The 54,696-nt window shown below is 70.3% G+C and carries 52 protein-coding genes and 1 pseudogene; 35 read left to right on the top strand and 18 right to left on the bottom strand.

Going from position 1 to position 54,696, the window contains the following annotated elements; translation table 11 throughout:
- The first annotated feature begins 213 nt into the window (after positions 1-213).
- The 5 genes from IC605_RS22815 (at position 214) to IC605_RS22795 (ending at position 2,413) form a co-directional block, all read left to right on the top strand.
- Positions 214-489 (top strand): hypothetical protein, encoded by a 276-nt coding sequence (locus IC605_RS22815; RefSeq protein ID WP_343216700.1) that lies wholly within the window; start codon positions 214-216, stop codon positions 487-489.
- 285 nt (positions 490-774) lie between these two features.
- Positions 775-1,116, top strand: coding sequence for an ArsR/SmtB family transcription factor (locus IC605_RS22810; protein ID WP_216329302.1), 342 nt, complete (start codon positions 775-777; stop codon positions 1,114-1,116).
- On the top strand, positions 1,113-1,574 hold the full coding sequence (locus IC605_RS22805) for an SRPBCC family protein (RefSeq protein ID WP_216329300.1): 462 nt from the start codon (positions 1,113-1,115) through the stop codon (positions 1,572-1,574). Before IC605_RS22810 ends, IC605_RS22805 begins: the two co-directional genes overlap by 4 nt.
- Positions 1,575-1,607: 33 nt before the next feature.
- On the top strand, positions 1,608-1,922 hold the full coding sequence (locus IC605_RS22800) for a carboxymuconolactone decarboxylase family protein (protein WP_216329298.1): 315 nt from the start codon (positions 1,608-1,610) through the stop codon (positions 1,920-1,922).
- A 191-nt stretch (positions 1,923-2,113) separates the two neighbouring features.
- Positions 2,114-2,413, top strand: a complete 300-nt coding sequence (locus IC605_RS22795; RefSeq protein ID WP_216329296.1) for a hypothetical protein — start codon at positions 2,114-2,116, stop codon at positions 2,411-2,413.
- 163 nt (positions 2,414-2,576) lie between these two features.
- Here the strand turns inward: IC605_RS22795 and IC605_RS25475 are convergent, their stop codons facing one another.
- Entirely contained in the window at positions 2,577-2,858 is a 282-nt protein-coding gene (locus IC605_RS25475; RefSeq protein WP_216329294.1) for a hypothetical protein, read from the bottom strand.
- Between the two features lie 93 nt (positions 2,859-2,951).
- Here IC605_RS25475 and IC605_RS25655 point away from each other — a divergent pair.
- The 3 genes and pseudogenes from IC605_RS25655 to IC605_RS22785 all read left to right on the top strand — a co-directional run.
- Positions 2,952-3,194 (top strand): annotated as a pseudogene (locus IC605_RS25655) (hypothetical protein); the annotation flags it as partial.
- Entirely contained in the window at positions 3,130-3,321 is a 192-nt protein-coding gene (locus IC605_RS24910) for a ComEC/Rec2 family competence protein (RefSeq protein ID WP_246581204.1), read from the top strand. The pseudogene IC605_RS25655 and the gene IC605_RS24910, both read left to right, overlap by 65 nt.
- Positions 3,322-3,327: 6 nt before the next feature.
- Complete coding sequence (locus tag IC605_RS22785; RefSeq protein ID WP_246581203.1) at positions 3,328-3,762, top strand: excalibur calcium-binding domain-containing protein; 435 nt, start codon at positions 3,328-3,330, stop codon at positions 3,760-3,762.
- Positions 3,763-3,830: 68 nt separating this feature from the next.
- On the opposite strand, the gene IC605_RS22780 is transcribed toward IC605_RS22785, so the two are convergent.
- Positions 3,831-4,766 carry an AraC family transcriptional regulator gene (locus IC605_RS22780; protein ID WP_216329292.1) on the bottom strand — a complete coding sequence of 312 codons (936 nt, stop codon included), beginning with the start codon at positions 4,764-4,766 and terminating at the stop codon, positions 3,831-3,833.
- A gap of 248 nt (positions 4,767-5,014) precedes the next feature.
- Here IC605_RS22780 and IC605_RS22775 point away from each other — a divergent pair, with 248 nt between their 5' ends.
- Positions 5,015-5,758 (top strand): SDR family oxidoreductase, encoded by a 744-nt coding sequence (locus IC605_RS22775; protein ID WP_216329290.1) that lies wholly within the window; start codon positions 5,015-5,017, stop codon positions 5,756-5,758.
- Position 5,759: 1 nt separating this feature from the next.
- Entirely contained in the window at positions 5,760-6,869 is a 1,110-nt protein-coding gene (locus tag IC605_RS22770) for an SDR family NAD(P)-dependent oxidoreductase (RefSeq protein WP_216329288.1), read from the top strand.
- A gap of 193 nt (positions 6,870-7,062) precedes the next feature.
- On the opposite strand, the gene IC605_RS22765 is transcribed toward IC605_RS22770, so the two are convergent.
- Entirely contained in the window at positions 7,063-7,650 is a 588-nt protein-coding gene (locus IC605_RS22765) for a TetR/AcrR family transcriptional regulator (RefSeq protein WP_216329286.1), read from the bottom strand.
- A 168-nt stretch (positions 7,651-7,818) separates the two neighbouring features.
- Here IC605_RS22765 and IC605_RS22760 point away from each other — a divergent pair, with 168 nt between their 5' ends.
- From IC605_RS22760 to IC605_RS22745, 4 genes are all read left to right on the top strand, one after another.
- Positions 7,819-8,064, top strand: a complete 246-nt coding sequence (locus tag IC605_RS22760) for a putative antibiotic biosynthesis monooxygenase (protein WP_216329284.1) — start codon at positions 7,819-7,821, stop codon at positions 8,062-8,064.
- Positions 8,065-8,066: 2 nt separating this feature from the next.
- The gene (locus tag IC605_RS22755; protein ID WP_216329282.1) at positions 8,067-8,963 is read left to right on the top strand and encodes an SDR family oxidoreductase; all 897 of its coding nucleotides are present in this window, start codon (positions 8,067-8,069) and stop codon (positions 8,961-8,963) included.
- A 120-nt stretch (positions 8,964-9,083) separates the two neighbouring features.
- Positions 9,084-9,263, top strand: a complete 180-nt coding sequence (locus IC605_RS22750; protein WP_246581202.1) for a hypothetical protein — start codon at positions 9,084-9,086, stop codon at positions 9,261-9,263.
- 246 nt (positions 9,264-9,509) lie between these two features.
- Positions 9,510-10,037, top strand: coding sequence for a hypothetical protein (locus IC605_RS22745; protein ID WP_216329278.1), 528 nt, complete (start codon positions 9,510-9,512; stop codon positions 10,035-10,037).
- Positions 10,038-10,241: 204 nt separating this feature from the next.
- On the opposite strand, the gene IC605_RS22740 is transcribed toward IC605_RS22745, so the two are convergent.
- The 5 genes from IC605_RS22740 to IC605_RS22720 form a co-directional block, all read right to left on the bottom strand.
- Complete coding sequence (locus IC605_RS22740) at positions 10,242-10,517, bottom strand: hypothetical protein (protein ID WP_216329276.1); 276 nt, start codon at positions 10,515-10,517, stop codon at positions 10,242-10,244.
- A 64-nt stretch (positions 10,518-10,581) separates the two neighbouring features.
- A complete protein-coding gene (locus tag IC605_RS25650; RefSeq protein WP_425514242.1) occupies positions 10,582-10,974 on the bottom strand; it encodes a tyrosine-type recombinase/integrase in 393 nt (130 codons plus the stop codon).
- Positions 10,975-11,075: 101 nt separating this feature from the next.
- On the bottom strand, positions 11,076-12,014 hold the full coding sequence (locus IC605_RS22730) for a tyrosine-type recombinase/integrase (RefSeq protein WP_246581201.1): 939 nt from the start codon (positions 12,012-12,014) through the stop codon (positions 11,076-11,078).
- Positions 12,011-12,409 carry a type II toxin-antitoxin system VapC family toxin gene (locus IC605_RS22725; protein ID WP_216329273.1) on the bottom strand — a complete coding sequence of 133 codons (399 nt, stop codon included), beginning with the start codon at positions 12,407-12,409 and terminating at the stop codon, positions 12,011-12,013. Before IC605_RS22725 ends, IC605_RS22730 begins: the two co-directional genes overlap by 4 nt.
- Positions 12,406-12,657, bottom strand: a complete 252-nt coding sequence (locus IC605_RS22720) for an AbrB/MazE/SpoVT family DNA-binding domain-containing protein (protein WP_216329271.1) — start codon at positions 12,655-12,657, stop codon at positions 12,406-12,408. The genes IC605_RS22725 and IC605_RS22720 overlap by 4 nt, the downstream gene beginning before the upstream one ends.
- A gap of 165 nt (positions 12,658-12,822) precedes the next feature.
- Between IC605_RS22720 and IC605_RS22715 the strand changes: the two genes are divergently transcribed.
- The 4 genes from IC605_RS22715 (at position 12,823) to IC605_RS22705 (ending at position 14,541) form a co-directional block, all read left to right on the top strand.
- On the top strand, positions 12,823-13,125 hold the full coding sequence (locus IC605_RS22715) for an AbrB/MazE/SpoVT family DNA-binding domain-containing protein (RefSeq protein ID WP_216329269.1): 303 nt from the start codon (positions 12,823-12,825) through the stop codon (positions 13,123-13,125).
- Entirely contained in the window at positions 13,109-13,507 is a 399-nt protein-coding gene (locus tag IC605_RS22710; protein ID WP_216329267.1) for a type II toxin-antitoxin system VapC family toxin, read from the top strand. The genes IC605_RS22715 and IC605_RS22710 overlap by 17 nt, the downstream gene beginning before the upstream one ends.
- 68 nt (positions 13,508-13,575) lie before the next feature.
- A complete protein-coding gene (locus IC605_RS25645; RefSeq protein ID WP_425514241.1) occupies positions 13,576-13,713 on the top strand; it encodes a DUF5348 domain-containing protein in 138 nt (45 codons plus the stop codon).
- A gap of 66 nt (positions 13,714-13,779) precedes the next feature.
- Complete coding sequence (locus tag IC605_RS22705; RefSeq protein ID WP_216329266.1) at positions 13,780-14,541, top strand: hypothetical protein; 762 nt, start codon at positions 13,780-13,782, stop codon at positions 14,539-14,541.
- Between the two features lie 277 nt (positions 14,542-14,818).
- Here IC605_RS22705 and IC605_RS22700 read toward each other — a convergent pair whose 3' ends face one another.
- Positions 14,819-17,107, bottom strand: coding sequence for an ATP-binding protein (locus tag IC605_RS22700; RefSeq protein ID WP_216329264.1), 2,289 nt, complete (start codon positions 17,105-17,107; stop codon positions 14,819-14,821).
- 263 nt (positions 17,108-17,370) lie between these two features.
- Here IC605_RS22700 and IC605_RS22695 point away from each other — a divergent pair, with 263 nt between their 5' ends.
- From IC605_RS22695 to IC605_RS22660, 8 genes are all read left to right on the top strand, one after another.
- A complete protein-coding gene (locus IC605_RS22695; RefSeq protein WP_246581200.1) occupies positions 17,371-18,549 on the top strand; it encodes a Gfo/Idh/MocA family protein in 1,179 nt (392 codons plus the stop codon).
- Entirely contained in the window at positions 18,546-19,697 is a 1,152-nt protein-coding gene (locus tag IC605_RS22690; RefSeq protein WP_216329262.1) for a Gfo/Idh/MocA family protein, read from the top strand. Before IC605_RS22695 ends, IC605_RS22690 begins: the two co-directional genes overlap by 4 nt.
- Before the next feature lie 382 nt (positions 19,698-20,079).
- Positions 20,080-20,904 (top strand): sugar phosphate isomerase/epimerase family protein, encoded by an 825-nt coding sequence (locus IC605_RS22685; protein ID WP_216329260.1) that lies wholly within the window; start codon positions 20,080-20,082, stop codon positions 20,902-20,904.
- A 38-nt stretch (positions 20,905-20,942) separates the two neighbouring features.
- On the top strand, positions 20,943-22,052 hold the full coding sequence (locus tag IC605_RS22680) for a substrate-binding domain-containing protein (RefSeq protein WP_216329258.1): 1,110 nt from the start codon (positions 20,943-20,945) through the stop codon (positions 22,050-22,052).
- 64 nt (positions 22,053-22,116) lie between these two features.
- On the top strand, positions 22,117-23,307 hold the full coding sequence (locus tag IC605_RS22675) for a levoglucosan dehydrogenase (RefSeq protein WP_216329256.1): 1,191 nt from the start codon (positions 22,117-22,119) through the stop codon (positions 23,305-23,307).
- Between the two features lie 64 nt (positions 23,308-23,371).
- On the top strand, positions 23,372-24,937 hold the full coding sequence (locus IC605_RS22670) for a sugar ABC transporter ATP-binding protein (protein WP_216329254.1): 1,566 nt from the start codon (positions 23,372-23,374) through the stop codon (positions 24,935-24,937).
- Entirely contained in the window at positions 24,915-25,880 is a 966-nt protein-coding gene (locus IC605_RS22665; protein WP_216329252.1) for an ABC transporter permease, read from the top strand. The genes IC605_RS22670 and IC605_RS22665 overlap by 23 nt, the downstream gene beginning before the upstream one ends.
- 67 nt (positions 25,881-25,947) lie before the next feature.
- Positions 25,948-26,250, top strand: coding sequence for a putative quinol monooxygenase (locus tag IC605_RS22660; RefSeq protein ID WP_216329251.1), 303 nt, complete (start codon positions 25,948-25,950; stop codon positions 26,248-26,250).
- Positions 26,251-26,751: 501 nt separating this feature from the next.
- On the opposite strand, the gene IC605_RS22655 is transcribed toward IC605_RS22660, so the two are convergent.
- Positions 26,752-30,987 carry a GAF domain-containing protein gene (locus tag IC605_RS22655; RefSeq protein ID WP_216329249.1) on the bottom strand — a complete coding sequence of 1,412 codons (4,236 nt, stop codon included), beginning with the start codon at positions 30,985-30,987 and terminating at the stop codon, positions 26,752-26,754.
- 408 nt (positions 30,988-31,395) lie between these two features.
- On the opposite strand from IC605_RS22655, the gene IC605_RS22650 reads away from it, so the two are divergent.
- The 7 genes from IC605_RS22650 to IC605_RS22620 all read left to right on the top strand — a co-directional run bounded on the left by IC605_RS22650 (position 31,396) and on the right by IC605_RS22620 (position 39,361).
- The gene (locus IC605_RS22650) at positions 31,396-32,292 is read left to right on the top strand and encodes a GAF domain-containing protein (protein WP_216329247.1); all 897 of its coding nucleotides are present in this window, start codon (positions 31,396-31,398) and stop codon (positions 32,290-32,292) included.
- A gap of 638 nt (positions 32,293-32,930) precedes the next feature.
- Positions 32,931-34,355, top strand: a complete 1,425-nt coding sequence (locus tag IC605_RS22645; protein WP_216329245.1) for an Ig-like domain-containing protein — start codon at positions 32,931-32,933, stop codon at positions 34,353-34,355.
- Positions 34,352-34,660 carry an Ig-like domain-containing protein gene (locus IC605_RS22640; RefSeq protein WP_216329243.1) on the top strand — a complete coding sequence of 103 codons (309 nt, stop codon included), beginning with the start codon at positions 34,352-34,354 and terminating at the stop codon, positions 34,658-34,660. Before IC605_RS22645 ends, IC605_RS22640 begins: the two co-directional genes overlap by 4 nt.
- Before the next feature lie 364 nt (positions 34,661-35,024).
- Positions 35,025-38,009, top strand: coding sequence for an AfsR/SARP family transcriptional regulator (locus IC605_RS22635; RefSeq protein ID WP_216329241.1), 2,985 nt, complete (start codon positions 35,025-35,027; stop codon positions 38,007-38,009).
- A gap of 475 nt (positions 38,010-38,484) precedes the next feature.
- A complete protein-coding gene (locus IC605_RS22630) occupies positions 38,485-38,889 on the top strand; it encodes a transposase (RefSeq protein ID WP_216329239.1) in 405 nt (134 codons plus the stop codon).
- Positions 38,865-39,137, top strand: a complete 273-nt coding sequence (locus tag IC605_RS22625; protein WP_216329307.1) for a transposase — start codon at positions 38,865-38,867, stop codon at positions 39,135-39,137. Before IC605_RS22630 ends, IC605_RS22625 begins: the two co-directional genes overlap by 25 nt.
- A complete protein-coding gene (locus IC605_RS22620; protein ID WP_216329237.1) occupies positions 39,134-39,361 on the top strand; it encodes a transposase in 228 nt (75 codons plus the stop codon). The genes IC605_RS22625 and IC605_RS22620 overlap by 4 nt, the downstream gene beginning before the upstream one ends.
- Positions 39,362-39,384: 23 nt before the next feature.
- On the opposite strand, the gene sthA is transcribed toward IC605_RS22620, so the two are convergent.
- Complete coding sequence (sthA, locus tag IC605_RS22615; RefSeq protein WP_246581198.1) at positions 39,385-40,881, bottom strand: Si-specific NAD(P)(+) transhydrogenase; 1,497 nt, start codon at positions 40,879-40,881, stop codon at positions 39,385-39,387.
- 801 nt (positions 40,882-41,682) lie between these two features.
- Between sthA and IC605_RS22610 the strand changes: the two genes are divergently transcribed.
- Entirely contained in the window at positions 41,683-42,888 is a 1,206-nt protein-coding gene (locus IC605_RS22610) for a sensor histidine kinase (protein ID WP_216329235.1), read from the top strand.
- Between the two features lie 28 nt (positions 42,889-42,916).
- On the opposite strand, the gene IC605_RS22605 is transcribed toward IC605_RS22610, so the two are convergent.
- From IC605_RS22605 to IC605_RS22580, 6 genes are all read right to left on the bottom strand, one after another.
- The gene (locus IC605_RS22605) at positions 42,917-48,160 is read right to left on the bottom strand and encodes a GAF domain-containing protein (RefSeq protein ID WP_216329232.1); all 5,244 of its coding nucleotides are present in this window, start codon (positions 48,158-48,160) and stop codon (positions 42,917-42,919) included.
- 159 nt (positions 48,161-48,319) lie between these two features.
- Positions 48,320-49,861, bottom strand: a complete 1,542-nt coding sequence (locus IC605_RS22600) for a cation:proton antiporter (RefSeq protein WP_216329231.1) — start codon at positions 49,859-49,861, stop codon at positions 48,320-48,322.
- Between the two features lie 248 nt (positions 49,862-50,109).
- Positions 50,110-51,078: an aldo/keto reductase gene (locus IC605_RS22595; RefSeq protein WP_216329229.1), complete on the bottom strand. Its 969-nt coding sequence runs from the start codon at positions 51,076-51,078 to the stop codon at positions 50,110-50,112.
- A gap of 23 nt (positions 51,079-51,101) precedes the next feature.
- Entirely contained in the window at positions 51,102-51,686 is a 585-nt protein-coding gene (locus IC605_RS22590; RefSeq protein WP_216329227.1) for an NAD(P)H-binding protein, read from the bottom strand.
- Complete coding sequence (locus IC605_RS22585) at positions 51,683-51,886, bottom strand: hypothetical protein (RefSeq protein ID WP_216329225.1); 204 nt, start codon at positions 51,884-51,886, stop codon at positions 51,683-51,685. The genes IC605_RS22590 and IC605_RS22585 overlap by 4 nt, the downstream gene beginning before the upstream one ends.
- A 71-nt stretch (positions 51,887-51,957) precedes the next feature.
- On the bottom strand, positions 51,958-52,812 hold the full coding sequence (locus tag IC605_RS22580) for an aldo/keto reductase (RefSeq protein WP_216329223.1): 855 nt from the start codon (positions 52,810-52,812) through the stop codon (positions 51,958-51,960).
- Between the two features lie 229 nt (positions 52,813-53,041).
- On the opposite strand from IC605_RS22580, the gene IC605_RS22575 reads away from it, so the two are divergent.
- Positions 53,042-54,031 (top strand): AraC family transcriptional regulator, encoded by a 990-nt coding sequence (locus tag IC605_RS22575; protein WP_216329222.1) that lies wholly within the window; start codon positions 53,042-53,044, stop codon positions 54,029-54,031.
- A gap of 78 nt (positions 54,032-54,109) precedes the next feature.
- Here IC605_RS22575 and IC605_RS22570 read toward each other — a convergent pair.
- On the bottom strand, positions 54,110-54,696 hold a 587-nt coding region (locus IC605_RS22570; protein WP_216329221.1), incomplete at its 5' end, for a Rossmann-fold NAD(P)-binding domain-containing protein.

Below are 54,696 nucleotides of genomic sequence, written 5' to 3'. Positions count from 1 at the left end.
GCAGCAGGAAATGATACGTCTCGTCATCGACATCACTCGGGTACCCTTGTCGCACCATCCCCCATTCTGCTCACCACAGACCCTCTCCCCTCAACTTGGAACGCCTTTTACACAGCCTCTAAGCTGGCCGCTCGCCAGGTGTACACGGGACGCCGCAACCGACTTCCCCGCCGTGCTCGCACGGTTCACCCCTGGGAGCGCACAATGGGGGCAGTGACGCTCTCTCCGTTCCTCTTCATCGTGCTGGCGCCGGAAGGGGTCTGGCGAGCCCGCTTCCTGCTGGAGCCCGGGCGCCGCTACGGCCCCGACGACGTGCGGGTGGAGTGGGGCACCGAGGTTCTGGGGTGCGCTCACACCTTGACCGTGGAGGCGACCGCCCTGCCGTCCGAGGACGAGTTTCGAGTGCTGGCCGCCCGCGCCGCCACCCGGACGGCGGACGACACCCCAGACCTGTTCCGGAGGCTCTTGAACCTGCTGATCCCGCTCTGAATCCCGGAACGGGGGCGGCGCTCTTCTCTTCTCTGGACCTTTGCCCGTTTGTCCGGGCAGTCCTTCGGCCCTCCGGCTGGACGTGTCCAACCGCCGGGCCCACGCTGATCCGAACGGGCCGCGGCAGCTCAGCGACGGCGGCCGCGGCCCCCTCCCGACGCTCGAGTTGAACGGCCCCACCCAGCTTAACGGGGAGGCGACTGGTTGGATCCCCGCGCCTCCCACTCCGGCCTCGCCCCCACACCAACTCTTGACTATCCATAGCCAAATGGTTATATATAACCCATGCGCTATGGAAGCGGGCAGGTCATCCCACCCACGGAGGTGTTGCGCAGCCTGGCCGATCCCACCCGCCGGGGCCTGTTCGAGCACCTGATGCGCGAGGGGGAGCAAAACGTCCGGGCCCTCACCGAGCGTGCGGGCATCTCCCAGGCCGCCGTGTCCAAGCACCTGGGCGTCCTCAAGGGGGCGGGCCTGGTCCACGGCCGCCCCCAGGGCCGGATGGTGCACTACGCGGCCGATCCGCAGGGCCTCGCCCCCCTGATCGACTGGATCGAGCTGTACGGCGCTTTCTGGCGTGAGCGTTTCGACCGTCTGGAAGGGCTGCTGGACCGGATGGACCCATGATCACGTCCGCTGCTGGCACGCGCTCCATCGTGGTCGAGCGGTACCTGGCGCACCCGGCGCAGAAGGTCTGGCGGGCGCTCACGGAGGGCGACCTGGTGGCCCAGTGGCTGATGCCCGGTGACTTCCGGGCGGTTGTCGGTCACCGCTTCACCCTGCGCGCGCCCGCGGTCCCCAACTGGAACGGCGTCACCGAGGGGGAGGTGCTGGAGGTCGTGCCCTGCGGCCGCCTGGTGTACCGCTGGCACACCACCGGGGCCGCGGGGGATGAGCTGAGCACCCTTGTCACCTGGACCCTCCAGCCCGTGGAGGAGGGGGTCGTGCTGCGCATGGAGCAGTCGGGCTTCCGGCCCCAGGACGAACCGAACTTCCGGGGGGCCACGCAGGGCTGGCCACGCTTCCTGGCCCGCCTGGAGCAGGTGATCGCGTCTTTCCCTCCCGAAGCGACTGAGGGACGCTGAACTCCCCGCCCTCTCCAGGCCCAGGAGGTCCCCATGTCCGAGCGCATGAAGAACCCCGCCCTCCGTGTCCCCGGGGCCATGCCCGCACTGCTCGATCCCGGCCGGGCAGCCCAGGGGGGTCTTCCCGCTCAGCTCCGTGACCTGATCAACCTGCGGGCCAGCCAGATCAACAGGTGCAGCGCGTGCGTGATCAGCCATTGCCGCGACCTGAAGCAGGCGGGAGAGACCGACGACCGCCTCTTCGCGGTGGGGGCCTGGCGGGACACGCCGTACTTCACGGACGCCGAGCGGGCCGCGCTCGCCCTGACCGAGGCCGCCTCCCGCCAGACCTCGTCGGGCACCGGGTGAGCCCGGTCACCCAGGCGGGAGGCGGCCCGGCACTACGGCGAGGCCGACCTGAGCCGCATCGGAGGTGCTGCGTCTTGTCCATCGGCCTGATCAACCTCTGGAACCGCCTGAACGTCACGACCGCTCAGGTCGGCGGCCAGCGTTGGTAGACCGTCCCTTCACCCGTCGCACCGGACCAGCAGGAGTGACCCATGCACGTGATGATGTTTCGCGCCACCATCCGGGGAGAGCACCTGTCCGACATCGAGGGGGCGGTGAGGACCCTGTTCGCGGCGATCCAGGCCCAGCAGCCCCAGGGGGTGCGTTACGCCTCGTCGCGCCTGGGGGACAGCTCGACCTACGTGATCCTGCTCGCCCTGGACCAGCCCGGGGAGAATCCGCTGGCTTCGATTCCCGAGTTCCGCGCCTTTCAGGAGCAGATTCAGGGGTGGCTGGCGGAACCGACGGTGCCGCAGCCTCTGACGGTGGTGGGCAGCTACAACCTGTTCTGAAGCCCAGGGTCTTGGGTGACCACCGCTCGCCGGTCTGGCCCTGGGGGAGGGACGCCGCTTTAACAGGCTGACCTCGGCAGATGGAGCCGGGCCAGAAGCGACCACCCCAGCGGGCCACAGGTCGCCCTCGCCTGGACCGGGTGCGCTAGCGTGCCCCATGATTTCAGATTCCTCCGGGCCGGTGCTGACTGGCCGCCTGATCGTGGGCGGCATCACCGAGGACTGTTCCCCGGCGTCCCTGCCCGAAGGCGTGCGGGAGGGAGACGTCTTGCGAGGGCAGGTGGAGGACGGCGACCTGACCGTCGAGATCGACCATGAGGCGACCCGGGAACGTCGGCAGGGCGCCCAGATACAACTTGATGCGCTGAACCGTGCGGCGCGTGCTCGCCCTGGCGGCCCTCGCGCTGGGGACGGTGCGGGCCCAGGCGACTGAGGCCCTGACCATCCGCTTCCTCGACGTGGGGCAGGAGGACGCGGTGTTGTCACGAGCCCCGAGGGCAAGTCGCTCCTCTATGACGGGGGCCGCTCGGAAGCCCGGATGCAGGCTCTGCTCAAGGGGTACGGGGGAGGAAGCCTCGATCTGGTGGCGGCCAGTCACGGCGACGCCGATCACATCACGCGGCTGGTGCCGGCCGCGCAACTCTTCAAACCGCGCTTCTTCCTGAACAACGGGATCCGCCGCGACCTCCCAGACGTGGGGCAAGCTCACGGCAGCGGTGCAACGGGCGGGCACCCAGGGGCTGCTGGCGAAAGATCAGGTGATCAACCTCGGGAGTGTCCGGGTGACCGTGCTGCCGCCCCCGCCGGGGATGCCCGAGGAGCGGAACGTGAACAGCGTCGGCCTGCTGATCCAGTACGGCACCTTCCGCGCGCTGATGACGGGGGACAGCGAGACGCCGGAGACGTAAGCGTGGTTGAAGACGTATCCGGCCTCGGTCCTGGGGGACATCGACGTGTACAAATCCATCCATCACGGCGCCAACAACGGCGACCACCTCGCCTGGCTGAACGTGGTGATCGGGGTGGGGCCGGACACCTACGGCCACCCGACCCAGGAGGCGCTCTCGCTCTACCGGCGGGTGGGGGCGACGGTGTACCGCACCGACCGGCAGGGCACGGTGCCGGTGACCGTGCAGCCGGGCGGAAAGTTTGCGATCACCAGTGAAAAGGGGGCGCCGGTTCCCGCCAACCAGGGGGCAGCACCTCGCTCCACCCCAGCATCGCCCGCTTCCCCGGTGTACCGGAGCTGTGCGCAGGCGCGGGCGGCGGGCGTGACGCCGCTGCGGCGGGGACAGCCAGGGTACAGCACCGCGTTGGACCGGGACGGGGATGGGGTCGCGTGCGAGTAGGGCCAGAACCACGAGACTCCACCTGCCCCGAACCCCGGCCATGAACCGGGTGCTTGACGACAGCACGGTTAAACAGCCACTCCCCCGGTCGGATCGGCGGCGTGCCACCGGCTCACATCCTGACGGGGAGACGCCCCGAAGAGGCGGCGATACTCCCGGCTGAACTGCGACGGACTGTCGTAGCCGACCTGAGAACTGACCCGGGTGACATCCGCCTCCCGACTCAGCAGCAATCGGCGCGCCTCTTGCAGCCGCAGCCGCTTCTGGAACTGGAGGGGACTCAGGGCCGTCACCGCCTTGAAGTGGTGATGGAAGCCCGACACGCTCATGTGCACGTCCCGGGCCATCTGCTCCACCCGCAGGGGCCGGTCGTACTCCCGGACCAACCGTTCGATGGCCGTGGCGATCCGGGAAGTCTGCCCGGCGGTCTGCACCATCGCCCGCAGTCGGCTCCCCTCTGGCCCGACCAGCAGCAGGTACCCCAGTTCGCGCAGGATCAGCGGGGCCAGCGCAGGGATGTGCTGCGGCGTGTCGAGCAGCCGCACCAGCCGCAGAATGGCGCCCTGCACCAGCGGCTCCAGGGCTGTCACCACCAGCCCGGACTGCCCCCCGGGGCCCGGCGCCGCCGGGTACTCCAGGGCCAGGGCCGCGATCAGGGCCGGGTCGAGGTCCACATGCAGCGCGAGGTGGGGCTTCTCGGGGGACGCTTCGAGAATCTGCGCGGTGAGCGGCAGGCTGACCGAGACCAGCAGCAGGTCGTCCGGGCCGTAGGGCATGGATACCCCACCCTGCCCGACCAGCTTGCGGCCCTGGGCGACCAGACACACCGACGGCGTGTAGACCGTATGCACCGGTTCGGACTGAGCCAGCGCCCGGTACAGGTGCAGTCCCGGCACCGCGGTGGACTGAAGGCCGGGCTCGGTGGCGTGCCGGGTGAGCAAGGCGGTCAGCTCTGCCGGTGGGGTCAGGACCTCAGCAGGGGAGGGAACGGAGGCGCCGGACATGACCCCTATTCTCCTTCCCTCCACCCCGCACCATCCCCGTCTGCCTCACGCTTGACCCATGCAACCTTGCAGGATCAGGCAAGTTCTCTCCAGCATCGCGCTATCGGCAGGGGCAGCTTCTGGAGGAGAGTAGGCGGGCAGGAACGAGGACGACAGCTCTCGCTCACCGTTCCCGCACTGTCGTCACCTCGCCCGCAGGCCCTGGCACGGTGCCGGACCCGGCAGCTCTCATTCTGGAGGAATCTTCCATGACCACCCCCACCACCCCTGGGCGTGTCGCCATCGTCACCGGCGGTTCACGCGGTATCGGGCGCCAGAGCGCCGAGCACCTCGCCGCCGCCGGCCTGACCGTCGTCATCGCCTACGCCAACAACGATCAGGAAGCGCAGGACACCGTGGCCTCCATTCAGGCCGCGGGCGGCACCGTCACCGCCGTCAAGGTCGATGTGTCCGACGAACAGGCCGTCGAGACGCTGTTTGCCACGGCCGAGCAGACCTATGGCGGCGTGGATGTCGTCGTCCACGCGGCGGGCATCATGCTCCTGAAGCCGCTCGCGGAGTTCACGGTTGAAGACTTCGACCGGATGCACCGGGTCAACGTCCGGGGCACGTTCCTCGTCAACCGGCAGGCCGCCCGCCGAATTCGGCCCGGTGGCGCGATCATCAACCTCTCCAGCTCGGTCGTGGAACTGGCGCTCCCCACCTACGCGCCGTACGCCGCCAGCAAGGGGGCGGTGGACGCCCTGAGCCGCATCCTGGCCCGTGAGATGCGGGGGCGCGACATCACCGTGAACGCGGTGGCCCCCGGCCCCACCGCCACCGACCTGTTTCTGGACGGGAAGGATCAGGCCACCATCGACCGGATGGCGAAGATGAATCCGCTGGAACGCCTGGGCACCCCGGGGGACATCGCCGAGGTGGTGTCGTTCCTGGCCGGGCCCGGGCGTTGGATCAACGGCCAAGTCATCCTCGTCAACGGTGGGGCGGTCTGAGATGGCACAGGTCATCGTGATCAGCGGAGCGGGCAGCGGCTTCGGCGCCCTCACCGCGCGCGCCCTCGCGGACGCGGGGAACATCGTCTATGCGGGCATCCGGGAAACCACGGGTCGGAATGCCGGGCGCGTCCGCGGGGCGCAGACCTACGCCCGGGAGCACGGCGTCGATCTGCGCACCACCGAACTCGACGTGAGTTCCCAGGCGTCCGTGGACACCGCCGTCGCCCGGATCGTGCGGGACGCAGGCAGGCTTGACGTGGTGATTCACAACGCCGGGCACATGGTGAATGGTCCCACCGAAGCCTTCACCCCGGAACAACTGGCGCAGGTGTACGACACGAACGTGCTGAGTACCCAGCGGCTCAACCGGGCGGCGCTGCCTCACCTGCGGGGTCAGGGGCACGGCCTGGTCCTGTGGGTGGGCAGCTCCAGCACCCGGGGCGGGACGCCCCCCTACCTGGCCCCGTACTTCGCGGCCATGGCGGCGATGGACGCGCTGGCGGTGAGCTACGCGGCGGAGCTGGCCCGCTTCGGGATCGAGACCAGCATCGTCGTGCCGGGCTCGTTCACCAGTGGCACCCATCACTTCGCCAGCGCGGGAACGCCTGGGCAGCGGAGGACGAGGAGAAGTATCCGGGCCTGCTGGCCTCCGTCGCGGGGAGGCTCACGGAGCTGGCGCCACCGAACGCCGACGCCTCGAGCCATCAAGCAGGTGCAGTACCGGCACCAGCGCGCCCTCGACATCCGGCTGGCCGACATCGGCACCACGCTGGTCCAGTGGGACGCGCTGCGGGCCATCGGCCGCTTGCCGGGCGCCTCCGCGCACGAGCTGGCGGCCGAAACGTTTCAGAGCGACCAGGCGTTCGGCACGCTGGCGGGGCGGCTGCTGGCCCAGGGCCTGATCGAGCGCCGACCCGGCCGCAGAAAGCGCATCGAGCACCACCTCACGTCCGCCGGGACCCGAGTGTCGGAGGCGGGCTACCCCATCGCCGAAGAGGTGCTAGGCGGCACCCTCGCCCCCCTGACCGAAGCTGAACGCGCCACCCTGCTGGCCCTGCTGAGGCGGGTGGTCGCCGAACCGGCGAGCGATGCGGCGCGGGCGAAGTAAGCCGGACCGGCCCTGTGGAACCGCACGCTCATCACGGGAAAGCGCGGCGGGCCAACGGGAAGGGCCCCGTGGACGCCCTTTGTTCTCGGGTCCCTTTCCCCGTGCGAGGGGTGAGGGTAGCCAAGCAGCGGGCCAGGGTGATCGTGCCCAAGCGCCTCCACCCCTGGCAGTGCCGGAGGATGCCCAGGCCGAGTTACTGCGGGTCCACCTGAGCCTCGCCGCCACCCACGACGGTTCTGAGGTCGTTCAGTGACTCACGAAGGAGTGGCGTCCAGTCTCGCTGGCCGGTCCCGCCCAGCCAGCGTTCGAACGTAGTTTTGAAGACCACGATCCCGGCCTCGGCGGTCAGACCCGCTGCCGGGCCCGCGACCCCACGCCGGTGCAGGGCGCCCTGAATCGCTGTGGCGAGTGCAGCGAACTTGCTCAGCTCACGGGCCTGAAGCTCCGCGTTCGCGTCGATCACCGCCTGGCGCCGCCTCGACCGCTCGACGTTCTGCTGAAAAAAGGCGCCCGCCGCCGCCAGGCCCGCAACGACCGCCTCCATCGGCGTTGCGGCCTCCGGCACGCGCTCGACGGCGCCCACGACGAGTTCCCGGAGAAGGGTCGACCCCCCGAACAGCACCTCGCGCTTGTCGGCGAAGTGCCGGAAAAACGTCCGCTCCGTCAGCCCCGCCCGCCCGGCGATCTCGGCCACCGTGGTCTGCTCGTAGCCGCGCTCGGTGTACAGCTCCAGCGCCGCCTCTTCCAGGCGACCGCGCGCATCTGGTCCCCACCGGCCCATCCCCCAAGTCTACGTGATGACAGCGGCTGACATTCGGTGTACGCTTCTGGTGTCAGTCGCTGACATCGCGGCTGCCCGAGCGGTGAGGGGTGCCGATCCGCCGGGGGCCCGGTAACGTGCGTCCTCGTGACAGGTCGTGTCCTCCGCCTTCGCCGAAAGGGGCCCCCCATGAACCCTCCGAGAGACAAGCTCGCCCTGCTCAACTGGCTCGCCATCTACCCCCTGATCACCCTGCTGCTGTGGGTCGCCCGCCCCCACCTCGGCACCCTGGCGCTCCCTCTCCAGACCCTGCTGCTGACGGCGGTGCTGGTGCCCACCATGACGTTCGTGGTGATGCCCCGCCTGACGTGGATCTTCCGGGGTTGGTTGCTTCGCGGCCCGCAGGCCGCCCCGTCCCGGGCACAGGAGGTCTGACCATGCGTATTTTCGTGACCGGCGCGTCCGGGTTTGTCGGCTCTGCCGTGGTTCCCGAACTTCTCGCCGCCGGGCATGGGGTGGTGGGCCTCGCCCGCTCGGAGGCCTCGGCCCGGGCCATTGCCGCCGCCGGGGCCACGGTGCAGCGCGGCGACCTCGACGACGTGGAAAGCCTGCGGGCGGGCGCCGCCGCGGCGGACGGTGTGATCCACCTCGCCTACAACCACGACTTCTCGCAACCCGTGGCCGCCGCACAGACCGACCTGCGCGCCATCGAAACCCTCGGCGCCGCGCTGGAGGGCTCGGATCGGCCCCTGGTGATCGCCTCCGGGCTGGCCGGGGCCGCGACGGGGCGGGTGGCGACCGAACAGGACCGGCCCGACCCGGCGACCTACCCGCGCGTCGCCTCCGCCCAGGCGGCCCTCGCCCTCGCCTCCCGGGGGGTGCGCTCGTCCGTCGTGCGGCTCGCGCCGACGGTGCACGGCGAGGGGGACCCCAACTTCATCGCTCGACTCGTCGCCATCGCCCGCGAGCGGGGGGTGTCCGGCTACATCGGGGGCGGGGACAACCGCTGGCCGGCGGTGCACCGGCTCGACGCCGCGCGCCTCTTCCGCCTGGCGCTGGAGGGCGCGCCCGCCGGGTCGGTCCTGCACGGGGTCGCCGAGGAGGGCGTGCCGGTCCGCGCCATCGCCTCGGGAATCGGGCGGCACCTGGGGCTGCCGGTGGTCTCGGTCTCTGCTGAGGAAGCCACGGGTCACTTCGGGTGGCTGGCCCGTTTTCTGGCCGCCGACGCCCCGGCCTCCAGCACGCTGACCCGCGAGTTGCTGGGCTGGCAGCCGACCCAGCCGGGGCTGCTGGCGGACCTCGACCAGGGTCACTACTTCCAAAGTCTCTCCTGAGAGCAAGTTCGCTCGAAGCCCGGGGGACATGACCGTGAGCCGTTTTTGCCCCTCCTTCGGGCGGGGGAGCCCGGGGTGTTCGCGCCGCTGCGCAGCCGTGAGGTCTTGGAGGAGGTCCGGATGAGGCGGCGGGGTCGCACGCTCACCTGGCCGGAGGAACTGGACCTCGACGTGGACGCCCTGCGCCTGCCGCCGGAGCGGAGCGGGACCTGGTTTCGCGTGCTGAGCTTTTCTCCGTTTGGTGGCGGAGAGCGCCCGTCATCCAGCGCCCTGCCCCGACCGGTTCACCCTGAGGAATGATGGGGGAAGCTGCGGCCCAGGAGGTGCCCATGCAGGAGCTGTTCGTGGGGCTGAGGCATACGCGAGAGGCGTGGCGGGGCGCGGTGGTGCCAACGGAGGAGACGTTTGCGGAGGACAGCTCTCCGAAAGGGACCCTGCGGTCGGCCCAGCGCATCGGCGAGCTGCGCCCGGCGGCGGTGCTGGTGCAGGCGCTGGGCGGTGGAGAACTGCCCGTGGTCGTGGCGCTGCTGGAAACAGGGCGTGCGGGTGAGGGTGACTTCCAAGGCGCAGGTGCGGGCCTTCGCGGCGACCGCCGAAGCGCGGCTCCCGGACATGAGCACCGTGGCGCAGATGGCCGGGTCGGCCCGGTTCGTCAGCGAACGCATGAGTCGCCAGGGGGAGGACGAGCGGGTCCGCCTGCTGCGCTCCCGGCGGCAACTGCTGGAGATGCAGGCGCAGGAGGAAGAGCGGCTGCGGGTGGCCGAGGACGGACCGCTCCAGGAGGACCTAGAGCGTCATCTGTTCTTCCTCGACCGGCAGGTGGGGCGGCTGCACGAGTTGTTACTCTACATGGTGCAAGCTGTTCCGGCTCGCACGGGCGTGGAGGCCCAGGGAGCAGGCGGACGGGGGAGGCGAGCTGGTCCTGCTGCGGCCCGAAGCGATGAGGAAACTCAAGGCCACTACCGCCTGCCGCTGAACACCCCCCGCAGGGCGGACAGCAGCACCCAGAGGGCCAGCACCCAGCCGAGCCCCGCCCCCAGGACCTGCCAGGTCTCGCCTGTGTGCCAGGCCTGATCTTCCTCGAAGGCAAAGACCGCCACGAGAACGGCCGCGAGAACGGCGTTCAGGGCGGTCATTTCACTCTCTTCACATGACGGGTGGGCTTGGACATGGGGCATAGGCTAACGCCCAACGAGTCCTCCTTTCGATTCGCTCACTGGGCGAGGTGAACGCCCTGGCAGGTGACGGTGAGCGTGGTGGAGGGAAGGCCGAACAGCGTCACGTGCCGCGGTACTCCCGCACGCTGACGTGAGGCAGCTCACCGCAGTCGCCGGTGACCCCCGTGGGGACGACCTCGACGACCTGGAGACGCAGGGTCAGGAGCCGCCGCACCGGGTTGTCCAGAAAGTGGGCTGCATCCCGCAAGGCATGCCGGGCGAAGACCTGGGCGTCCGCGCTCAGCTCAGAGGGCGTGGCTGGGGTCAGGAGGGGGAGCAGGATGCCCACGGCCAGCACGCCGAGCACCGCCATCACCAGGCGCGAAGCCGCCTTCATCCCCTCAGTCTGCCCGGTCACCCTCCTTCAGGCGTCCAGCTTTCTGGGGGGATGCGGGGAAGCGTCACCGGGTGGACCGCGTCGGCTTCCGGGTGAAGTGGGGCACGTCACCAGGGCGGCCCAGACGTCCGCCTTCTTCGTTGCTGGCGCCTGCACTGGGGACCAGGCCCCACGCTGGGGGCGTCCCCGGCCCCGTGGTGCCGGAGCCCCTGCCCCACCGGAGGAGAGCGTCAACTCCCCCGCAGGTGCGCCTTGAGCCGGTCGTCGGCCCACTTGCCGTAGGTGTGGGCCGTCTGTGCCCCAGGTGTTCGGCCACGTCCTGAAGCGGGAAGCCCGCCCGCACCAGCCGCGTCCCAGCCGTATGCCGCAGCGCGTGCAGGCCCAAATAGGGAATGCCTTCGCGTTTGCACAAGGTCCGCAGTCTCCCCCGCGCCGCTTCCGGCGTCCGCCCGATCACCGCCACCTCTTCTTTTGCCGACCCACCGCCAGCCGGTCCACAATGAAGGAAGCCCACCCACGCCTCCTCGTCCGCCCCCTCCGTATCGACGTTCAGGTGCCCTACCACCGGCCGAGTTCACGCTTGAGCGTGTCGTCACTCCACTTGGCATAGACCCGGGTGGTCTCGATGCTGGCGTGCCCCAGGTGCTGGGCGGCCGCCTCCAGGCTCAGCCCCGCGCGCACGATCCGGGTCCCGTTGTAGTGCCGCAGCGCGTGCAGCCCCCGGTACGCCACCCCCGCCTGCTTGCACAAGGTCTTGAGCCTCAGCCTGGCCGCCTCGGGACTGCGCCCGATCACCGGCCCGGTCTTGCCACCCAGGGCCGCGAGTGCCGTGGTCAGGGAGGCGCTGAGGTTGATCACCCTGGCCTTCCCGCCTTTCCCGTCCCGCACCCGCAGTGTTCCGGCGTCGAGCTGCACGTCCTCCCACCCCAGGGCAACCAGCTCGCTGGCCCGCAGCCCGGCGTGGGCGCCCAGCAGGACCAGCAGGCGCAGCTCGGGTGTCGCGGCGGCGAGGAGTTTTTGCACGTCCTCCTCCGGGTAGGGTTGCCGCTTGTCCCAGGGTGCGGTCTTGTCCCGTGCCGGGCGCGCGTCCAGGAAGGGATCGGCGGTGGTGGCCCCGGCCCAGCGCAGCGCCCGGTAAAGCTGGCGTACCCCGGCGAGGTAGACCTGCGCCGTCGAGGGGGCCTTGCCCGAGGCCTCCAGGGAGCGGAGGTACAAGGCCCCCGTGTCGGGAGCGGGGTTGAGCAGCGCGACGGCCGCCGTGTTCCCGTAGGCCAACCAATGACGGACCCCCAGGTGGTACATCCGCAGGGTGTGGGGACGCACCCGGGCCCCGGCCGAACCGTGGGTCGTCAGGTGCGCCTCGGTCAGGTCCCAGAGGGCTTCCCCATCCCGGTCCCTGGCCGCCGCCACCGCCCGGCGCCGTCGCTCGTCGAGGGGCAGGTCCACCCAGGTGCGGGCCCGCGCCACAAGCTCTCCCTTGTAGACATCGAGGGTCAAGGGGTCACCACCTCACAGCTCAGTTTGCGGTAGTCCAGGTCAAAGGAGGCCACGGCCTCGCCCCGCCCCTTGGCACAGGCGGCCAGGTAGGCGTCCGCGAAATCCACACTCCGCGTCAGCATCAGCCGCAACCCTTCGAGCACGGCGTCTTCTTCAGGGAGGGTCAGGCCGTCGGCCGCCAGAAAGCGGAGCAGGCCCTCGGCGATCTCCACCCGGTCCCGCTTGTAAAAGGAGTTGAGGACCCAGGTGCACTCGGCGATGACGAGGGCGGTGACGACGAGCTGCACGTCTCCTCGCCCGGCGCGTTCCAGCAGGCCCTCGACCCGCCGGGCGTGCTCCTCGTGGTCGTTGACGAGGAAGCGCAGGATGGCATGGGCATCCAGCCAGAGGTTCAAGGGGAACGCTCCAATTGTTCCCCAAGTTCCTGCCCGATCCGGTCCCGCGCCTCCTCCTTCTCAGGGAGCGGCGGCCCGGCAAAGATGCCCCGGAGTTCGCTCACTCTCGTCTTCTTCACGACCTTGGCGGAAAATCCACCCTCCTGAAGCTCGATCAGCAATTGGTCGCCAGCACCCAGGCCGAGTGCGTCCCTGACATTCGCCGGGATCGTTACCTGTCCCTTACTCGTCAACACGGTTCGTCCCACAACTGTATCTCCTTACCACCATGTTACCCCCAGCTCTCCCCCACCGATAAGGGTCACACCTTTTTGATAAGACTTGTTGGCAGAAAGGGAGGGGAGAGCCGCCTATGTCCTCCTAGCCTGGAAGGGCAGGGGTGGGAGGAGCGGCAAAAATGCTAATTTTGCCCTATGGCTGGAGTGGAGGCATTCACGCTTGAGGTTAAGGAGAATGGACGTATTTTTCTTCCCGTCGCCTTCCGCCAGAGCATGGGCGTTCAGTCGGGTGACCGCCTGATCGCCCGCGTACTGGAGAAGGGCAAAGCAGAGCTGGTGACCGCGGGCCATGCGGTTGCCTCCGCACGGGGGATGTTCGCTCACCTGGCTCCTGAAGGGGTATCGATGGTAGACGAACTGCTTCGGGAGCGGCGGGAGGAGGTCGCTCGGGAAGCAGGCATCACTGAGGGAGGCGGGATGGATGACGACCGTTCTTGATGCCAGTGCCCTCCTGGCCTGGTTGCAGGGGGAGACGGGCGCTGACCAAGTGGACGAGGCCTTGAGGCAGGGGACAACGATCCACGCCGTGAACTGGGCCGAGGTGTTGACCCGGCTGGCGAGCAAAGGGCTCCCGGCGGCAGAGGCCACCCGGCAGCTCACGGAGCGCGGTATCCTCGGGCAGCTCCTGACCGTGAACCTGGGGACGGTGGAGGATGCGGAGGTGGCCGCCGACCTCTTCGGAGCGACGCGTGATGCCGGGCTCTCCCTCGGTGACCGCTACGGTCTCGCGCTCGCGGGGCGCCTCGGCGTGCCGGTGCTGACCGCCGACCGGGCCTGGGGCAGTCTGAGCGTGGGCGTGTCAGTCACGGTGATTCGCTGAGCCCCATGTGTTGGACCAGGACGATCCAAGGTGGCCCCCGATGACCACGAGAGGAGGCAGGGGGCGAAATGGCACGACTTGACGAGGCTCATGACAGTGGCGGGCGGCGGTATTCCCTGGACGGCAGGCCCATCGAATGCGGCACTGCACCTGAAGTGTCCCTGAAGGGAGGGTGGCTCCCTGTGCGGTTGGAGATGAACTTTTAGCAGTTCCCCGGTCTTTACCTGCGCCTGAGTGAGAGAAGGGGTGTGGACAGTCAGGTCAAATTCCGCTTGCCTGACACGGCGGAACTGCGCTGGCCGCTCCAGCAGGACGTACCGGAAGACACGCAGGTGCGCAAGTTGCGGCGGGTGGTCGAGGACCTGGCCGAGATCGTGCACTCCATCGAGGACGAGCGCGACCTCGCCGTGTGGCGTGCCCGGGCTGTGCTCCGCGTCTGCTGGAGGAGCCAGGCCATGTCTTCTGAACGCGGTCCTTCGGTCGAGGCGCTTCTGGCCGGGGTTCTGGGGATGCCGGTGGTGGCCCTGGAAGCGGTGGTCGAGGAGCAAGGCCAGGTCGAACGCCGCCTGCACAAGGCGCTGGGGGAGGCGCGCGGCGAAGAGACGCGCGCGGCCCTGGTGGAAGTGCTGAGCTGGGTGGAACATCGCCGCCTCATCCTGGGTCGGGCGCTCGGCCAGTCCAACCGCCGTTTCGAGTGCCGTGCCGTGCCGTGGCATCAGGAGTGTGACTTCCCGCCGGTCGTCGAAACCTCGTTTGTGCCCATCGAAGGGCTGCCCGAGCACGAGGAGCCTCATCACCACGCCACCTCATTCGGGCTGGCCCGCGTCGAGTTGGAGCACGGCGAGGAAAGCGAGCCCCGGGGGGTCGTCTCCCTGTTCCATCCACCCGCCTTTGACGCCCCGCACTGGGTAGTGCTGGGGTACTGCATCTGCAAAAAATCGTATGAGACGGCGCGGGCCTACACGCGGGGACTGGCTGGAGCCATCCTGGCGGTGCTGGAGGGGAACAAGCAACAGGCCCACCCGTCGGCGTGACTCTACTGTGGAGGGGCTCTCATCAAGAGGCTGCCCGTCTTGAACTTGAGGAGTGCGGTGGCCCCCGCTCGCCTGGCAGTCGAGCTTGAGGTTGAGCGTGCTGATGGTGGTCCGTCCAGGAGAGCGACCTCCAGGACTGGGGAGAAGGGGCGGGACGGGGCCGCACGCCTTGGCGCGTCAAGCTCAATTCTCAGTTCCGACGACCACGAACAGGCAGGCCAACCGGGCACGGGTGGGGTAGCCCCCCCGGTCGCCGTCGGGAACTTCGGAAGCGGTCTCAGGCCAGGCCCTGTTCCAGCGCGTATCGGGTGGCGGCGGCCCGACCCCGCACCCCCAGCTTGGCGTAGATGGAACTGACGTGGTCATTGACCGTGTACACGCCGCTCCCGAGCCGGGCCGCGATCTGCTTGTTGCTCAGCCCACGGGCCAGGAGGGCCAGCACCTCCGCCTCGCGCGGGGTGAGAGCGGTCAGGGCGTCACCCGGGGTGAGCACCGGGAGCGGAGGGGGCACAGGGGAGGTGACGGGCAGGAGCGCCAGCGCCAGGGCCTCGGCCTCGGACAGGGCGCGCCCCTCGTCCAGCGCGCGTGTGAAGTGGTCCTCTCCCAGGCGGCGCCGCACGTCGAGCAGCCCGGGCTCGAACATCTGGCGCTCGACCGGCGCGATGATGTTGCGCGTCTCCCGCATCGCCTCGCCCGCTCCCCAGAGCCGCGCCGCGTGCTCATCCTGCCCACGCCGGGCCGCCAGCATGGCGAAGCCCTGCACGGCCGCCGCCTGAACCGGTGGAACGCCGATGTGCTCCGCGCTGCCCAGCGCCGCCCGCAACACCTCCCTGGCGGAGGAGAGGTCGCCCCGCCTCAGATGCAGCCCGGCCCAGGCGAGGTCCACCCAGCCCAGCAGGCCCCGCTCCCCCAGCCGGGCGCTCCACTCGCCCGCCTCCCTCAGGTGGGCTTCGGCCTCGTCCAGGCGCTCCTCCAGCGTGTCCAGCCAGCCGAGCAGACTGAGGTTCAGCGCGGTCAGCCAGGTGTCCCCCCCGGCGCGCGCCGTCTCCAGGCTCGCCCCGAACTCGGCGCGGCTGGTGATCCGGTCATGCGGCATCACGCTCAGGCCGAGGGCGTTCCGGGCGTAGGCCCCGCCCCCCGGGTCGCCCGCCTCACCGAACGCGGCCAGGCTGTCCCGCGCCAGGCGCTCCGCCTCACCGAAGGCCCCGCGCCGGAACTCCATGACCGAGCGGGCATACAGCACCCAGCCCCGGGGGGAACCGTGCAGGGTGTGGGCGCGGCCCAGCGCCTCGTCCAGCAGGGGCGCGGCCTCGTAATCCGCGCGCAGGGACCACATCCAGCCCAGGGTGCGGGCGAAATCGCCCAGCCGCTCGGGTCGCCGTTCCAGCCAGACGCGCAGGGCGGCCAGGAGGTTGGGCCGGGTGACTTCGAGGCGGGTGTACGTCCGGGCCTGCTCCGGCCCGCGCAGGGCGTCCCGCAACTCCAGGACGCGGGCGAGCGCGTGATCCGCCAGGCGGGCGCGCATGGACCCCAGTTCCCCCGCCTCCGTCAGCCGCTCCAGGGCGTACTCGTGCAGCGTCTCCAGCATGCCGAAGCGCGCCTCGTCGCCGGGAAGCTGGCGCACCAGGCTTTTCTCGGTCAGCGACGTGAGGCCCTCCAACACGTCGAGGTCGCCGTCCACATTACACACCGCCTCGGCGGCCTCCAGGGACCAACCCCCCACGAACACGCCCAGCCGGGCGAAGAGCCGCTGCTCCTCGGGCGCGAGCAGGCTGTAACTCCAGTCGATGGTGGCCCGCAGGGTCTGGTGCCGGTCCGGCAGATCGCGGGCGCCGCCGCGCAGCAGCCCCAGGCGGTTGTCCAGCCGGGCGAGCAGGGTGGCGGGGGGCAGCAGCCTTATGCGCGCCGCCGCGAGTTCGATGGCGAGGGGCAGCCCGTCCAGCCGCGAGACGATCTGGCCCAGGGTGGTCAGGCGCTCGGGCGTGGGCGCGAAGCCCGGCTGCACGGCCCGCACCCGCTCCAGGAAAAGCTGTACCGCCTCGCCCTCCCCCTGCGGACTCGGCAGGGACAGCGGCGGCACGGCGAATTCGTGCTCCCCGTACAGCCGCAGCGGCGAGCGGCTGGTCACCAGCACGGTGAGGTCCGGCGCGCCACGCAGGAGTTCGGCCACGTCCGGAGCGGCGCCCTGCACATGCTCGAAGTTGTCCAGCACGATCAGCCGCTGCCGCTCGCGCAGGAAGTCGCGTAGCACCTCCCCGGTCGGTCGCCGGGACTCCTGAAGCCCCAGGGCCGCCGCCAGGGTCCCCAGCACCCCGGCCGGGTCCCGCACAGGCGCGAGCCCCACGAACGTCACCCCGTCCTCGAATTGGTCCGCGAGCTGCCGGGCGACTTCCAGCGCGAGCCTGGTCTTGCCCACCCCACCGGGTCCGGTCAGGGTGAGCAGCGAGACCTCCGGGCGGCCCAGCCGGGCCCGGACCTGCTCCACCTCCCGCGCCCGCCCCACCAGGGGCGTGACCGGGGTGGGCAGGGCAGAGCGCTGCGGGCTGGGGAGGCCTGGGGAAGACATGGGGGTGGGGTCCTCCTTCCCGCTCGCCGGGGGACGCGGCGGCGGGTTGCGAATAGGCCCCAGCATAGCGGGTGTGGGCTCTCCCTCCAGACGGCGCGTGACATTTGCCCCCTTCCCCCAGAAGTTCGCCGCACCCGCCCCCCTCATTCTCGGGATGTGCGGGAAGGTCGAGCTGGACTACCGTTGGGGCGTCCTTCCCGCCCGCTCGGCCCCCGTCCACCCTCTCCCTGCCCCCGTACGCCAGGAGCGTGCTTCGCTGGACGATGACCATGCCAATCTCACACCTGCACCCTTCGGCCCAGCCGCCCGCCCCGGTGGCTCTGCTCCTCGGCGGGGGCTTTACCGCCCGGGCTCACCTGGAGGCGCTGCGCCGCCTCGGCATCCCGGTCGCCGGGGTGATCGCCAGTGCCCCCGAGCACACCGAGGAGATCGCCCGCCGCTTCGGCGTCCGTGCCTACCCGGACACCTGGACGGCCCTGCACGACCCGGCCGTCACCGTCGTCCATGACTGTGCCCCGAGTGACGTCCACGTCGAACTGAATCTCGCCGCCCTCAAGGCGGGCAAGCACGTCTTCTCCGAGAAACCGCTGGGCGTGACGGCGGGGGAAACCCGGCGCCAGCTCGACTTCGCCCGCGCCTCGGGGCTGCACCACGCCGTCCACTTCACGTACCGCAACTACCCGGTGGTCCGCGAACTGCGGGCGCGGGTCCAGGCCGGGGAGCTGGGCGAGCTGCGCTTCATCCGCGGTCACTACCTGCAAGACTGGCTGCTCTCGCCGGAGGAGTACAACTGGCGGCTGGAGGCCAGCGCCGACGAGACCCGCGCGCTGGGGGACATCGGCTCGCACCTGCTGGACCTCGCCCGCTTCGTGACCGGCCTGGAACCCACCGGGGTCTTCGCCCGGCTGGCGCGGATGCACGGCGTCCGCTACCGGCCCGGCACCCTGGGGGACGGCCCGGTTCCCTTCCTCGCGCAGGCGGAGGACCAGGCCACGGTGCTCGTCGAGTACGGGGCGGACGTCAGCGCCACCTTCGAGGTCGCCCAGGTGTACGCCGGGCACCGGAACGATCTGGAGATCGAGCTGATCGGCACGCTGGGCGCGGCCCGCTGGCGCCAGGAGCGCCCCGAGGAACTGTGGCTGGGCCGCGCCGGGAAGCCGGACGAGGTGGTCCACAAGACCGCCAGCCTGAGCCCAGACGCCGCCGCGCTCGTCCACTATCCCCCCGGCCACCCCGAGGGCTACCCCGACGCCCTGACCAACGGCATCCGCGCCTTTTACGCCAGCCTCGCCGGGAAGAAGACCGAGTACCCCACCTTCGCCGACGGCCACGCCGCCGCCCTCGCGGTGGCCGCCGCCGTCAGGAGCCACAGCGAGCGCCGCTGGGTGGGCCTCACAGAGGTCGAACCCGCCCTGCCTCCCCGACAAGGAGTGTCCCCATGACCCAGCCTCACGCCTCCCCACCACGCGCCGCCGTCATTGGCATCGGGTTCATCGGCAACGCTCACATCGAGGCCCTGCGCCGCCTCGGCCTCCCCATCGCGGGGGTGCTGGGCCACGAGGCGGGCTACACCCGCCGCGAGGCCGCCAGGCTCGGCCTGCGCCCCTACCTCAGCCTGGACGAGCTGCTCGCCGACCCGGACGTGACGGTCGTCCACCAGTGCGGCCCCAACGACGTGCATGCCGCGCAGAACCTCGCGGCCTTGAAAGCGGGCAAGCACGTCTTCTCCGAAAAGCCCCTCGGCGTCTCGGTCGAGGAGTGCGAGCGCCAGGTGCGGGCGGCGCGGGAGGCCGGGCGGCACAACGCTGTGAACTTCACCTACCGGGGCTACGCCGCCGTGCAGACCTTGCGCGAACTGGTGGCCTCGGGCGAACTGGGGGACGTGACCTACCTGCGCGGTCACTACCTGCAAGACTGGCTGCTCTTCGACACCGACTTCAACTGGCGGGTGGGCGCCCCGGCCCGGGAGACGCGCGCCGTGTCCGACATCGGCTCCCACCTCTCCGACCTCGCCCGCTTCGTGACGGGTCTTGACCCCGAGAAGGTCCTCGCGCGCTTCACCACCCTGCACCCCGAGCGGCGGCGCCCCGTGGGTGAGGTGCAAACCTTCGCCAGCGCGGGAGGGCAGACCGAACCCTTCACCGTCACCACCGAGGACCAGGCCAGCCTGCTCGTCGAGTACACGGGCGGCGTCCACGCCAACTTCGAGCTGTCGCAGGTCGCTCCCGGACACAAGAACGACCTGGAGCTGGGAGTCATCGGTACGCGCGGCTCGGCGACCTGGCGCCAGGAGCGGCCTGAGGAGATCGAGATCGGCACCCGCGAGAACACACGGACCGTGCGCCTCAAGGACCCCAGGGGCGCCTTCACCCACTACCCCGGCGGGCACCCCGAGGGCTACCCCGACGCGATCACCAACGTGATCCGCACCTTCTACTCGGGGCTGGACGGGGCGGGCGGCGACCGCATCGCCACCTTCGAGGACGGCCTCGCCGCCGCCCGGTTCGTGGAGGCGGCCTTCCAGAGCCACAGCGAGGGGCGCTGGGTGACCGTGCCTGCCGCTCTGGCCGCGCAGGAAGGAGCGCGGTAGGGCCGAACTGCGCCGGACCACATGATCCAGGCCTGGAGCTCAGGTTTCCAGGGCGCGGCTTGGGCAAGACCTGCCGCCTTTCACTTCACCTCCACAACCACACCGTGAAGGGCCGTCCGGCATCCCTCTGGACGGCCGTTTTCTTGTGCCCCTGGTCTTCCCCCCAACTCTAGGGGGTGCCTGCCCCCCAGAGCGAGCGCACGTTTTTCCCCCAATCCTCGGGATGTGCGGAAAAAGGCTTCCCTTTAACCTCAGCGCACACCGAAGTACTTGTTCTGGCTCCGGACGCCGGTTCTGCTCCACGTAGCCTCGTCCCGTGTGTCTCCGTCTGCCGCACCCTTCCTCGGCCGCACCCCCGCGGTCACCCTCCAGGAGGACCAGCATGAAGTTCGGCTATCAGACCAACACCTGGGGTGGCGTCGTCGGACATCCGGCGGGCGTCACGAGCATCAAGGACCTCTTCTACCTCACCCCCGGCTCGGACGAGGAGGCCCTGCGCGACATCGCGGCGGCGGGCTTCACGGGCGTCGAACTGTTCGACGGCAACCTCGTCGCCTACCAGGGGCGCGAGGACGAGTTTCGGCACTTCCTGAACGCCGGGAACCTCAGCCTGATCGCCGTGTACTCCGGCGCGAACTTCATCTACGACGACGTGCTGGAGGACGAGTTCTGGCGCATCGAGGAGGCCGCGAAGATCGGCCAGACCTTCGGCGCCGAGTTCCTGGTGCTGGGCGGCGGGGCCAAGCGGGCGGGCGGCCCCCGCGAGGAGGACTACACCAAACTCGCCCAGAATCTCGACCGTGCGGCGGAACTGGCGCAGCGGTACGGCCTCACCGCTCTGTATCACCCCCACCTCGGCACCATCGTGGAGGGCCCCGAGGCGCTGAACAAGGTCATGTCACAGAGTCGGATCGGCCTCTGCCCCGACACCGCGCACCTCGCGGCAGGGGGGAACGACGTGCCTGCCCTGATCCGCAAGTACGCCTCCCGCATTCCCTACATCCACCTCAAGGGCCTTCGGCGCGAGCCCCTGAACTTCCTGCCGCTCGACGAGGACCCCGAGATGGCCGCCATCTGGCAGGCCGTGGAGGACATCGGCTTCGATGGCTGGGTGACGGTCGAACTCGATGCCCACCAGGACCCCAAAGCCGCCGCGACCCGCAGCCTCCAGTGGTTGCAGGCCCGGCAAGCGACGCCTGCGGATTGACTTCTCTCCACTCTCCCTCCGTCCCTGAAAGGACCGCCATGAAGCACACGACCAAGTTCGCCCTCGCCGCCACCGCCCTCGTCTCCGTCGCGCTCGCGCAGGGCGTCAACCCCCAGGCCGCCCTCAAGCAGCTCACGACGCAGGTCTTCAGCAAGGGACCGGCGGGCGAGACGGCCACGCCCGCCGCGCAGATCAAGCTCACGCCCGCCGAGATCGCCAAGGTGAAGGGCCTGAACGCCACCGCCGCCATCGTGCTGCACTACGGGGGCAACGACTGGAGCAATGCTCAGGTGGACGGCCTCAAGGCGCAGTTCGCCAAACTGGGCATCAAGGTCATTGCCGTGACCGACGCGAACTTCAAGCCGGAAAAGCAGGTCTCGGACATCGAGACGGTGCTCGCCCGCAAGCCCAACATCATCGTGTCCATCCCGACCGACCCGGTGGCGACCGCCGCTTCGTACAGGAAGGCCGCCAAGCAGGGCGTGAAGCTCGTGTTCATGGACAACGTGCCCACGGGCCTCAAACCCGGCACCGAGTACGTGAGCGTGGTGTCCTCCGACAATTACGGCAACGGTGTGGCCTCGGCGCACCTGCTCGCCCAGCAACTGAAGGGCAAGGGCAACATCGGTATCGTCTACCACGCGGCGGACTTCTTCGTGACCAAGCAGCGGTACGACGCCTTCAAGGCCACGATCAAGAGGTATCCCGGCATCAAGGTCGTGGCCGAGCAGGGCATCGGCGGCCCCGACTTCGCGGGTGACGCCGAGAAGGTGGCGTCAGCCATGCTGACCCGGAACCCCAACCTGAACGCCATTTGGGCGGTCTGGGACGTCCCTGCCGAGGGCGTGATCTCCGCCGCACGCACGGCGGGTCGCAAGGACCTGATCATCGCGACGATGGACCTCGGCAAGAACGTCGGTCTGGAGATGGCCCGCTCGAATGGCATGGTCAAGGGCCTGGGCGCCCAGCGTCCCTACGACGCGGGCGTGACCGAAGCCAACCTCGCCGCCTATGGCCTGCTGGGCAAAAAGGCGCCCGCCTACGTGGCGCTGAACGCCCTGCCTGTGACGCGCTCGAACCTGCTCACCGCCTGGAAGCAGGTCTACAACCAGACCGCGCCCAGCGAGATTCAGGCCGCCCTGAAGTAACGCCGCCGGGGGAGGGAGGAGTCCTTCGGCTCCCTTTCCCCAATTCTGAAAGGCAGGAACGACCATGACGAACTCCGGTATTCCCCAGCTCAACGTCGGCCTGATCGGCGGCGGGTTCATGGGCAAGGCCCACTCGCTCGCCTACGCCGCGATGCCCATGTTCTTCTGGCCCGCGCCCGCCATTCCTGTGCGTCACACCATCGCCGAGGTGAACGAGGGCCTGGCACGCACCGCCGCCGAGCGCTTCGGCTTCCAGAACGCCACCGGCGACTGGCGCCGGGTGATCGAGGACCCGAACATCCACGTGGTGGACATCGCCACGCCCAACAACTCGCACGCCGAGATCGCCATCGCCGCCGCGCAGGCCGGGAAGCACATCCTCTGCGAGAAGCCACTGGCCCCGACCGTTGCGGAGGCCAAGGCGATGTACGACGCGGTGAGGCGGGCGGGCGTCGTTCACATGGTCGCCTTCAACTACCGCCGCACCCCGGCGGTGGCCCTCGCCAAGAAGTACATCGACGAGGGGCGCATCGGGCGCGTCCTGAGCTTCCGGGGCACCTACCTGCAAGACTGGTCGGCCGACCCCAGCGGGCCGCTCTCGTGGCGCTTCCAGAAGGCGATTGCGGGCTCGGGGACGCTGGGCGACATCGGCACGCACGTCGTGGACCTCGCACGCTACCTCGTCGGCGACATCAGCGCCGTGAACGCGATGATGCACACCTACATCCAGGAGCGTCCCCTCCAGTCGGGTGGCGCGGACAAGCTGGGGGCGTCCGACAAGAACGCGTCCGGTCCCAAGGGCAAGGTGGACGTGGACGACGAGGTGCTGACCCTGCTGCGCTTCGAGAACGGCGCCGTGGGCTCACTGGAGGCCACCCGCAACGCCTGGGGACGCAACAACTACATCACCTTCGAGATTCACGGCACGGAAGGCACCCTCTTCTTCAACTACGAGCGCCGCGACGAACTCCAGGTGTTCTTCAACAGCGATCCCAGCGACGCCCGCGGCCTGCGCACGGTCTACACCGGCCCGGCGCACCCCTACGGCGAGGGGCTCTGGCCCATCCCCGCGCTGGGCATCGGGTACGGCGAGACGAAGATCATCGAGGCGTACGACTTCTTCAAGGCGATCACCGAGGGCGGCACCGTCCGCCCCAACTTCGAGGACGGCTACAAGATCGAGCTGATCGCGGACGCCATCCAGCGTTCGGCACAGCAGCGGCGCGAGGTCGAGGTGGAGCCCGTCACGGTCTGAGGCAGAGAGCTTCGGGGACGGGCCAGCGATCCGGCCCGTCCCCCCGTAGAAAGGAGGTGAAGACATGACCACGGTCACCCCAGTAGCGACCACCGAGATGGGCGCCGCTCCCCCACTCGTCCTGCTGCGCAACATCAATAAGGGCTTCAACGGGGTCCGCGTCCTCGAAGGCGTGGATTTCGAGCTGCGTGCCGGGGAGGTCCACGCCCTGATGGGCGGCAACGGGGCGGGCAAGTCCACCCTGATGAAAATCCTCCAGGGCGTCTATCAACCCGACAGCGGCGAAATCCTCGTGAACGGCCAGCCTGTGCACCTGAACTCGCCCTCCGAGGCCGAGCGGCACGGCATCGCCATGATCTTCCAGGAGTTCAGCCTGGTCCCGACGCTCACCGCGGCACAGAACATCTTCCTCAACCGCGAGCCCAGGGGAGCGTTCGGGGCGATCAGCGACCGCGAGGCCGTACGCCGCTCGCGCGACATCTTCCGCGAGATGGGCGTGAACATCGACCCTGGCCGCACCGTGCAGGACCTCTCGACGGGTGAGTGGCAGCTCACCGAGATCGCCAAGGCCCTGTCGAAGAACGCCCGCGTCCTGATCATGGACGAGCCCACCGCCGCCCTCTCGGCGACGGAGGTGACGACACTCTTCGGCCTGGTGGAAGGGCTCAAGGCGCGCGGCATCGCCATCGTCTACATCACGCACCGCATGGAGGAGGTCTTCCAGGTCGCCGACCGCGTGACGGTGATGCGCGACGGGAAGGCGGTGCTGAGCGAGCCCACGAACAGCCTGCGCATGGAGGACGTGATCGAGAACATCGTGGGCCGCCGCATGGAGGGCGCCCTGGAGTGGAAACCCCGGAAGGTGAACCGCACGGGCGCTCCCCTGCTCGAAGTCTCCAACCTCAGCGCCCCCCCCGCCGTGCGGGACGTGTCCTTCACCGTCTACCCCGGCGAGATCGTGGGCTTGGCGGGGCTAATGGGCTCCGGGCGCACCGAACTGGCCGAGACGCTCTTCGGCGTGCGCCGGGCGACCGGGGGCACGATTCGGCTGGGCGGGCGGGAGGTCAGCAACCGCCGCCCCGATCAGGCCATCGCGCACGGCTTCGCGCTGGTGCCGGAGGACCGCCGCGTGCAGGGTCTGGTGCTCGACCACACCGTGTACGCCAACCTGCTCCTTCCGCAACTGAAGCGGTTCGAGTCGCGCGGCGTGATGCAGGACCGCTCCGGCAAGGACTACGCCCGCGAGCTAATTGAGCAACTGCGCATCAAGACGGACGGCCCCGACAAGCAGACCCGGCTTCTCTCGGGCGGCAACCAGCAGAAGATCGTCCTCGCCAAGTGGCTGGGCAACGACCCGCAACTGCTCATCCTCGACGAACCGACGGCGGGCGTGGACATCGGCTCGAAGGCCGAGATCATCGCCCTGATCCGCGACCTGGCGGACCTGGGGAAGGCCGTACTGCTCATCTCGTCGGAATTTCAGGAACTGCTTGCCGCCTCGGACCGCGTGTTGCTCGTGCAGGGCGGGCGGGTCACCGGGGACCTGATGCGCGAGACGATCACGCGGGAAGAGGACCTGCACCACGCCCTGCAAGGAGGCACCCCCCATGACCCAGTCCACACTGCCTAGCGCGGGGCGTGCCCGTCCCGCCTTTCTCAGCAACTGGCGTTCCTACGTGGTCTACGTCGGCTTCGCACTCGTCTTCATCTTCTTCTCGATCTTCCTGCGCGACGCGGGCTTCCTCTCCAGCAACAACCTCCTCAACATCGTCCGGCAGACCGCCACCATCTCGGTGATGGCCGTGGCGATGACCTTCGTGATCGCCTCGGGGGAGATTGACCTCTCGGTGGGCAGCGTGGCGGGCCTCTCGTCGGTGCTGGCCGCGCTCGCCATTCCGCACTTCGGGCCGCTGGGAGGAGCCGCCGCGGGCCTCCTGGGCGGCGCGCTCGTCGGGGTGATCAACGGCTCGCTGGTGACCGGGCTGGGCATCCCCTCCTTCCTGGTCACGCTCGGCATGTTGGGCATCGCCAATGGCGTCGCGCAGTGGATCACGGCCACGGCCCCGGTGCCGATCCTGAACGACGCCTTCAACAACTTCTTCGGCTCGGGGGACGTCGGGCCCATCCCGTCCCTCTTCATCTGGACGCTGCTGGCGCTCGCCGTGGGGCACTTCCTGTTGCGGCGCACCGCCTTCGGCCGCAGTGTGCTCGCCGTGGGCGGCAACGCGACCGCCGCGCGTTACAGCGGCATCAACGTCGCCAGGACCAAGTTCATGGTGCTGCTGGCCTCGGGGACCGTGGCGGGCCTCGCCGGGATGCTCTACGCCGGACGCCTGAACTCGGGCCGCTTCCAGTGGGGCCAGGGCGACGAACTCTCGGTCATCGCGGCGGTCATCCTGGGTGGCACGCCGCTGCTGGGTGGGGCGGGCACGGTGTTCGGCGCGGTGCTGGGCGCGCTGATGATCGGCCTGATCAACAACGGCCTGATCCTGATGGGGCTGGAGTACAGCCAGCAACTGATCATTCGCGGCGCGATCATCATCCTGGCCGTGGCGCTCGCCCGGCGGAAGTGAAGAACGCCAACTCTCTCAGCCGTCGGGGCATCTCCGGCGGCTGGCTCTTTCTCAGAAGGAGAACGACATGCCTGCCATCAACCTGATCGCCACCCTCATCCCCCAGCCCGGTCAGGCCGTGGCCCTGCGGGACGCCCTGCGTGAAATAGCGCCACCTTCCCGCCAGGAGAGCGGCTGCCTGCGTTACGACGTGGTGGAGGACGGCGAGGGCGAGGCCGTGCGCTTTCACGTGATGGAGCGTTTTGCGGACGACATGGCGGTGCAGGCCCACGGCGAGAGCGACCACTACCGGCGGTTCAGCGCCCGCTTTGGTGAGCTGCTTGCCGGTCCCCCGCAGGTGGTCCGGGCGCGGGATGTAGACGTGGCGTAACGGTCCGGAAGCGGGACAGGGGCCGCGTGGCGGACAACAAGCCGCTGAACCGCGACCGCCACCCCTCCTGGCCGAGGTCCACCTTCGAGTTCGACGAGGCGCCGAGGCCCTGGGGACCGTGGCGGCGGTTCTCCACCCAGGACCTCGGCGGCTCCCCCTGGACGACGCGCAGACACGGCAGGGACGCCACCCCCCTGCCCTCCACGTTCATCGGTGCGCGTGCCAAGACGATGTGGCTCCAGTTCAACGTCTGCTGGGGGCGACGCGTCCGTGGACAACTCCTCGCTGCGCAAACTGGACGTGGCGCCGTAGGCGGCGACGACGGCGAGCAACGGCATTTCTCCCTCGACCAGGCCGAGGAGGCTCGGGCCTCTGCCCGGGGACTGGCGGGGGCCATCCCGGCGGTAAGTTCGAGGCGTCTGCCCACAACCCGGCTCAGGAGTGCAACGTCCAGCGCCTGGCCGTGATTCCCCTGACCAGACGGGAGCTGCGGCCGGTCCCTCACCCCCCGGGCAGGGTGTAGAAGAAGGTCGACCCCTGCCCCGGGGTGCTCTCCACCCAGAGCCTCCCGCCGTGGCGTTCCACGATCTTCTTGCACACGGCCAGGCCGATCCCCGTCCCTTCATACTCCTCCCGGCCGTGCAGCCGCTGGAAGATCACGAAGATGCGCTCGAAGTATTGCGGCTCAATCCCGATCCCATTGTCCTGGACCGCGAAGCGCCACCCCTCCCCCTCGCGCTGGGCCGAGACGTGGACCTGAGGCACCACCCCCGGGCGGCGGTACTTCATCCCATTGGCGATCAGATTTTGCAGGAGCTGGTCGAGTTGCTGGGCGTCCGCGAGCACCACGGGCAACCTCCCCCGGGTCAGGCTCGTCCCCGGCGGCGTCTCTGGCTGGAGCCGCCTCGCCACCGCGTCGAACACCGCTCCCGTGTCCACCGGCAGGAGTTCCCCCCGCCCGGTGTGCACGCGAGAAAAGGCCAGCAGGTCGTCCACCAGCCGCTTCATGTGTTCGCCGCCCTCCACGATCTGCCGCAGGTACAGCCGGCCGCGCCCGTCGAGTTGGGGGCCGTACCGGCGGTCAATGACTCCCGCGAAGCTGGTGATGGCCCGGATGGGCGCTTGCAGGTCGTGCGAGGCGACGTACGCGAACTGCTCCAGTTCCGCGTTGCTGCGGCTCAGCTCCTCGGTGCGCCGGGCGAGGTCGGCCACCCCCTCGGCGCGTTCCAGGGCCAGGTCCAGGCTCTGCGCCACCGTCTCCAGCACCACCCGGTCGGTCGGCGTCCAGGTCCGGGCCTCGAACAGCACCGCGATCAGGACCCCCACCACCTCCCCCCGGCGCATCACAGGCAGCGAGGCAACGGTGCTCACGTGCTGTACCATCTCGGCCGGGGTGTCGCTCCCCCGGGCGTAGCTGTCCTGGTAGAAGGGCTCCCCCGTCGTCCAGGGGACGTCCACGCTGGGCGTGACGCCCACCGGGGGTCCGGCGTCGATAAAGGCCTGAAGGTCCGCGTGGCCGACCTCCCCGGTCTGCACCCGGTTGCGCCAGCGCTCCCCCTCGCGTTCGTAGTACAGGGCGTAGCCGGGCGGCAGCAGGGACAGCACGACCTCCTGGGCGCGGCGGACAAAGGCGCGCGGGTCTCCCTGTACGGCGAGGTCCCGAGTCAGGTCGGCAAAGGCCTCGAGCGCCCGGGCGCGGGCCTCCAGCTCGGCGTTCTGCGCCTCCAGCCGCCGGGCCCCCTCGGCCCGCTCCAGCGCGAGGGTCAGGCCGCGGGCCACCGCGCGGACCAGGGCCCGGTCGCGCTCCTCCCAGCGCGCGATGCTGGGGCGGCCCAGCCCCAGGATGCCGCGCACCTCGCCCGCCACGACCAGGGGCGCGTTCATCCCGCTTTCGAAGTGCCCGCTCCCCGCCACCTCCTCGCGCGCGGCGTCCCAGCCGTCCACGAACACTGCCTCGTGCGTCCGCAGCACCTCCCGGATCAGCGGGTTCGGGGGCACGCCCGCCCGCAGCAGGTTGAGCAGGTCCGGCTCAAAGCCCGGGCTCCAGACCCGCGCCCGCCACAGTTCGCCCTCCGGCTCGAAGTACCCCACACTGCTCTCCGGGAAGTGGGCCCGCAACACCTCGACCGCCCGCCCGGCGAGGGCGGGCACGTCCGTCTCCGTGCCCACCGCTTCCGTATAGGCCACGAAGGCTTCCTGCGCGCGGGCGCTCTCCTCGATTCGAAGGGAGTGGGCGGCGAGTTGCGCCACGCTCTCGCCCCGTTCGAGGGCCAGACAGAGGTTGCGCAAGGCCGTCTCCAGCAGGCTCCGCTCCACCGGCGTCCATGAACGCGGCTCGTGCCGCCCCACCAGCAGCACGCCGCGCACCTGCTCCCCCACGACCACCGGGAACGCCGCCGTCGTCCGGATGTGCCCGATCTCCCGCCGCACGCTCGCCACCGTGTCGGGCTGGAACCGGTCCTGGTAGAAGGGCTGGCGGGTGTCGAAGGGGCGGTCCACGTTGAGGGTCGTGCCCCGGGGCAACCCGCGCTGGAGGGCGGCGAGCAGCGCGGGGTTGCGGAATTCCCCGCGGTGGGACCGCAGCCGCCAGGTGTCGCCCTCGGCCTCGTAGTACGTGCTGACGCTGGCGGGCAGCAGCGAGACCAGCAGCTCCTGCGCGCGCCCGACGAGCGTCACGGCGTCGCCCTCGAGCGCCAGGTCGCGGCTCAATTCCGCGAAGCCCTCCAGGGCGCGGGTGCGGGCGGCGAGTTCGGCGTTGTTCTCCGCGAGGTGCCGGGCGGTCGTCGTGCGCTCCAGGGTGACCTTCAGGCCGCGCGCCACCGCCCGGACCAGGGCTTTCTCGCGCTCCGTCCAGGCGCGGGCCTGCTGGGTGCCCACCGAGAACAGACCGTGTGTCTCCCCGCGGATGACCAGGGGCAGGAAGGCGGCGGCCCCGTAGGACTCGGCGCCCTGCACCCTGTTGGCCCCGGCGTCCCAGCCGTCCGCGAACACCGGCTGTCCCGACCCTGCCGCCCCGGCGTAGTGCGGCGCGTCCCACGGAATCCCCGCTCGAATCTGCGCGACGATCTCCGGCGGGATATCGTCGGACCACGCCCGCGCCTTCCACCGCCCGTCTTCGAGTTCGTAGTACGCGGCGCTGACGTGCGCGAGGCTCGCGCACACGACCCGCACGGCCTGCCGGGCGAGGGCCAGCACGTCGCTCTCTCCCCCCACCGCCTCCTGGTAGGCGACAAAGGCGTCGAGGGCCGCGCGCTCCTCTTCGAGCTGCCGGGTCGCCGCCGCGCGCTCCAGGGCGAGCCCCAGGGTGGCCGCCGCCCTGCTGAGCAGGTCGCGCTCGCCGTCCTGCCACACCCCAACCTCGACCGGGCGGCTGGCGAGCAGAAAGCCGACCAGCGTGCCCGCCGGGCTGCGGATGGGCTCCACCCCGGCGGCCTGGGGGGGAAAGGAGGGGACGGTCCCGCGCCGGGGGCGGTAGCTGTCCAGGTACACGGCCTGCCCCGACCGGACGACCTGCCGGAAGGTCGTCGCGTCGTTCAGGGTCCGCCCGGGCCGGTTCAGGTACGCGGTGACGGTCTCCGGCACGTCCCCCCAGACGGTCGGCAGGTGCAGGACCTCGCCCTCCAGCCGCACGACGAGCATGCCGCGCGCCCCCACCGCGGGACCGATGCGGTCCAGGGCGAACTGCGCCACCTCCTCCGGCGAGGCGGCGCGTTGCAGGGCGTCGCCCAGGGCGGCCAGCACTTCGGCCCGGGTGCGCGCCGCCGCGAGGTCCCGGGCCTGCCCCTGGCGCCCGGTGATGTCGCGCTGCGCCACCACCGCCCCCAACCGCTTCCCGTCCGGATCGAGGATCGGCTGGCCGTTGACGAGCAGGGTCCGGGCCTCACCGCCCGCGGGGCGGACCACCATCTCCGCGTTCTCGACGATCTGGCCCTCCCAGGCCCGGTACAGGGGCACCTGCGCCGGGGCCAGCAACGTCTTCCCATCGGGTTGATACAGGCCGTAGTGCTCGGCCCAGGTCTCCGGGGGGACGGGCTCGGCGTCCAGGCCGTGCAACTCGCGGGCGACCCCGTTGAACAACGTGAGGCGGCCCTGCGCGTCGCACGCGACGATGCTCTCCCCGAGACTGCCCAGCAGGGTGCGCAGGAAGTTACGTTCGGCCTCCAGCTCCTGGGTGCGTTCCTCGACGCGCCGCTCCAACTGCCGCGTGGCCTGGACCCGTCCCAGGGCCAGGGCACACTGGGCGGCGAGGATGCGCAGGAAGCGGCTCTCCTCGGGCGTGAACTCGTGCGGCTCCTTGAAGTCGAGGATGATGGCCCCCAGCGGCCGGTCGTCGAGGAACATCGGGAGCACGGCGGTGGCGACGGCGGCCACCCCACCCGTGCGCGCCTCCAACTCGGGGTAGGCCCGGGTCAGGTCCCCCTGCGCCTCGAAGAACAGCGGCTCGTGCCGCTTCAGGGCGTCGCCAGCGGGGACGTTGCCGTTCAAGGGACCATCCTGCCAGAGGGTCTGGGCGCCTTCCTCGTCGCCCTGGGCGGCGGCGATCTCCAGGCGTTCCCCCCTCTCGTCCACCAGCAGGACCGCGCCCGCCACGGCCTTGAGGGCGCTGAGGGCGGGCCGCAGCACCACGCTGAAGACCGCGGCCTGCGTGCGGGAGGCGGAGAGGGCTTCGGTGACCCCTTGCAGGTGTTCACTCAGGGAAACGTGCGCCAGAAGATTGGCCACGGGCTGTGCGGGCATGCGGCAAGATACCCCGCTGGCCCGCCCGCCCTTCAGGAGGACTTCACACCACTGCCAGGCAAGTCTCACACCCACCTCCGCCTCCGGTTAGGTTCATGGCCACTCGGAACAGGGAGGCTTTCTGGAGAACACCGCGAACGTGTGATCGCCGCAGGGCGGTGGCTGGGCTGACGCGGGTGTCCAAGGGGTCCTGGCCGGGGAAGGTTCCCGGACGATGGCGAAACCCCACCGTGAGGCACCATCCACGCGGCCCGACATCCGCGGGTCAAGGGGAGATGGTCGACATGGGCGTCAGGGTCAGCCCCCGCTGGAGACGGACGTGGCCCGGAGCCGTGGCGTGGATCGGCACCGGCCACCGGGGGCCCGGGGTCAGAGTGGTGTCAGACCCGCAGGCGTCTCCTCCCGGCGATGATCGGCACTCCCCAGCCTGAGCACGAGGCCGCCCGCCTGCTCGATCTGGCGCACCTCGGGGTCCTCGACACCCCGCCCGAACCTCACTTCGACCGTATCACCCGCCTCGCCGCCCACCTGCTGCGCGCCCCCGTCGCCGCGCTCAATTTCATCGACGAGGGCCGCCAGTGGAGCAAATCGGCCGTGGGCATGGCGGCGGTGGAGCTTCCCCGCGCGGCCTCCGTCTGCGCCTGGCCCATCCTCGGGGACGCGCCGTTCGTGGTCCCCGACGCCCCCGCCGATCCCCGCTTCGCCACCAGCCCCCTCGTGACCGGTTCGCCCCGGGTTCGCAGCTACGCCGGGGTCCCCTTGCGGACCTCGGCCGGACACGCCATCGGCACCCTCTGTGTCGCGGACGACCACCCGCACGCCTGGGGCGAGCCGGACCTGACCGCGCTCGTGGACCTCGCCGCCCTGGTCGTCACGGACCTCGAGGGGCGCGTGCACCGCCGGGCCCTCGAACGCGAACTGGGGGCCCACGCGCACGAGACCCGCCACCTGCGGGCGCATCTGGCCCACGTCCAGGTGCTCGAAGCCGTGCAGCACCTGCTCGACCTGCCCCTGACCCCGGAGGAGGTCACCCGGCAGGCCGCCGCCCTGATGGGCGAGGCGCTGGAGGCGGACTGGACCGGGCTGGTCACCTTCCGGGGCGAGGCGCTGGAGGTGCAGGCGGCCCACCACCGCCCGGGGCTCGAGCCCGCCGTGCTGGAACGCGGCCGCCAGGTGGCCCCGCGGCCGGGCAGCCTGACCCACGGCCTGGCGGGCCTCACCGCCCCGCTGTACCTGGACGACTACGCCCGGCATCCGCAAGCCGTTCCCGAATTGGTGAGGCTGGGCCTGCGGGCGGTGGCCTGATCTTGAAGCGTTGATCCGTTAAGCGCAGACGCTGTTCAGCACGCAATGTAATTCCGCAGCTCCCGGTAGGTACCCGCAGGTGGTCCCGGTAGCACCGACTTCACCAAGCACGAGCCAGGCCAAGCCACATGCGCCGCCAACGACGCTGGCTGTTCTCCACCTCACTGCGGCCGGAGGACCAGAACTCGACCGCCATCGCGGCTGCCGTGAGCAGCCCCGACGCACCCAATCGCCCCTGAGCAGCAAAGTGGCGCGGGAGGCGCTGCCCGTGGGCGAGCACCTGGATCAGCACCCTGTTCAGGTTGGACGTGCCAGGCCAGAGGGACGTTCGCTCTGCACCCAGGCTGGGGCCTGACCAACGGTCGACGGCCCAGGACCACCGCTCAACTTCTCATGAGAGCTGACCCCTCTCGATTCCCGGCCGTTCTCCAGCCCGCTGCTACGGTGCGAGCACGGGACCGGAGCTGCTGGCCCCCGGCCCGTGCCGCTGCCCGACTGCGTCTGTGGATTCTCAGGAGGGTGAACATCGCTTCGACGCAGCCGCGTAATCCGCGACATCGCCCTCCTCATGGTCATCACGGAGTTAAAGGGAACTCATCCAACGACCGTCCAGCTCACGTCACGCCTAGGGAGTGCACATGATCAAGGAGAACCTCGCCCGCACCATCACCCCAACCCGCTCCTGCCGCAGAGGTCTGCTTCTGTTGTTGAGTTTGACGCTGGCGGCGTGCAGTCAACAGGCCAGCACGCCGACGGCCACCAGCGACTTGCAGTGGGAAGCGGAGGCGGGCACCATCCAGGCTTTCACGACGCCGCAGACGGTCGCCGACCCCCGCAACGGGGGCCGCATCATCAACGACCCCGCCGCCTCCGGGGGCAAGGCCGTCGCCCTGCTCGGCACCAACGATAACGTCCGCTTCGTCGTCCCCGGCAGCGTCAAGGCCGGACGCTACACCGTCTCGGTCCGGGGTAAGGGCGAGGCGTACAAGGGCTGGCCCATCGTCGATCTCAATGACGAACGGCAACGACGGCTGGCGGTGGCGACCCTGGACTCAGCCACCTACGTGACCCGCAAGTTCGGGGAGTTCGATCTGAAGCCGGGGCAGGTGTTCAACCTGTCGTTCATCAACGACCTGTACGAGGGCCGCGGCAAGGACCGCAACGCCATCGTCGATTACCTGATCATCGAGCCGGTCGGGACCACGCCCACCCCCACGCCGCCGCCCGTCAACCAGGCGCCGACCGTCACCCTCAAGCCGGTCGAGAGCGGAGTTCTGACCGCTCCGGTGCCCGGCGATCCGGCCTCCGAGCCGGGCACCTTCGTGGATGACAACAACATCATCCTGCGCGCCGACGCCTCGGACACGGACGGCAAGGTCGCCAAGGTCGAGTTCTACTTCGGGCTGAGCAAGATCGGCGAGGACACCACCGCGCCGTACTCCTTCGCGTACCCGCGCGACAGTGACATCGACTCCCTCTTCCAGGGGGGCTTCACGGCCCGGGCCGTGGACGACCGGGGGGCCACCACCACCTCCGAGGAGCGGCTGGCGACGTTCTACTCGGGCAACTCCACCTCCTCGGCGCTGCGCGCGATCAACCTCGGCGGGCCGGAGGTGGCCGTCAAGAGCTACGAACCGCTCCTCGCCGGCCCGGTGTTCTCAGCGGGCGAGACGGCAGGGATCACGACCAACGGCACGCCCACGGCCCTGCCGACCAGCGTGCCGCTGTTGCCTGCGGCCGAGCCCAACCGGGAGGCCCTGGTCCGCACGGCCCTCTCCCGCCAGGGCGGGCTGGAAGTCAACGTGCCGTTGCCCAACGCCCAGTACCAGGTGTACCTGTGGGTCCGGGCCGAGGACACCACGCCCTACGACATCCAGATGGAGGGCCAGACGGTCGCGCGCTTCGAGCCCGGTGAGGCAGGCCAGTGGAAGCGGCTGGGGCCGGTCACCGTCGGCGCCAGTGACGGCGTGCTGAACGTGGTGAGTACGGGCACCGCCACGGCCAACTTCTCCGCCATCGAGGTGTACCGCCGGCCGCAGTCGGGGGACACGGCACCGAGGTGACGCCGAACCTCACGACCGGCGCGAGCACCACCTGGGTTCCCAGCGGTCAGCCCCTGACGATCACGGCAGCCGCCCCGGACCCGGAGGGCGTTGCCAAGGTGGAGTTTTTCGCCTTTCCCGACGACCCGCGCAGCCCTGCCCGAAAGATCGGCGAGGCCACGGGCGCACCCTACAGCGTGGTGTGGGACGACACGCCGGTCAGCGACCTGAACACCATGCAGCGATACACCGTCAGCGCTGTCGCCACCGACAACACGGGCGTGAGGGGGAGCGCAGGCGTGTCGCTCGGCTTCTCTCTTCCCTGAGCCCGGGCGATCCGGCCACCGTACCGCAGGGGCGGCGCTCGTCTCACCCGTCCCACTCATCCTCTAAACCCCCACCGCGCGTGGGGGTTTAACCCTGCCCGGTGGGGCCGCCGCACCCCCTCCCCCCGGTCACCTGGGCAAGCTCCCTATCGCCTGCGGCGTGAGCAAGGAGAACACCAGTGAGCAGGCGGGCACGGGCATCCTCCCCGGCGGCTTCACGAAGAGCGGGGGCCGACACATCGCCGCCGCGCCGCGCACCCGCTCCTGGCGTACAGTGGGTTCACCCGAACCCCCCGTCCCACCTCACCCTATGCCCCTCGGCCTCCACCGGCTGAAGGCCCGCGCACGGCCCCGGGAGACTTGCATGCTCGACCAGCCCCACGCCCGCTTTCCGCACGAGTTGCCCTGGGAACTGCCCCGCACGGCCCTGCGCGCGGCCCTCACCGCGCCCGGCGCCCCTCCCGTCGCCGCCCTGGTCGCGCCCGCTGGCTACGGCAAGACGACGCTGCTCGCGCAACTCACCCGCCCGCAGGGCCGCGTCCTGTGGTGGGCCCTGACTCCGGACGACGCCGACCCCGCCGTTCTCGCCGCCCGCGTCGCCCGCGCCCTGGCGGCGCTGGAACCGGGGCACACCCTGTACCTGCGGCGCTGGTGGGACCTGGAGGCGCCGGAACGCCCGCCCGCCGGAGACCTGGCGCGGGTGATCGGCGGCCTGGCTCAGCCGGTCGTCCTCGTCTTCGACGGCCTGGAGTGGCTGGGGCCCAGCGCGGGACGCTGGCTCGGCGGCGTTCTGGAGGCCCTCGACCCGGGCGTGCGGGTGTTTCTGGCGGGACGGGACGCCTCGGCCCTCCCGCTGGCGGCCCTGGTCGCGGCCGGACGCGCCACCCTGCTCACCACCGACGAGCTGGCCTTCACGGAGGAGGAGGTGGAGGCCTATCTCCAGCGGCGCGGCGCCCACCTGTCCGGAGCGCAGCTCGCCCACCTGCGTGGCTGGCCCGCCGGGGTGGCACTGGGGGCCTCGGGCGCCACCGCCCACCTCGGTCCCCTCGACCTGGTGCTCGAGGTGCTGGGCCAGCTCCCAGCCGAGGTCCGCCGGGCGCTGCCGGAGGCGGCCGTCTTTCCCGTCTGGGAGGAGCACGAGGTGCGCGCTTCGGGCGCGGGTGTGCCCCCGGGGTGGCTGGGCGAGGTGCGCCGGGCGGGCGTGCTGCTCAGCCCGCTGGGCGGGGGCCGTTTTCGGCCGCACGCCCTGCTGCTGAGCACCCTGGAGCGGGAGTTGCGGGCGGACGCCGTGCGCCACCGCACGCTTCACACCCGGGCGGGCGAACTCGCCGAGGCGCGGGGCGACGCGCTGGAGGCGCTGGCTCACTACCACGCGGCCCGGCAGCACGGGCACGCCTTGCGGCTGGCTGGCCGCGTGACCGCCCGCTATCTCCAGCAGAGCGAGTATGCCCTGCTCCGGCAGGTGCTGCGGGACTTTGACGAGGCGCAGTTGCCGCCCGAGCTGCTCGTGCGCCTGGGCGTGGCCCACGGCCACGCAGGAGAGGCGGCGGTGGGCGAGGCGCTGCTGCGGCGGGTGCACGACGACCCGGCGCAGGGCTGGCGCGCCCTCCCGCACCTGGCCGACGTCGTCGGTCGGCGGGGGGACTTTGGCGGAGCGCTGCACCTCGCGGCAGAAGGGCTGGCCCACACCCTGCTCCAGGGGGTGGACGATCAGGTGCAGTTGCGCGGGGTGCGCTGTCAGGCCTGCCGCCTGCTGGGGAGATTCGACGAGGCGCTGGGCGAGGCTGGGCAGATGGTCTCGCTCGCCGAGGAGCACGCGCGGCCCTTCAGCCTGGCGCGGGCGCTGGTCAACCAGGGCCAGATCCTGCGCAGCCTCGGGCGCCATGAGGCGGCAGAAGTGGCCTTTCGCCGGTCACACCGGGTGTTCGAGGAACTGGGACTGGGCACCCGTGGCCTGGAGCCGACCCTCAACCTGATCACGCTCTATGTGGGGCGGGGCCGGGTGCAGGAGGCCGACGGGCTGCTGGGGCCCGCGTTGGCCCTGAGCGCGCGCACCCACCCGGCCCTGCACGCCCAGCTCCTCGTCCAGCGGGCCACCGTCGAGCGCTACCAGGGGCGGCCAGCGGCGGCCGCGCGCACCCTCGAGACGGCCCTCGACCTGAGTGAGCGCTGCGGGGAGAAGACGGTCGTGCTGCCGATCCAGATGGAACTGGCCGACGTCGCCCGGCAGGCGGGTGACCTCACCCTGTCGCGGGCGGCGTTCCAGGCGGTGAGCGAGGCCGAGCACCAGTTCGGCGAGCGTTACAGCACCGTGCTGCGGGCTGAACTCGCCCTGCGCCGCGCCATCGACGCGTTTCGAGACGGACATCTGGAGGACGCGGGAGCGCGGTTGGCCGCGTTCGGGCCTTCGGAGCTCTCCGGCCCCAACAACGGGGCCCGGCTGCTCGCCTTTCGCGCGGAGACCGCACGCCGACTGGGGAGGCTCACCCGCGAGGACGTGGCCGCCCTCGTCGCGCACCTGGAGCTGGCAGGCAGCGACGCGGTGCTGGGCATGTACCGCGAGGAACTCGCCGAACTGTTCGCGGCGTGCGTGGTGCGGGGCTGGTGGCCCGAGCGGTTCAACCCCTGGGTGAGCGCGGCGACGGGGAGCCCGCACAGCCCGCACGCCGGGACCGTCACGCTGAACCTCACGACGCTGGGGCCGTTCGCCGCCGACCTGGGCGGACGCCCGCTGACCATCCCCCTCAGTAAATCGCGTGAACTGCTCGTCTACCTCGCACTGCATGAGCCCGCCACGGGTGAGCACCTGATCGACGCCCTCTTCGACGGCTCGCGCGAGGAGCGTCACCGACAGTATTTCCGGCGCGCCCTGCGGGTGCTGCGCGAGGCCCTGCGCGGGGAGCCCCTGACCCAGCCGCTTCCGCGGGAGGGCGACCGCTACCGCCTGCATGAGCGCTTGCTCGTGCGGGTCGATGTCGCGGCCGTTCTGGAGGCCCCCGACCCCTCGCTCTTCGCGTCCTGGCCGGGACCCGGCGACGACCTGACCTTCCTGCCGGGGGTGCGCGGCGAGTGGGCGGAGGAACTCCGGGCGCGCGTGCTCGACCGCGCGGCGCAGGGGGTCTGGGCGGCTGGACGACAGGTTGAGGCGGCCTCGCCGGGGGAGGCGCTGGCCCACTACCGGCGCGCCCTGCGACTCGATCCGCTGTTTGAGGAGGCCCATCAGGCGATCATCGCCCTGTACCGGAAGCTGGACAACGAGCCTGGGGCCCACGCCGCCCTGCGCGACTACCGGCAGGCCTTCGGCTTACCCGCGGCCCGGCCTGCCCCAAGACCCACCGATGGACCTTGACCTGTGCGTGACGCTTGGACTCTGCCCGCTCCGGTCGTCTCCCGCCCCGCCCCCTGCGGGCCAAAGAGACGCACTGCCGATGAGGTAGGTGGCCTCTCGCGGTTCCCAACCGCGTTGCTGCGGTGTGGACGTTGGCCCGAGTCCTCGACGTGCCACGGGACACGCTCATGGGAAGACGTCTTCGCTCCTTTGAGGGTTGAATCTTGACCGACGCGCACCTGCGTCGGTCTTCCAGGGGCGGCAGAACAACCTGCGGGCCAGCCCCAGGAGGCCGCGTGGCAGGGTGATGTGGTGAACACCGCGCCCTCTCACAGCAGGGGCCGGACGAGTTGAGGGCTTGTTCCCGGAGTCACCCTGGGCGAGCGGACTCGATGAAGTGGGAGAGACGGCCCTCAACCTATGGGGTCACCGCTGTGAGAGGCTGTCTGGAAAGCGTGGAGGAGGAGTCCTGTCGTTAGAGGGGTACCCTTTTCGAGTGGCCCGACCGCGCACTTACCCCACGGATACCAGCGATGCGGAGTGGGCCATCCTCGGCCCGCTGATCCCGGCACCCCGATCCGGTGGGCGACCGGCCCGCATCGCTCGCCGGGACATCGTAGACGCCATCTTCTACGTCAAACGCGGCGGGGTGTCCTGGCGCCTGTTGCCCGCTGATTTCCCCCATTGGAAGACGGTATACGACTACTTCCGCCAGTGGAAGCAGAGTGGTTTGTGGGAGCGCATCGTTGATGTGCTCCGGGCCCAGACCCGCCAAGCCCTCGGGCGAAACGCCGTGCCCACCGCTGGGATTGTCGATTCGAGGAGTATGAAGACCTCTCAAAAAGGGGGCTATGCGGCTACGACGGCGGCAAGAAAATCAACGGACGAAAACACCACCTGATCGTCGATACTCAGGGCTTGCTCCTTGGGGTCAAGGTCTTACCTGCCAACATCACGGATCGAGCGGGCAGTCAGCAACTCCTCCAGGAGTTGCACCAGAAGCAGACCCAGATGAAGCTCCATCTCTTTGCTGACGGTGGGTACAAGGGCAAGTGGGAAGCTTGGGTCAACATCACGCTCGGCTACAGCGTCGAGAGTGTGCAGCGTCCTGATGCCAATGGTATTGGCTCCCAGCAGGTCAGGAATTGACCGAAGCGCAGATCAAGACCCTCCGGGGTCACCGTGGATTCGTCGTCATCAAGAAGCGCTGGATTGTGGAACGCAGCTTCGCCTGGCTGTCCTTCGACCGCCGATTGAACCGCGAAGATGACCTGCTGCCCGAGACCACCGAAGCTTTCATTTCGCTGTCGTTCATTCGTCGTCTGATTCGCCGACTCACCGCTTTTGCGCAACAACACGCGGTTTCTGCCTGATCCTCCTCTTTCCACACAGGCTCTCACACCACCGCGCCCACGTCCGCGGCGGGCTCCAACTTCGGCTCCAGCGCGGGGTCGCCACCCAGGCGATTGATGCCGTCGAAGGCCGCGGTCTTGTAGCACTCGGCCAGGGTGGGATAGTTGAAGACGGTGTTGACGAAGTAATCGATGGTGCCGCCGTAAGCCATGACCGCCTGCCCGATGTGGATCAGGTCGGCCGCCCCCGAGCCGATGATGTGAACGCCCAGCAACTCGCGGGTCTCCAGGTGGAAGATCAGCTTGAGGGTGCCCTGCTGGTCGCCGATGATCTGACCCCGCGCGATCTCGCGGTACTGGGCCTTGCCGACCTCGTAGGGCACGCCCGCGCGCGTCAGCTCTTCCTCGCTCTTGCCGACGGTGGAGATCTCGGGGATGGTGTAGATGCCGTAGGGAAAGAGCTGCGGCACGCTCTGGGTCGGCACCCCCAGGGCGTGGCAGGCGGCCAGTCTCCCCTGTTCCAGGCTGACGCTCGCCAGCGCGGGAAAGCCGATCACGTCGCCCACCGCGTAGATGTGGGGCTGGGCGGTCTGGTAGTGCTCGTTCACGTTGATCCGCCCCCGGTCGTCGGCGCCCAGCCCGGCGGCCTCCAGGTTCAGGCGGTCGGTCACCCCCACCCGGCCCACGGCGTACATCACCAGGTCGGAGGTGACCTCCTTGCCGCTGGCGAGGGTGACCCGCACCCGGTCGCCGAGGTGGTCGGTGACGGGCCGCACGCTCCGCACCGCCTCGCCCAGCCGCAGGGTCATGCGGTTTTGCCGGAGTTGGTAGGCCAGCACGTCCACGATTTCCTGGTCGACGAATTCGAGGAGGCGTGGCCGCTTGTCGATCAGGGTCACCCGCGCGCCCAGCGCCGCGAACATGCTGGCGTACTCGCAGCCGATCACGCCGCCGCCGATGACGGTCACGGTGCGCGGCAGGGTCTCCACCTTCAGCAGGTCGTCGCTGATGATGATGCGCTTGCCGTCGAAGGGGATGCTGGGGTCGCGCGCCGCCCGCGTGCCCACCGCGATGACGATGTGCCGCGCGGTCACGTCGCGCCAGCCGTCACCCCGCACGTCGCGCAGCCGCACGGTCTGCGGGCCGGTGAAGCTCGCCTCCGCGCTGATGACCTCGACCCGGTTGCGGTGGAGCTGGCTGCGCACCACGTCGAGCTCGTGGCCGATCACGCTGGTGGTGCGGTGCAGCAGGTCGGCCATGCTGATGTCGTCCTTGACGGCGTAGGACGCGCCGTACAGGCCCCGTTCGTTGTACCCGCTCAGGTGCATGATCGCCTCGCGGAAGGTCTTGGAGGGGATCGTCCCGGTGTGGATGCAGACCCCGCCGACCACCGCCTTGCGTTCCACGACCGCGACCCGGCGCCCGAGCTTGGCGGCCTGGATGGCCGCGCGCTGCCCGCCGGGCCCGCTGCCGATCACGAGCAGGTCGTAGGTGAAGTCCGGGGCGGTGAGCGTGACCGGCTGCGTCATGGTCTGCGTCATAGGAAGGCCTCGCAGGGGAAAGGAGCAGGGCGTGCGGGTTGAGGGAAAGCCCGTTCACGTTAGCACCCGCGCCACCGGACAGGGCCCCGGGCACGTGTTCCGCCTGCCGCCGCTCCCACCTGTCCCGGCTGTCCGGCCAGAGCGGTTCGTCACGGTGCGAGGGGAGGTGACGCCCCGCGCGCCAGCGGTCCGTGAGGCGTTGCGGGAGATCCGCCGAATCTTGCGGGCGCACCGGGTCACCCTGCGGGTGAGGTCGGGCCAAAACGAGCGCTAAGGGGACCCATCGCCGCTCCATGCAGGTTCGACCCCAGTCGAGCGCGGCCGAAATCCCTTCCTGAAGCCCGCCGCAGTGTGGCGCAGTCCTTTGAATGCCTGATGGACGCGGAGTCCTGCTCGCGGGCACTGGGCCGGATTGTGGAGGCGTGGCGAGACCAGAATCCGGCCGACCCGCTTGAACTGCCGTGGACTCCCCAGGGGTCCCGACACCATCTCGCACCCTGCGTACGCCAGGCCCCCAGCATTTGGGCATCACACTCTCCAGGGCGGGTCAAGAAGGTCGCCCGCCCTGGCAGATGGAGCGACCCGAACCCCGAGAGGACGGGCTCCCGGCCACCGTTCCAGACCACGAGGACCGGGCGTGCAGGGCTATGCGGGCGTCACGGGCACACAGCCCCCATGACGGCGGAGTCTCACGGCGGCATTGCTGAACAGGGACGCGGGTCCAGCGATGCGGCGGCGGGCGAGCAGGCATCTGCGGTAGGATGAGCTTCCCCCCCACCGCCGCTCACCCCCAGGTGATCCATGAACCACGATCCAGCCTCCCCCGCCACGGCAACCCACCTGGAATCACCCGCCACGCTCGAAGCCCGGCTCCAGGCCCTCGAGGCCCAGGTGCTGCACCTCCAGGCGGCGGTGCACCGGGCGCAGGCGCTGTTCCGGGACAGTCCCGGTGCCGCCGTGCTCCTGAGCCTACAGGGCCGCCTGCTGGACGTGAACATGCGGGGGGCCGCCCTGCTGGGGTCCGCGCGCGAGGTCCTCCAGGGCCGCCGCCTCGCTCCGTCCCTCACCCCCGCGTCCCAGCCCACCCTGGACGCCCTGCTGGCGCGCGTGTTCGAGGGCCGGGGTCGGCAGACGGGCGAGGTCCAGGTGCTGACCCCGGGTGGAGAGGTCCGTGACGTCGCCCTGGAGGCCAGCCTCCACCTGTCCGGCGGTGACGCGCCCGTCTGCCACCTCACGCTGACGGACGTGACGGCCTTCAAGCTGGCGCACCGCGCCCTGTGGGACAGCCAGCAGGTCCAGGACCAGCAGCTTCAGGACCGCGCCCTCCGGCTCCGGCAGCTTCGGGAGGAGTTCCAGGGCGTCGTGCTCAAGTCCGGGCGGGAACTGGAGGGCACCCTCACCCGCGCCCAGAATTTTCTGACGCTGATGCAGCAACACCCGGAGACGCCGGGGCACCTGCTGCACGCCCAGGAGGCGGTGCGGCAGACCCATGCCCTGCTGGAGTCCCTGAAACTGTACATGCAGGTGCGTTTCCTGCGCGCCCGGCTGCGGAGCGTGGACCTGGGTCGCGCTCTGAACGAGGTGCTCAAGGACGTGCAGGACCAGACGGCGGGCCGTGACGTTCGGGTCACGAGTCAGGCGTTGCCCACGGTGGCCGGGGACAGTCAGGCCCTCCAGCTCATCTTGCACGAGTATGTGTCGAACGCCCTGAAGTTCACCCGGACGCGGCCCCAGGTCCGGCTGCGGGTGCTGGTACAGGAGGACGAGACCGAGTACCGCATCGGGGTGGAGGACAACGGGATAGGCTTCAACCAGCGCTACAGGGACCGGGCCTTCGAACTGTTCGGCAGACTCCACCCGCTGGGCGTGTACGAGGGCACGGGCCTGGGGCTGGCGGTGGTGCGGCGGCTGTGTGAGCGCTTCGGGGGCCGCGCCTGGGGGGAGGGGAAGGTAGACCAGGGCGCCACCTTCTGGTTCGCCTGGCCCAAATCGCCCCCGGAGGAGTGAACCGGATCCCTTTCACCTGCGGCCCGGCTCACTGGCCGGGTTTGTCCCGACGGAAGAGGGCCTCGAGTCCCTGCACCGCCTCGTCCCTGGGAAGGGCCAGGACGATCTTGCCGCTGCTGAGCTGCGCTTCGGCCCACGTCCAGCCGCCGTGGCGGGCCAGGATCCGCCGGACCTGCACCAGGCCGCTTCCCTCCAGCACAGGCACCTGCTGGTCCGTCCGCACGGCCAGGTCGAAGAGGGTGGCGGCCTCCTCACCGGTGAGCCCGAGGCCGTCGTCCTCCACCGTGACCTGCACCTCGCCCTCCACCTCCCGGCTCTCCACCGTCACGTACCGCGCGCCCCGCGCCTCGCTCAGGGTAAACGTCATCAGCACCTCGAGGGCCTGCTTCAGGAGCGCCCGGTCCCCCCGCACGATGGGAAGCGGCCCGGTCAACCAGTACACCTGCTTGCCCCGGGGGGTGGCGGACACCTGCGCCTGCACCTCCGCGAACAGTTCCCCCAGCGGCAGCAGGTCTTTCGCCACGTCCTGTTGCTCCAGCCGGGCGAGTTGCCGCAGGTCCTGGGCGACTCCCCTGAGCCGCGTCACCTCGTCGTGCAGCGCCGCCGGATCATAGGGAAAGAGGCCGTCCGGGACCCCCGGATCAAGCGCCCGTCCGGGGTCCATCAGGTGGCCCAGTCGCCGGGCGGGCGCCTCCAGGGTATGCGCCGTGCGGGTAATGAAGTTGCCCAGTTCCGCATTCAGGTCCGCGAGGCGCTCGCGTTGCCGCTCGATCTGCTGTGTTCTCGCGGCGCGTTCCAGGGCGAGGCGGAAACTGTCCCCCACGGCCCGGAACACCGCCTTCTCGCGCTCGGTCCACGTGGGGCGGTTCGTTACCGCCATGCTCAGCATCCCGGCGGGGTGGTCCGGCGGGAACAGCGGGTAGGCGGCCACCGCCGTGAAGGACACGGGGGCGGCCATGCCCCGGGTGCCCGGGTCCCAGTGCTCGAAGAACAGAGGCTCCCGGCGCCCTTCGGGCAGCGCGAAGCCGGGCAGACCGGCGGGCACCCCGCGGCCCAGGACGTCCTTGAGGTCGGGGTCGAGCGAGCCGGAGGCGTGGCGCAGCCGCCAGACCTCCCCCTCCCGCTCGAAGTACACGGCGCTGTCCACGTCGAGCACCTCCCCGAGCACCTCCGTCGCCTGCCGGACGAGCGCCGCCACCTCGCGGGTGTCTGCGGCCCGCTCGGTGAAGTGGGCGAACGCCGCCAACGCCTCGCGCTCCTCGGCCAGGGCCCGCACCGCCGCCGCCCGCTCCAGGGCCAGCCCCAGGCTGTGCACGACCGTCTCCAGCACCGCCCGGTCGGGCGCCGACCAGGCCCGCTCGCTGAACAGGGCCACGGCGAAGAGCCCGAGCCGCACCCCGTCCACCGTGAGGGGAAACGTCGCCGCCGCGTCCACCTCCGGCCTCAGCTCGCCCAGCCCGTCGGTGTCCCGGCCATACTGCCCCTGAAACAGCGGCACCCCGCTCGCCCAGGGCCGGTCGAGGCTGGGGGTCCCCCCCACCGGAAGCCCGGCGTCCACCGCCGCCTGGAGCGCCGGGTTGCACATGTCCCCCACCTGGGCCCGCAGGCGCCACACCGGGCCCTCGGGCTCGTAGTAGGTCGAAAAGCCCCCCGGCAACAGCGAGAGCGCGATCTCCTGCCCCCGCCGGATCAGGGCGTGGGGGTCGAGGTGCGGGGCAAGGTCGCGGGTCAGCTCCGCAAACGCCTCCAGCGCCCGGGTGCGTGACGCCAGCTCGGCGTTCAGCGTGGCGAGGCGGCGGGTACGCTCCTCCACCCGCTCTTCGAGGGTGGCGTTCAGCGCCCGCAGTTCCTCCTCGGCCCGCGCCCGCTCCACCGCCGCCCAGGTGCGCTCGGCCACCTCCTCGACCAGCGCCACCTCGTCCGGCGTCCATTCGTGCGCCGTGGGGAAGTGCAGGCTGAAGACGGCGGCCAGCCGCCCCCCCTTGACGAGGGGGACGCCGATGAAGGCGCGAATCGCCCCGGCGGCATAGACCTCCGTGCGCTCCGCCTCGCTCACCCGCGCGTCGCGCTCCGCGTCGGCCAGCATGACCGTGCGGCCTGCGCGCAGGTCGCGCACGAACCCCGGGCCGAAGGCGTCGAGGAGGTAGCGCCCGGCGTAGCTCGGCACGCCGCTGGTGTAGTCGCGGTGGACGACGAAATGTGCGTCATCCGCCTCGACCTCGGCGTAGGACGCGCGGCTGGCGCCAAGGTGACGCCCGAGCACGCGGGCGGCCTCGCTCTGGACCGCGCTGGGGTCGGCGAGCGGGCGCAGCGTGTCGGAGAGCCCCAGCAGGAAGGCCTGACGCTCCTGATTCTTGCGCAGCGCCTCCTCGGCGCGTTTGCGCGCGGTGATGTCGTAGGACACGGCCAGGGCCGCGGAGATGTTCCCCGCCGCGTTCCTCAACGGCACGCCCCGGGTGACGAACGTGCGGCCATGCGCCGCGTGCTCGTAGTCGAACCCCTCCCCCGCGAGGGCCTGACGGTACAGGGCCTCGTACCCGGGGGCCAGCTCCGGCCCCATGGCCTCGGCGACGGTCCGGCCGATCAGGTCCTCCGGCGTGAAATTGGCCGGGGCCAACGCCTCGCCCTGCGCCAGCACATACCGCAGGTCGTGATCCACCACGAAGACCGCGCTGCCGGGCAGGTGCTCGACCAGCGCCCGCAGACGGCCTTCGGACTCGGTGAGGGCGGCCTCGGCGCGGGCACGCTCCACCTCCGACCAGCACCGCCCGGCGAGGCCCCGGACGAGGGCGACCTCCGCCTCGCTCCAGTGGCGCGGGGGGCGCTGGTTGGCCGCGAGCGTGCAGCGCAGCTTCCCGCCCACCACCACCGGGACGGCCAGGTCCGCGCCGACCGCGATCTGAACGTAGCTCTCCTTCACCTCGGGCGGGATGCGCTCATCCGCCTGCGTGTCGTTCACCACGACTGGAAGGCCAGCCAGGTGAAGCGACGTGAACGGCTCCCAGGCGTCGACCGGGAAGCGGCCCTCGATGACCGGCACGCCCGGAACCTGGACCGAGGGGCCGATGACATACTCACGCGTGGTCCAGTCGACCTCCGCCCAGTAGGCGCGCTCCACCCCGAGCCGTTCGGCGATGAGCCCACAGGCGACTTCGGCGACGGCCTCCGGGTCGGTGAGCGTGCGCACGGCATCGGTGAAGCGGACCAGAAAGGCGTTGAGCTCCTCCGCCTGCTGCCTCAGGGTCTCCTCCCGCGCTCGCTCGACCGCTGTCCACGTGCGCTCGGCCACGTCCTCCAGCAGGGACACCTCCTCCCCCCGCCACGCGCGGGGCGTCGCCATGTGGACCGTGACGATGCCGAGGAGGCGGCCCTCCTTGACGAGCGGCACCCCGATCCCCGCCACAAACTGGATGGAGGCGTAGGCAGCCCGCTCGGCGTCCGTGGGGCTCCAGTCGACCAAGACGTCGTTCGTGACGACGGTCTTTCCCGCGGCGTACGCCTCGCGCACCCTGGGGCCGAAGTCGCTAAGCCGCATCGTGCCGACGAGGGAGGGCACGCCGCGCAGGTAGTCGGTCCTGGTCACCACGGTGTCGCCGTCGGGGAGGACCTCGGTGAAAAAGGCGCGGTCCACGTTCAGGTGCGCGCCCAGCACCTCTATCGCGGCCTGCTGGATCGCCGTCGCGTCGCGCAGCGGCCGCAGGGCGTCGCTGAGCCGCAGCAGGAACGCCTGCCGCTGTTCGGCTCGTTTTCGCTCGGTGATGTCCTCGTACAGCACCGTCAGCCGGTCGCCGCCGCGCGGAGACACATACACCTCGAACCAGCGTCCGAGCGCCGAGACCTCGTGCTCCAGGCGCTCCGGCACCCCCGCCGTGGCGATGCGGTCGTAGGGCTCGAGCCACCAGGGATCGAGGTCGGGGACGATCTCCCGTACCAGACGGCCCACGGCGTTCGCCACCGGGATGCCGAACATCCGCTCGAACGCGGGATTGAGGGTGAGGTACCGCACGTCCACGACACGGCCGCCCGCGTCGCGCACCAGCTCGGCGTCGCAGTACCCCTGATCCATCGACTGGAAGAGCGTTCGGTACTTCTCCTCCGACTCGGCCAGGGCTTGCTCCGAGCGCGCCCGTTCCACCGCCGCCCAGACGCGCTCGCCCATCTCGCGCAGCAGCTCGACCTCGCCCTCCTGCCACACCCGCGGGTGCGCGGCGGTCACGCACAGTGCCCCCACCAGCCGCCCCGCCTTGATCAGGGGCGCCCCCATGCAGGCGATGATCCCCAGCGCGGCGGAGGCGGGCCGGTCCTCCGGGGGCACCAGGTCCGAGCTCTGCGTGTCGGCGACCACGTGGCACTCCCCACGCCGCAGGATCGCCACCGACCAGCCGAAGTCCGAGGTCCGGTGCTCGCCCGCCAGCGAAGAGGCGCCGCCGCGCACCCAGTCCCGGGCGACCCGCGCGACGCCCACCGCCTCGTCCATCTCGACGTAGTAGGCGCGGTCCACGTCCAGATGCTCGGCCAGCAACCGGCACGCCTCGCCCTCGATGGCGCCCGGGTCGGCCAGGGGCCGCAGGGCGTCGCTGAGGCGTAGCAGGAACGCCTGCTCTTCGCTCTCGCCAGATGCCTGCATGGCGCGGGTGCGTCCGGGCGCGGCCTCGCCGGGCGGCGCTGTCGGGCTCGGCCCCGTCAGCAGGCGGGTCACGGTGCGGCCGAGGTCCCGGGGGGACACCACCCGGTCGGCCGCCCCAGCCTCCATCACCGCGCTCGGCAGCTCGGCGAGGTTCGCCGTGGCCGGGTCCTGGACCAGCACCGTCCCGCCCACCCCACGCAGGGCACGCGCGCCCGTCACGCCGTCGCGCCCCTCTCCACCCAGGATGACCGCCAGCGCGCGCGAACCGCAGCTCACGGCCAGCGACGCGAGCAGCCGGTCTTGTGGGCACTCCGCGGCCAGTTCCCCCTCCGGCGGCGTGACGGCGCAGCGGCCACCGGGCCTGACCTCCAGGATCATTTGCGGTGGGCTGACGTAGCCGTGTCCCGGCCGGAGCACCGTGCCGTTCTCGGCAGGGTGAAGAGGGAGCGGGGTGTGGCGGCTCAGGGACTGCACGGACTGCACGGGGGGGACCTCCCCGCCCAGGGACGGTCCGACGAGCACCGCTGTGGACAGCTCGGCGGGCAGATCGGCCAGCACCGCCGCCACCGCCGCCAACCCGTTGGCCGGGGGGACGAGGACCAGCACGTCGAAGGGGGCTGCGGGGGAGGCGGGACGCGCAGACATAGCTGGGGGGCAGTCTAAAGACGTTCAGGCTGTACGTGTGTAGTTGCGTGCAGGGGCAACCCCAGGTCTTCGGCGTCGCCGCCGCCAGCGCCGCACCTCCTCACCCGTGCCGCCTTCCTGGGGGCGGAGCGGCCACACCCCACCGGACAGTGGACGCCCCTACGCGGGCGCCGACGCGGGCCGGGCGCTCAACTCCAGCCAGTCCAGCTCCTCCTCGACGAGGTGGTAGGCGTCGTCCCCGATCTTGCCCGCGCGGCGCAACTCGGCGAGGGTCCGGCGGGCGGCGGCCACCCCCTGCTGGCGCAGCACGTTGTCCGGCGTGTCGTGCGGGTCCCCGCCGCTGCGGGCCTGGGCCAGGTCCCTCTGGTATTCCAGCCGCAGGCGTCCGGCGGCTTCCGAGTCGTCCCCCTCCAGCGTCCCCAGGGCGGCCTTCAGCGCCGCGCCCCGCGCCAGGCGGAGTTCGGTCTCGACCGTCGTGTCCCTGGGGAGGCGCAGCAGGAGGAGCAGCGGGCGCAGCGTCAGGCCCTGGATCACCAGGGTGCCCAGCACGACGACGAAGGCGGCGAGTTGAATGAAGTCGCGCTCGGGGAAGCCCTCCGGGAGCGCGAGGGCCGTCGCCAGCGTGACGATCCCGCGCATCCCCGACCAGCCGATCACCAGCCCGCTCTTCGCGGACGGCAGGGGCGTGGAGCCGGGCGACGGGTCCGGACCCGGCGGACGCTTCCTCCCCTGCGCCAGGGTGTAGACCAACGCCCAGACGAGGCGCACGACGATCACCACCGCCAGGATGACGAGGGCGGCGATCAGGAAGCGCCGGAGTTGTGAGGCGTTCAGGGCTTCGAGGGTCGGCCCGAGTTGCAGCCCGATCAGGGTAAAGGCCAGGACGTTGAGGACGAAGGTCACCGCGTCCCAGACGGCAAAGGTCGGCACCCTCAGCCGCGCCGCCAGGGCCGAGTGCCTGGCCGCCGTGAGGCCGTAGACCACGACCGTCACCACCGCGGAGAGGCCCAGCCGCTCGGCGAGCAGCCAGAGGGCGAAGGTGAGCACGAACTGAAAGATGACCGAGGTGGGCGCGTCCTCGATGGGCTCGACCAGCCGGCCGATGGGCCACGCCAGGAGCCAGCCCACCAGGGCGCTGCCGAACACGACGAGGACGAAGGTCGGCAGCGCCCCCACGAGGCTGAAACTCCCGGTCGTCACGGCCCCGACCGCCAGGGTGTAGATCAGCAGGGCCGAGGCGTCGTTGAGCAGGCTCTCGCCCTCCAGGATCTTGCGCAGCCGGTAGGGCGGATTCACCTGCCGCAGCACCGCCAGGGCGGCGACCGCATCGGGGGGCGCGACCAGGGCGCCGAGGGCAATGGCGGCGGCCCAGGGAAGATCGGGGAGGAGCACCCGGGCGGTGACGGCCACGGCGACGGTGGTCAGACCAACGGCCACCACGGCGAGGGACAACACGGGCCGCCAGTTCCCCCGCAGGTCCCGCAGCGAGGTGTCAAAGGCCGCGTCCAGCAAGACGGGGGCGACGAACACCGCCAGGATCAGTTCGGGCGGCAGATCGAAGCGGGGCGCGCCCGGAAGGAAGGCGACGAGCGCCCCACCCACCGCGAGCAGGGTGGGATAGGGGATGTTCAGCCGCCGGGCGACGATGGACAGCAGTGTCGCTCCGAACAGGAGCCCGAGCAGGGTCTCGAAGATCAACATGCGTGCGGGGGCCTCCCTGGAACGAAACGACGGGTTCTGACCGGGGAAGAGCACCGAACGCTGAGCGCCCTGACGCGCCCTCGCGGATCAAGTGGGTGGGGCGCCGGTCGTCCAGCTCCCAGACGCGGAACCACCAGCTTCCAGAGCCACCCCGGCCTCCTCACCTGGGCGGGGCGGAGGCTGGGCACCCGCAGCCTCCTGGGCAGAAGGCGGTCCCACCTCCCAGCGGCCGGTGTCTTGGGGTTTGCCTAGTATCGGTCGCCCAAGACGGTGATCCTCGACATGGCCTCGTCGATGTCGCGCAGGTCCTCCGGCGTGAGGGTGAGGTCCACCGCCCCGTTGTTCTCGTCCAGGCGCGAGAGGTTGCGGCTCCCCGGAATGGGCACGATCCACGGCTTCTGGGCCAGTAGCCACGCGAGGGCGATCTGCGCCGGGGTCGCCCCCTGCTGCCCCCCGATCCGGGCGAGCAGGTCCACGACGCCCTGGTTCGCCCGGATCGCCTCCTGTGTGAAGCGGGGATTGCGGCTGCGGATGTCCGACGGGTCGAAGGTCGTGTTCTGGTCGATGGTGCCCGTCAGGTAGCCCCGCCCCAGCGGGCTGTAGGGCACGAAGCCGATGCCCAGGTCCTCACACGCCGCCAGCACCCCGTTCTCCTCGGGCGCGCGCCACCAGATCGAATATTCACTCTGAATCGCCGTCACGGGCTGCACCGCATGGGCGCGGCGGATGGTGTCCGCATCTGACTCCGAGAGGCCGAAGTGCTTGACCTTGCCCTCCTGAATCAATTCCTTCACCGTGCCCGCCACGTCCTCGATGGGGACCTGCGGATCGGGCCGATGCTGGTAGAAGAGGTCGAGGGCTTCGACTTGCAGGCGCTTCAGGGACTCCTCGGCCACCTGACGGATGCGCTCGGGGCGGCTGTTGGTCCCCTTCTGCGGCGAGGGTCTGCCGTCAGGACCGGGCTCGAAGCCGAACTTGGTGGCGATGACGACCTGACCCCGGTAGGGTTCCAGCGCCTCGCCGACGAGTTCCTCATTGGTGAAGGGGCCGTAGACCTCGGCGGTATCGAAGAAGGTGACACCCCGCTCGACCGCCGCGTGCAAGAAAGAGATCATCTCCTGCTGGTCGGTAGGGCGGTCGCCGAAGCTCATCCTCATGCAGCCCAGGCCCATCGCCGAGACTTCGAGACCGCTCGTTCCCAGTTCGCGCTTCTGCATCTGTTCCTCCCCTTTGTTCAAGGTTAACCGCGACTGACGCCCAGGCTTTCCCGAGCGTGCAGGTTCGGGTCGCGGGCCAGTTTCACGATCAGGTCAGACAGGCTGTTCAACGACACGTCGTGTCCCTTGAACGGCTCGCCCTTCTGCGTGAGTTGGTACTTCACTTCGCTGTCACGGGTAAACCAGCCAGGCCGCAACACGGTGTAGTCGAGGTCGGACGCCTCGATCACCGCCGCCGAGTCGCGGTAGGGGTCGAGGACGCTGCTGTACTTCTCCCCCGGCACCTCACCGTAAATGCCCATCGAGCTGATGAAAATGAGGCGCCTGACCCCGGTGGCGTGCATAGCCTGCACGATGGTCTCGGCCTGCCGCCTCATGTCGCCCGCGAGGTTGGCGTACACCACGTCCTGCCCCCGCATGGCCGTTTGCAGGGTGGCGAGGTCGGTCACGTCGCCCTCCACCACCGTGACGCGGCTGGAATCAGGGTTGGGCAGGCGGCCTGCCCGGCGCAGGTACAGCGTGAGCCGCACGTCCGGCTGCCGCAGGAAGAAGGGGAGGGTGTGGCGGGCCAGGCCACCATTGGCGCCCAGAATCAGCACGTTCGTCATCTGTCGTCTCCCTGCGTTGCCTGGGTCCTGATCTGCTCCAGGGCCGCGTTGAACCCGAGGGGTATGCCGCTGGACCCCGCCAGTCTGCCCACCTTCACCTCCACGAGCGGCTTGCCGATCATCACGGTGGCGAGCCAGCGCCGCAAGTCCAGGAACGTCGGGTCGGTGGTGTGCGGCCTGAGCGTGACGTCCCGGATCATGTCGCCCCTGAGCGAGACCGTCACGGTGATGGATGAGGGCAGGCCGCGCACTCCTGCTCGGCACCCACGCCTCAGTCGGTGTTGCGCCGGGCCGTGTTCAGCCAGTGCACCATCTCCGGGTCACGGTGGTCGAAGAACAGGCTCTTCCCGGTGTCCAGCCCGGTGATGGCGTCCATCTCGGCTTGGGTCAACTCGAAATCGAAGACCTCGAAGTTCTGGGTCATGCGTTCCTTGCGAACGGATTTCGGAATCACCACGACGCCGCGCTGAATCAGCCACCGCAGGGCGACCTGGGCCACCGACTTCCCGTGCGCCTCACCGATGCGCGTCAGGGTGGGGTCACTGAAGAAGTTGTTCTTCCCCTCGGCAAACGGCCCCCATGACTCGATCTGGACGCCGAGCGTCTGCATCCGGTCCTGCTCTTCCCTGCGCTGGTAGAACACGTGCGTCTCCACCTGATTCACGGCGGGAACGATCTCGTTGTGGTCGATCAGGTCCACCAGACGATCCGGGTAGAAATTGCTCACGCCGATGGCGCGGACCCGGCCCTCACGCTGGAGGGCTTCCATCGCCCGCCACGCGCCGTAGTAGTCGCCGAGCGGCTGGTGAATCAGGTACAGGTCCAGATAGTCCAGTCCCAGGCGGTCCAGGGAACGCCCAAAGGCGGCGGCTGCTTTCTGCTCGCCCGCATCCTGAATCCAGAGCTTGGTGGTCACGAACAGTTCTTCCCGGGGCAGGCCGCTGTTCCGGATAGCCCGGCCGACAGCTTCCTCGTTGCCGTAGGACGCCGCCGTGTCGATCAATCGGTAGCCGACTTCCAGGGCGTCGCTGACGGCCCGTTCGCACTCGGCGGCGTCCGGAATCTGGAACACGCCGAAGCCCAGGATGGGCATCTCCACACCATTGTTCAGTTTGACGCTTTGCATTTGTCCTCCTGCTGGACGCTGATCCTCACGGGGAGGGTTGCCCCTCCGGGCCGGGTCAACGGCTCATTCCCCGGTCGGGCAGGCGTTGGTCGCCCCCGTTGCCGGGTGGTCCCAGTGTTCTGGATCGCCGGGTCACCCGGTGACCTGTTCCTGCCCGGTTTCTGCCTGATCCTGCCCCTCTCCGTCCCCGGGTGTGGGCGAAGCGCTCCTCCCCTGACAGAATCGAGTCATGGCGTCTTCCAACGCGCGTGACTTGAGCGGGCCGCACCCCTCTCCCCGTCCCGGCGGCCCGGTCCCCCAGGTCCCGACGAGAACGGAGTTGCTGCCGCTCGCCCGGTTGCTGGAGCAGGCGGCGCCGTTCGACGGGCGACACGACCTCCCGTTCCCGGGGGTCCACGTGGTGCGCGCCTCACGGCCGAATACCGATCTGGTGCACGGGATGTTTCGGCCCTCCGTGTGCATCGTGGCCCAGGGGGCGAAGCGGGTGTTTCTGGGCCCGGAGGTGTACGAGTACGACACGTCGCGGATGCTGCTGTGCTCGGTCGAACTGCCGATGGCCGGTGAGGTGGTGCGGGCGAGGTACGACGAGCCGTACCTGGGTCTGATCCTGGACCTGGACCCACCCCGGGTGGCGGAACTGGCCTTCAAGGTGTTCCCGGACGGTCTGCCCCCCGTGCGGGAACATGGGGGCGTGTACCTGGGGGAGGCAACGGCGGAGATCGTGAACGCCGCGGTCCGGCTGCTGGCCTCCATGACGGACCCACGGCAGATGGCCCTCCTGGCGCCGATGGCCGTGGATGAAATCGTGATCCGCCTGCTGTGCAGTCCGGTCGGGGGCCGGGTCGCGCAACTGGGGCAGACGGAATCGCACGTGCAGCGGGTGGCAAGAGCGGTGAACTGGGTGCGGGAGCACTTCGACCAGCCCATGAACGTGGAGCTGCTGGCCGAGCTGGTGCACTTGAGTCCGTCGGCGTTCCACCGGCAGTTCAGGGCGGTGACGAACGTGAGCCCCCTGCAATTCCAGAAGAACCTGCGGCTGCGGGAAGCGCGGCGCCTGATGCTGGTCGGGGGGCTGGACGTGACCACCGCGAGCCGTCAGGTGGGGTACGTGAGTTCCTCGCAGTTCATCCGCGAATACGGGCGACTGTTCGGGAACGCCCCGGCCCGGGACATCGCCCTGCTGCGGGAACAGGGCCAGGCCCCGGCGGCGCTGAACTGAGGGCCAGGGTGACCCGGGCTCGCACATCCCTGCGAGAGGTTCGAGGTCACGTCCCTCGAAGGGTTTGGCGACACCCGTTCAGGCGGGTTGGGCCTGCCCGACCAGGAAGTCGCGGTACCACGCCACGGTCTGCGCGATTCCCTGCGCCAGCGGCGTCGGGTGAACGCCGAACTGACGCTCGAAGGCGGTGGACACCATGTTCTGCGGAAGGCGGTGCTGGTAGAGCATCTCCGCGTAGCTGTCCATAAAGGTCTGGTCGAAGGGCCCGTAGGCCTCGGCCCGCCGCAGGTTGTGAATCCGCAGCGGACGCCCCACCGCCTGGGCGACCAGTTCGAGCACCTCGTCCGTGGAGCGGGCGGGCGCGGTCGGCAGGTGCCAGATGCGCCCGTCCCCCTCGGAACGCTCGCCCAGGGTCGCCAGCCCCCGCGCCACGTCGCCGATAGAGGTGTAGCTGTGCGGCAAGCTGGTGTCGAGGATCGTCATGACCTCGCCCCCCGTCAGGGCCGCCGGGAACACCGCCCCGCCCAGGGTCGAGTTCAGGACACCGGGACCGTAGAAGTCCGCCGAGCGCCCGGCAACCACCCGCACCCGGCCCTGGGCATGTGCCTGAAGGTAACGCCGGTCGAGGTCGGCGCGCAGCCTGCCCTTGACGGTGGTGGCGGCCC

Source organism: Deinococcus aestuarii, from assembly GCF_018863415.1.
In the GTDB taxonomy this organism is placed as follows: domain Bacteria; phylum Deinococcota; class Deinococci; order Deinococcales; family Deinococcaceae; genus Deinococcus; species Deinococcus aestuarii.
The sequence above is the reverse complement of the archived record's forward strand: the minus strand, read 5'-3'. Positions and strand labels throughout refer to the sequence as shown.

Bases quoted from the DNA above. Each gene is read 5' to 3' on its own strand.
- IC605_RS22780 (WP_216329292.1), bottom strand. From the start codon at position 4,766: ATGTCCGGCGCCTCCGTTCCCTCCCCTGCTGAGGTCCTGACCCCACCG.
- IC605_RS22810 (WP_216329302.1), top strand. From the start codon at position 775: ATGCGCTATGGAAGCGGGCAGGTCATCCCACCCACGGAGGTGTTGCGC.
- IC605_RS22690 (WP_216329262.1), top strand. From the start codon at position 18,546: ATGACCCAGCCTCACGCCTCCCCACCACGCGCCGCCGTCATTGGCATC.
- IC605_RS22585 (WP_216329225.1), bottom strand. From the start codon at position 51,886: ATGATCCGGGACGTCACGCTCAGGCCGCACACCACCGACCCGACGTTC.
- IC605_RS22675 (WP_216329256.1), top strand. From the start codon at position 22,117: ATGACGAACTCCGGTATTCCCCAGCTCAACGTCGGCCTGATCGGCGGC.
- IC605_RS22660 (WP_216329251.1), top strand. From the start codon at position 25,948: ATGCCTGCCATCAACCTGATCGCCACCCTCATCCCCCAGCCCGGTCAG.
- sthA (WP_246581198.1), bottom strand. From the start codon at position 40,881: ATGACGCAGACCATGACGCAGCCGGTCACGCTCACCGCCCCGGACTTC.
- IC605_RS22750 (WP_246581202.1), top strand. From the start codon at position 9,084: ATGAGGCGGCGGGGTCGCACGCTCACCTGGCCGGAGGAACTGGACCTC.
- IC605_RS22580 (WP_216329223.1), bottom strand. From the start codon at position 52,812: ATGCAAAGCGTCAAACTGAACAATGGTGTGGAGATGCCCATCCTGGGC.
- IC605_RS22800 (WP_216329298.1), top strand. From the start codon at position 1,608: ATGTCCGAGCGCATGAAGAACCCCGCCCTCCGTGTCCCCGGGGCCATG.
- IC605_RS22765 (WP_216329286.1), bottom strand. From the start codon at position 7,650: ATGGGCCGGTGGGGACCAGATGCGCGCGGTCGCCTGGAAGAGGCGGCG.
- IC605_RS22650 (WP_216329247.1), top strand. From the start codon at position 31,396: ATGATCGGCACTCCCCAGCCTGAGCACGAGGCCGCCCGCCTGCTCGAT.
- IC605_RS22695 (WP_246581200.1), top strand. From the start codon at position 17,371: ATGACCATGCCAATCTCACACCTGCACCCTTCGGCCCAGCCGCCCGCC.
- IC605_RS22755 (WP_216329282.1), top strand. From the start codon at position 8,067: ATGCGTATTTTCGTGACCGGCGCGTCCGGGTTTGTCGGCTCTGCCGTG.
- IC605_RS22680 (WP_216329258.1), top strand. From the start codon at position 20,943: ATGAAGCACACGACCAAGTTCGCCCTCGCCGCCACCGCCCTCGTCTCC.
- IC605_RS22685 (WP_216329260.1), top strand. From the start codon at position 20,080: ATGAAGTTCGGCTATCAGACCAACACCTGGGGTGGCGTCGTCGGACAT.
- IC605_RS22710 (WP_216329267.1), top strand. From the start codon at position 13,109: ATGACGACCGTTCTTGATGCCAGTGCCCTCCTGGCCTGGTTGCAGGGG.
- IC605_RS22590 (WP_216329227.1), bottom strand. From the start codon at position 51,686: ATGACGAACGTGCTGATTCTGGGCGCCAATGGTGGCCTGGCCCGCCAC.
- IC605_RS22700 (WP_216329264.1), bottom strand. From the start codon at position 17,107: ATGTCTTCCCCAGGCCTCCCCAGCCCGCAGCGCTCTGCCCTGCCCACC.
- IC605_RS22715 (WP_216329269.1), top strand. From the start codon at position 12,823: ATGGCTGGAGTGGAGGCATTCACGCTTGAGGTTAAGGAGAATGGACGT.
- IC605_RS22610 (WP_216329235.1), top strand. From the start codon at position 41,683: ATGAACCACGATCCAGCCTCCCCCGCCACGGCAACCCACCTGGAATCA.
- IC605_RS22665 (WP_216329252.1), top strand. From the start codon at position 24,915: ATGACCCAGTCCACACTGCCTAGCGCGGGGCGTGCCCGTCCCGCCTTT.
- IC605_RS25645 (WP_425514241.1), top strand. From the start codon at position 13,576: ATGGCACGACTTGACGAGGCTCATGACAGTGGCGGGCGGCGGTATTCC.
- IC605_RS22740 (WP_216329276.1), bottom strand. From the start codon at position 10,517: ATGAAGGCGGCTTCGCGCCTGGTGATGGCGGTGCTCGGCGTGCTGGCC.
- IC605_RS22605 (WP_216329232.1), bottom strand. From the start codon at position 48,160: ATGTCTGCGCGTCCCGCCTCCCCCGCAGCCCCCTTCGACGTGCTGGTC.
- IC605_RS22805 (WP_216329300.1), top strand. From the start codon at position 1,113: ATGATCACGTCCGCTGCTGGCACGCGCTCCATCGTGGTCGAGCGGTAC.
- IC605_RS22575 (WP_216329222.1), top strand. From the start codon at position 53,042: ATGGCGTCTTCCAACGCGCGTGACTTGAGCGGGCCGCACCCCTCTCCC.
- IC605_RS22600 (WP_216329231.1), bottom strand. From the start codon at position 49,861: ATGTTGATCTTCGAGACCCTGCTCGGGCTCCTGTTCGGAGCGACACTG.
- IC605_RS22595 (WP_216329229.1), bottom strand. From the start codon at position 51,078: ATGCAGAAGCGCGAACTGGGAACGAGCGGTCTCGAAGTCTCGGCGATG.
- IC605_RS22760 (WP_216329284.1), top strand. From the start codon at position 7,819: ATGAACCCTCCGAGAGACAAGCTCGCCCTGCTCAACTGGCTCGCCATC.
- IC605_RS22645 (WP_216329245.1), top strand. From the start codon at position 32,931: ATGATCAAGGAGAACCTCGCCCGCACCATCACCCCAACCCGCTCCTGC.
- IC605_RS22635 (WP_216329241.1), top strand. From the start codon at position 35,025: ATGCTCGACCAGCCCCACGCCCGCTTTCCGCACGAGTTGCCCTGGGAA.
- IC605_RS25475 (WP_216329294.1), bottom strand. From the start codon at position 2,858: ATGGTCAGGGCCTCAGTCGCCTGGGCCCGCACCGTCCCCAGCGCGAGG.
- IC605_RS22655 (WP_216329249.1), bottom strand. From the start codon at position 30,987: ATGCCCGCACAGCCCGTGGCCAATCTTCTGGCGCACGTTTCCCTGAGT.
- IC605_RS22670 (WP_216329254.1), top strand. From the start codon at position 23,372: ATGACCACGGTCACCCCAGTAGCGACCACCGAGATGGGCGCCGCTCCC.
- IC605_RS22795 (WP_216329296.1), top strand. From the start codon at position 2,114: ATGCACGTGATGATGTTTCGCGCCACCATCCGGGGAGAGCACCTGTCC.
- IC605_RS22770 (WP_216329288.1), top strand. From the start codon at position 5,760: ATGGCACAGGTCATCGTGATCAGCGGAGCGGGCAGCGGCTTCGGCGCC.
- IC605_RS22775 (WP_216329290.1), top strand. From the start codon at position 5,015: ATGACCACCCCCACCACCCCTGGGCGTGTCGCCATCGTCACCGGCGGT.